Below are 55,552 nucleotides of genomic sequence, written 5' to 3'. Positions count from 1 at the left end.
TCATGGAGCTGGGACCTCCGTTGACGGGGAGGGTGACGGGTGCTGGCCGGGCGCCCCCGTGCCCGAAGGCGCGGGGGTGAGGTCCGGGTCGTGCGGTCCGTCGAGCGTAAAGCGCAAAAGAGGTGGCCGCTCCTCCTGCGCCGGGCGTTGTGGGGGAACTCACCTGGGCTGTCACCGATTCGGACGGCACAAGGGCGCGCGTACGGGGCACGGGGCGCGTTTCGTAGCGGTGCGGGGCGCGTACGGCGGGGCCGCGCCGGGTACCAGGGCGCACGCCCCGGGCCGCCCGGGCTGCCCCGCCGGGTGCGGGGTCCCGGCGGCGTCGGTACGGTCGGTGCTGTGAACGAGTCGTGGTGGCCGTATCTGGCCGGTGGGGTGATTCTGCTCGCCCTGATCGTGGCGGTGGCCGATGCCAGGGGCCGGACCGGCCGCAAGGGCGCGCCGGGCCGCCCGGGCTCCCGGCGTCCGCCGGAGCGCCGCCCGCCGGGCCGGGCTCCGGTGCTGCGGGGCCGCCGCCTCCGCCCGGGCGACATCTGGTGGGCCGATGTGCCCTACGAGGACGGCCCGGGTTCGAAGGACCGCCCCTGCCTGGTCCTCCGGGTCGGCTCCGCCACGGCCCGCGTCGCCAAGATCACCAGCCGCCCCGATCCCCGGCCCGGGGTGATCCCCCTGCCTCCGGGCACGGTCGGCGACGCCCGGGGCCGCGCCAGCTATCTGGAGACGGACGAACTCCGCGACGTCCGCGTCTCCGCCTTCCGGCGGAAGGCGGGCACGCTCCCGCCGGAGCTGTGGGACCGGGTCCGGCACCTCACCGGATGAACCCGGGGAGCCGGCGGACGGTCCGCCGCCGTTCCACCGCGAACCACGCCGCCCGTCGCCGCCTACCTCGGACACCCTCCGGTGCCGAACCCCCGCGACACCGGTGCCCCCGGCGATTTCCGGATGTCGGACACCGGACACCGGGCGGGCGGACGGCGGGCGGTCCCGGGCGTCAGGCCCAGAGCTGGCCCTGGAGCGTCTCGATCGCCGCCTCCGTCGTCGGGGCCGTGTAGACGCCGGTGGAGAGGTACTTCCAGCCGCCGTCGGCGACCACGAAGACGATGTCGGCGCTCCGGCCCGCCTTGACGGCCTTCGTACCGACGCCGATCGCGGCGTGCAGCGCCGCGCCCGTGGAGATGCCCGCGAAGATGCCCTCCTGCTGGAGCAGGTCGCGGGTGCGGCGGACCGCGTCGGCCGAGCCGACGGAGAAGCGGGTGGTGAGGACGGAGGCGTCGTACAACTCGGGGACGAAGCCCTCGTCCAGGTTGCGCAGCCCGTAGACCAGGTCGTCGTAGCGGGGCTCGGCGGCCACGATCGAGACGCCCGGGACGTGTTCGCGCAGATAGCGGCCGACGCCCATCAGGGTGCCGGTGGTGCCCAGGCCCGCCACGAAGTGGGTGACGGACGGCAGGTCGGCCAGGATCTCCGGGCCGGTGGTGGCGTAGTGCGCGGCCGGGTTGGCGGCATTGCCGTACTGGTAGAGCATCACCCAGTCCGGGTGCCGCTCCGCCAGCTCCTTCGCCACGCGGACGGCGGTGTTGGAACCGCCGGCCGCCGGTGACGAGATGATCTCGGCTCCCCACATCGCGAGCAGTTCACGACGCTCCTGGCTGGTGTTCTCCGGCATGACGCAGACGATGCGGTAGCCCTTGAGGCGGGCCGCCATCGCCAGGGAGATGCCGGTATTGCCCGAGGTGGGTTCCAGGATCGTGCAGCCGGGGGTGAGCCGGCCGTCCTTCTCCGCCTGCTCGATCATGTGGAGCGCCGGGCGGTCCTTGATCGAGCCGGTGGGGTTGCGGTCCTCCAGTTTCGCCCAGATCCGGACGTCGTCGGAGGGGGACAGCCGGGCCAGCCGGACCAGCGGCGTATTGCCGACGGCCGCGAGCGGGGAGTCGTAACGCATCGTGGGTCAGCGCATTCCGCCGGCGACCGCCGGGAGGATGGTGACGCTGTCGCCGTCGGAGACCTTGGTGGCGATGCCGTCGATGAACCGGACGTCCTCGTCGTTGAGGTAGACGTTGACGAAGCGGCGCAGCTGGTCGCCGTTCTCCTTGTCCACGAGCCGGGCCTCGATGCCCGTGTGCCGGGTCTCCAGGTCGGCGAAGAGCTCGGCGACCGTCGCGCCGTCGGCCTGGACGGCCTTCTCGCCGCCGGTGTACGTACGGAGGATGGTCGGGATGCGGACCTCGATGGCCATGGGGTGGACTCCAGTCGACAGTCGAAGAGGCGGGGGCGCGGCTCGGCCCCCGCGCCGAGGGCGGTGGATCGGGTGATCCGGACGGGATCGTCCGGCGGTGCTCGGAACGCGGAACGGGCTCAGGGCACGGATCAGGACACGCTCAGGTACACATCGCGCTGGCGAGACGGCACAGGTCGACATGGAGCCGCGCGACGAGCAGTACGGCACCGCTCCGCGTCTTGTCGCTCATGTCGTGGAGAACCATGCGGTCATCGTAACGATTCCCGGTCCAGGGTTCGGAATAGCATCTCGTATGCCGGACGGAGAGTGCTCACCTGTCGGACGAACGGCTTCCTCCGGCCATCGGACGGCCTCTCGGAGGCACCGTGAACGGCCCTGCGGAAGCGCTGCGGACGGCCGCCGGACAGATGTCCGGCGACCGTCGCGCGGGTGCTACGGAAGCCCCGGCGGGAGGTAGGTGATGGTCGGCGCACCCGTCCTCGGGTGGACCGTCACCTCGGCCGTGACCTTGTACACCTCGGCCAGCAGTTCGGCCGTGAGGACCTCGGCGGGCGGCCCGGCGGCGACGATCCGGCCGTCGTGCAGGACATGGATCCGGTCACAGTAGTACGCGGCCAGATTGAGATCGTGCAGGGCGAGCAGGTTGGTGGTGCCCAACTCCCGGACCAGGCCCAGGATCTCCAGCTGGTACCGGATGTCGAGATGGTTCGTCGGCTCGTCGAGGACGAGCAGCGCCGGGTCCTGGAGCAGGGCGCGGGCGACCAGGGCGCGCTGCCGCTCGCCGCCGGAGAGGGACGGGAAGGACCGCCCGGCCAGTTCGGTGATGCCGAGCCGGTCCATGGCCTCGTCCGCCGCCCGGCCGTCGGCGGCGCTGTCGGGCTCCCAGAAGCGCTTGTGCGGGACCCGGCCCATCAGCACGATCTCGCGGACGGTGAGTTCGAACTCGGGCCGGTTCTCCTGGGGTACGGTCGCGACCCGCCGGGCCCGGTCCTTGGGGCCCATGGCGAGCAGGTCGGCGCCCTCGACGGTGATGGTTCCGGCGCCGGGGCGCAGGGTGCCGTAGACACAGCGCAGCAGGGTCGTCTTGCCGCTGCCGTTGGGGCCGACGAGGCCGGTGGTCTCGCCGGGGCGGAGGTCGAGGTCGGCGCCGTCGAGGAGGGTTCGGCCCTCGGGGGTGGTGTACGAGAGACCGCGGACCCGCAGTTCGGCGGCGGCGCGCGGCTCCGCCCCCTTCTCGATCGTGGCCGGGCTCTCGGTCGTGGTCGCCGTCAGGACCTCGGGCGGGTTCACGTCCGGCCTCCTTCCGCGCCGTCGACCGGGCGGCGGCGCATCAGCCACAGGAACAGCGGGCCGCCGATCAGCGCCGTCAGCACCCCGACCGGGATGTCCTGCGGCGCGGCTACGGTACGGGCCCCGAGGTCGGCGACGACCAGCGCGACCGCGCCGATCAGCGCGGCCACCGGCAGCAGGGCCCGGTGCGCGGCGCCGACCAGCAGCCGGGCCGCGTGCGGGACCATCAGACCGATGAAGCCGACCGCGCCGCTGGCCGCGACGAGGACCGAGGTGACCAGGGAGACCAGGACGAAGACGGCGGCCCGGAACCGGGCGACGTCCAGGCCGAGTACGGTCGCGCCCTCCTCCCCCACCAGCAGCAGGTCCAGCGGGCGGGCCAGGGCCAGCAGCAGCGGCAGCAGCAGGCCGACCACGGCGGCGGGCAGCCAGACCGTGTCCCAGCGGGCGCTGCCGAGCCCGCCGAGCGACCAGTACAGCGCCTCGCGGAAGTGCTCGGGGCGGGACGAGGCGACCAGGACGAGGGTGGTCAGCGCCGTAAAGACATAGCTGATGGTGACCCCGGCGAGGACCAGCCGGGTCCCGGTCATCGAGCCGCCGTGCCGGGCCAGTCCGTAGACCAGGACGAGGGCCGCGAAGGCACCGAGGAAGGCACCGGCGGGCAGGGCGACGGCGGTGGTCGCGCCGATGCCGAGGACCAGGACGACGACCGCCCCGGTGGACGCCCCGGAGGAGATCCCGAGCAGGAAGGGGTCGGCGAGCCGGTTGCGGACCAGGGCCTGGAGGACCGCGCCGACGACGCCGAGCCCGGCGCCGACGACGATGCCGAGCAGCACCCGCGGCAGCCGGACGTCCAGCACGATCGTGCGGAACGGGCCGGGCTCGGCGCCCGGCAGCAGCGCCGCGACGACCTCACCGGTCGGGATGCGTACGGAACCGAGGCCGAGGGCCGCGAGGACGGCGGCGGCCAGGGCCGCCAGCAGCCCGGCCGTGACGGCCCCGAACCGCAGCCGGGAGGGCGTGCCGGGGGTGCCCGGCGCGGTCCGTGCGGCGGCGGTCCCGGCGGGGGCTCCGGCGACCGCCGCGGCGCCCGTACGGAACGCCATCCGGCGCCCCGGCTCGTCACCGGCCTCCTCGGTACCCCCGGGCCTCCCGGCGTCCTTCGCAACGGCCCCGCCGGGCCCGGGACCGGTGCCGGGCCCGGGGCCCGGCACCGCCCGCCGGCCGTCCGTCGGGGTCGTCATCGGGTGAGCTGGGGGGCCAGCTTGGCGATCGCGTCCGGGGCGCGGACGCCCACGACCGCGTCCGAGAGCGGCAGTACGGCGAACTTCTTGTTCCTGATCGCCGGGACGTCCTTCAGCGCCGGGTCCTCCAGCAGCCGCCGCTTCTTCTGTTCGAGGCTGGTGGCGCCGTAGTCGTAGATCACGATCACCTCGGGCTTACGGGCCACGACCTGCTCCCAGGTCGCGTCGCCGAAGCTCTTGGGGATGTCGGCGAAGACGTTCCGGCCGCCCGCGCGGGCGATCAGCTCATTGCCGATGCCCTTGCCGCCGACGGTGAACGCGGTCTTGTCGCCGCTGTCGTAGACGAACACGGGCACCGGCTCGGAACTGCTCTTCTTCAGTCCCGCCTCGGTCTTCGCGACCGTCGCCCGGGAGGCGGCGATCCACTTCTCGGCCCGGTCGCGGACGCCGAAGGTCCGGCCGATCTCCTCGATCTCCCGGTAGACGTCGTCGAGGCTGGTCCGCTTCTCGGTGCAGTACTCCAGGTTGAGCCGGGAGTCGATACCGGACTTCTTCAGCTCGTCGCGGGTCCGGCCGTCCTTGGCCTCGAAGGCGCTGGCGTAGCCGCCGTAGACGAAGTCCGGGTCGGCGGCGAGGAGCTTCTCCTTGGAGGGGTACTCCTTCGCCAGTACCGGCACCGACTTGTACGCCGCCGCGTAGCGGGGCAGTACCTGGTCGTCCAGATAGGCGGTACCGACCAGGGACTTCTCCAGGCCCAGCTCCAGCATGATCTCGGTGACGTGCTGGTTCATGGTGACGGCCCGCTTCGGGGGCGCCTTGTAGGTGGTCTTCACACCGCAGTTGTCGACGGTGTAGGGGAATCCGGCGGCCGCGGCCCCCGGCTTGTCCGAGCCGGAACCGGAACCGGAGTCCGAACCGCCGCAGGCGGTCAGGACGATCGGGAGCAGTGCGGCGGCCGTACCGGCTATGAGGGTACGGCGACGGGCGGGACGGCGCCCCGACGCGGGTCGGGACATGTTTCGGGACATGCTGGCGGCCTCCTCCGGGGATTTCCGCGTCCCCTGGGTGGTGGAAGAGGGCGATGGGTCAGTTCCTGGCTGACAGCCGTGGCCAGGCACCCGAGGGCACGTGTCAACGACCGGTAAACAGTGGCGGGACCGCGCCGGATTCGCACCGGCTTCCTGGGTCCCACCGCCCCGTATGGAATTGAAGCTGCCGGGTCAGTATGCCCCGACGACCCGGACCTCTTCTTCCGTGATCTCTCCGTCGACGATCCGGAAGGACCGGAACTGGAACGGTCCGGCCGCGTCGGTGTCCGCCGTGGAGACCAGGACGTAGTGCGCGCCGGGCTCGTTGGCGTAGGTGATGTCGGTCCGGGAGGGGTACGCCTCGGTCGCGGTGTGCGAGTGGTAGACGATCACCGGCTCCTCGTCGTTGTCGTCCATCTCGCGGTAGAGCTTCAGCAGATCACCGGAGTCGAACTCGTAGAACGTGGGCGAGCGGGCCGCGTTGAGCATCGGGATGAATCGTTCCGGCCGGTCGCTGCCCTCGGGGCCCGCGACCACGCCGCACGCCTCGTCGGGGTGGTCGGCCCTGGCATGCGCGACGATCCGGTCGTAGAGGTCCTGGGTCAGGGTCAGCATGCGGATCAGGATAAGCGGGGGTCGTCCGGACGGCGGAAGGGCCGGTCCGTACCGTGCCGGGGTACGGACCGGCCCGTCTCGCGATTCGGACAGCCGGGCGGGGAGGCAGGCAGTTCCCCGCCCGCTGCCGTTCGGGGGCCCTGCCCTCGGAGGGCCGGGCGGCCGGTGACCGGTGCGGTCGGGCGGCCGGTGGAGCGGCGCGGTCGGCTCGGATGACCGGCGCTCGCGGTCAGCGCTTGGCGAAGGCCGCGCCCTCCGGGTTCTTGGACCGCAGGACGAGATACGAGACCAGCAGGACCAGGGCCCAGACCGGGGCCACGTACAACGAGATCCGGGCGTCCTTGTCGATCCCCATCAGCACGATCACCAGCCCGATGAAGGCCAGGGCGAACCAGCTGGTCCACGGGGCGCCGGGGGCCTTGAAGGAGGACTCGGCGACCTCGCCGCGGGCGACCTTGGCCCGGTAGCGGATATGGCTGACCAGGATCATGATCCAGGCCCACATACCGGAGATGGTGGCGAAGGAGACGATCTTGTGGAAGGCGTCGCCGGGCCACTGGTAGTTGATCCAGACGCCGATCAGCATCAGCCCGGCGGAGAAGGTGGTGCCGATCAGCGGGGTGCCGTGCTTGGTCAGCCGGGTGAAGACCTTGGGCCCCTGGCTGTTGAGCGCCAGGTCGCGGAGCATCCGGCCGGTGGAGTACATCCCGGAGTTGCAGGACGACAGGGCCGCGGTGAGCACCACGAAGTTGACGATGCCCGCACCGATCTGGAGGCCCATCTGGTCGAACGCGGCCACGAACGGCGAGACGCCCGGCTTGAAGTTGGTCCAGGAGACCACCGAGAGGATCATGATCAGGGCGCCGACGTAGAAGACGGCGATCCGCCACGGCACGGTGTTGATGGCCTTGGGGAGGTTCTTCTCCGGGTCCTTCGACTCTCCGGCGGTGACGCCGACCAGCTCGACCGCGAGGAAGGCGAACATCACGATCTGGAGGGTCATCAGCGTGCCGCCGAGGCCCTTGGGGAAGAAGCCGCCGTCGCTCCAGAGCAGGGAGAAGGAGGCGGTGTCACCGGCGTCGCTGAAGCCGAGGGTGATGATCCCGGCGCAGATCAGGATCATGCCGATGATGGCGGTCACCTTGATCATCGAGAACCAGAACTCCAGCTCGCCGAAGATCTTCACCGAGATCAGATTGGCGAGATAGAGCACGATCGTGAAGCCGAGCGCCGAGACCCACTGCGGGATGTCGAACCAGTACGTCATGTACTCGGCCGCCGCGGTGACCTCGGTCATCCCGGTGACGACCCAGAACAGCCAGTACGTCCAGCCGGTGGCGAAGCCCGCGAAGGGGCCCACGAACTCGCGCGCGTACTCCGAGAACGAACCCGATACCGGGCGGTACATCAGCAGTTCGCCGAGGGCCCGCATGATGAAGAAGATGACCACGCCCGCGATGGCGTAGGCGAGGATGAGGCTCGGCCCGGCCTTGGAGATGCCCTTGCCCGCCCCGAGGAAGAGACCGGTCCCGATGGCTCCGCCGATGGCGATCATCTGGATCTGCCGGGCCCCGAGTGCCCGGTGGTAGCCCTGGTCCTCGGCGGTGGCCGCCGGGGCTCCGGCCGGTCCGCCCGGCCCGTCCTTGCTGTCGTCGACCTGCACCGAGGTCATAAGCTGCTGCGCCCTTCTCTCCATGCCGATCCGCGTGCCCCGCCTTTCGGCGGGTAACCGCGGATCAGTTCCTGATCCCCCCGGATATGGATGGAGTGCCACCGGCGGTCCGCCGGCTCAAGCGCCTCCAGGGGCATGGGTGGTGCCCCTGGCGGTCGTGAAGATCTATCACGGTTGCGACAAAGATCGATCCGGCTTCTTGTGCCGTATCCCACATATAGAACCGGACAAAAGCCTCTCCGAGGGTCTAATCACCTCGGGGGCGTCACGCGATCGTTATTCGGATTTGAGCGTCCGTTGAGCGAACAACCGAACGGACGGACGGGAGCGGGCCGGAGGGCGCCCAGGCGGATGTTCGCGGCGGGGGAAGACCGGCCCCGGACGGTGCACGAAACCGGGCGGCCGCGACCGCAGGAGCCGGAACCGGAACCGGCCCGCCCGGCACGCTCAGCCGCCCGGCACGCTCAAGGCAGCAGCGTCTCGACCAGGGTCTCCTGAAGGACCCCCAGCCAGAGGTAGGCCATCACCATCGGCTTGCGCGGATCGTCGTCCGGCAGCCGGTAGAGGCCCGTCTCGCCCGCGTCGTCCTCGTCCGAGACCTCCAGCCGGGTGCCGATGGTCAGCCGCAGATCGTTGAGGGCGCCCAGCCAGTAGCGGCACTGGTCGTGGGGCAGTTTCAGTACGGCGGCGGAATCGCCGCCCGGCTCCAGCCCGTCCAGGGCCCGGACGACGGCGAGCGCGTTGGCCCGCTTGCCCGCGCGCAGATCGTTCTCGGTGTAGCGGCGGAACTCGGAGGAGGCCGCGCGGATCTCCTCCTCGGTCATCCCGGGGCCCGGTTCGCCGGGCGGGCGGGGCGCCGGGGTGGGACCCCGGTAGGCGTCGGGGAAGAGCCGGGCCAGCGCCGGGTCGGACGGCGGCTCCGTCGGCCCCTCCGCGAACAGCGCGGCCAGCGGGTCCTCGCCCTCGACCGGCTCGTCGCCGGGCCCGATCAGCTCCAGCAGCTGGATCGCCAGGGACCGCAGGATGGAGATCTCCACGTCGTCGAGCGCGACGGCGGCCCCGCCTCCGGGCAGCGGCTCGAAGTGTCCCGGCATCAGCCGCGGTCCTGGGTGAGGGTCGCCCAGAGGCCGTATCCGTGCATCGCCTGCACGTCGCGCTCCATCTCCTCGCGGCTGCCGCTGGAGACCACTGCGCGTCCCTTGTGATGGACGTCGAGCATCAGCTTGCGGGCCTTGTCCTTGGAGTAGCCGAAATACGCCTGGAAGACGTAGGTGACATAGCTCATCAGATTCACGGGGTCGTTGTGGACGAGCGTCACCCACGGCACGTCGGGTTCGGGAACGACGGAACTCTGCTCCGCCGACTCGGGGCGCGTGATCTCAGTGGGAGCGACACTCACCCGATCCATGCTGCCACCCGGGGCGCCGGGGCGCATAAACGGCTCCCCATTTCGTCAGAGTGACGAAATGTGGGGTAGCATCTGGCCATGGCTGGATCGCCCGGTTCCCACGGGCGTTCGACGGCGCGCCCCGCCCCGGGCGGGGAACGGCGCAGAAAGCGTGAGGTCGACTCTCGTGAACACCGCTGACCTGGGGCTCCCGGTCGATGTACCCTCCACGGCCCTCTTCACCGATCAGTACGAGTTCACCATGCTCCAGGCGGCGCTGCGGGCGGGCACGGCCCACCGCAGGTCCGTCTTCGAGGTCTTCACCCGGCGGCTCCCCGAGGGGCGGCGGTACGGGGTCGTCGCGGGCACGGGACGGGTCCTGGACGCGGTGGCCAACTTCCGGTTCGACCCGGACGTACTGGCCTTCCTGCGGGAGCGGGAGATCGTGGACGCGGCGACCCTGGAGTGGCTGGCCTCGTACCGCTTCAGCGGTGACATCCGGGGCTATCCGGAGGGCGAGGTCTACTTCCCGGGCTCGCCGGTCCTGCGGGTCGAGGGCAGCTTCGCGGAGTGCGTGCTGCTGGAGACCGTGATCCTCTCGATCCTCAACCACGACTCGGCGATCGCCGCGGCCGCGTCCCGGATGGCCACGGCCGCGGGCGGCCGGCGGCTGATCGAGATGGGCGCGCGCCGGACCCACGAGCTGGCCGCGGTGGCCGCGTCCCGGGCGGCGTACGTCGGCGGCTTCGACTCCACCTCGGATCTGGCGGCCGGGTTCCGGTACGGCATCCCGACCGTCGGCACCAGCGCCCATGCCTTCACCCTGCTCCACGACAGCGAGCGGGACGCCTTCCGGGCGCAGGTCGACTCGCTGGGCCGGGGGACGACGCTGCTGGTCGACACGTACGACGTGGCGGAGGCGGTCCGGACGGCGGTGGAGATCGCCGGGCCCGAGCTGGGGGCGGTCCGGATCGACTCCGGGGACCTGCTGCTGGTGGCCCACCGGGTCCGGCAGCAGCTCGACGAGCTGGGCGCCCGCCACACCAGGATCACGGTCACCTCCGATCTGGACGAGTACGCCATCGCGTCGCTGGCGGCGGCCCCGGTGGACGGGTACGGCGTGGGCACCCAGCTGGTCACCGGCAGCGGTCACCCCACCTGCTCGATGGTCTACAAGCTGGTCGCCAGGGCCCGGGGCGAGGCCCCGGACGCGCCGCTGGAGCCGGTGGCGAAGAAGTCCGTGGGCGGCAAGGCGTCGATCGGCGGCCGGAAGTGGGCGGCCCGGCGGCCGGACGCGGAGGGCACGGCGGAGGCGGAGGTCGTGGGCACCGGACCCGTACCGGAGGAGCTGGTCCCGCACCGGCTCCAGATCGAGCTGGTCCGGGGCGGCGAGATCGTGGCCCGGGAGCCGCTGGACGTGGCGCGCGAGCGGCACCGGGCCGCCCGGGGCGCGCTGCCGCTCTCCGCGACGCAGCTGTCGCGGGGCGAGCCGGTGCTGCCGACGGAGTACGTCTGAAGGGACGGGGGCGGCCCCGGCGGGGCGTCCGCGTGAAAGGCGGGGCCCGGGTGGTGTGAGGGCCCGCCGTGCGGGGACGCTCCAGGAAAAGGGGCCCTCGCGGGCGGCTTACCGGGCGGAGTCCGGGGTACGGAACCCCGGGCCGGGCCCGTGCGGCGGCCCCGCCCGGACCCGTTGCGACCACCCTCGCGGTGCGATTGCCGTACCGCTACCGAAACCTTTCTCCACTCCGGCCCCGACCGCCCTCCCGGTCTTTCCTGTTCCCCGCCCACCCCGAGAATCCGTGAATCTCCCCGAATCTCCCCGATCTCCCCGAAGGACACCCGCCATGCACCGCGCGCTGATCGTCGTCGATGTCCAGAACGATTTCTGCGAGGGCGGCAGCCTCGCGGTGGCGGGGGGTGCCGGGGTCGCGGCCGCGATCACCGATCTGATCGGTGAGAGCAGCCCGGCGTACCGCCATGTGGTGGCCACCCGGGACCACCACATCGATCCGGGCGACCACTTCTCCGACCACCCCGACTACGAGACCTCGTGGCCGGTGCACTGCGTCGCGGGCACGGAGGGCGCGGGCTTCCATCCGAACTTCGCCCCGGCCGTGGCGTCCGGCGCGATCGACGCCGTCTTCGACAAGGGCGCGTACGCGGCGGCGTACAGCGGCTTCGAGGGCACGGACGAGAACGGCACCGGTCTCGCCGCGTGGCTGCGGGCACAGGGTGTCACGGAGGTGGACGTGGTGGGGATCGCCACCGACCACTGCGTCCGGGCGACCGCCCTGGACGCGGCCCGGGAGGGGTTCACCACCCGGGTCCTGCTCGATCTGACGGCGGGGGTCTCCGAGGAGCGGACGGCATGGGTGCTGCCGGAGCTGCGGGAGGCGGGCGTGGAGCTGACCGGGGAGCCGGTGGTCTGACGAACCCGGGGCCCGGCCCGCCGGGGCCGCGGATCCGTTCGCGCGTACGGCCGTACGGGGTCGGCGCCCGGCCGTACCTCAGGCCCAGCGGCCCCGCAGCGGGGTCCGGAAGGGGTGCCAGAGGGCGGAGACGGGTGCCTCGTGCGGCCGCCAGAGCAGTCCGTCGGGGTGGTGCAGTACGGCCGTGATCTCGTCCGGTGTCGGCGGCTCCGCGTTCCCCCGCAGATAGACGGCGCGCAGCCCCAGATTCCGCAGCCTGGTCAGGGCGCGGGCCCGGTTCGCGGCATGGACCAGGAAGCGGGCGGCGCTGCCGTCGTCCAGCGGGCTGGGCAGGCTGAGCGCGACGACGACGCTGCCGTTCGGGAGTCTGCTGAAACCTCCGCCGGGCATGGTGTACCACTCCCCCGTGGGTGTGTGGGCCCGGGGTCCGCCGGTCGGTGCGGGACCCGGGTGTCAATAAGAGGCGGTCACCACGCACCTAAACACGATCGGCCGTCGCCCGCTAGAGGGCGACGGCCGATCATGCTTTGACCTGCGATAACGCTATTTACTTGGTCGACGGACCAACCTTGACGGTGATCGTTTCACCGCTTCTCGGCTCCTTGAGGATCGAGATCTTGGTGTTGGTGTCAGTTACCTTCACGCTGCCGGTCGGGTTCTCGGCGTACCAGTAGACGCCCTTGCGGTCGTCGAAGACGCTCTTGCCGGGCCGGGCCGGGATCGTCGTCGGCACGCCGTTCTTGTGCAGCGTGACCGCGTCGTACGGCCGGGTCGAGAAGGTCGAGTCGAAGGTCTGGATCCGGTTGCGCATCACCGTACCGTCGGACCACTTCAGCGGCTCGGGATTCGCGTCGATCGGCAGGATCTGCCCACTTCCGGGGTGCACCCCGGTGTTGTTGTCCCGCTGGAAGGTGTCCCAGTACCAGATCATCAGCCCGTTCTGGTACGGGAAGTGCTCGACCCAGCGGTTCAGCGGCGCGGGGAAGCCGAAGTTGTACGGGCCGACCTTCAGACCGTGGTCGTACGAGACGTACTGCCGGTTCTCCGCCAGGTAGTACTGCTCGTAGTCCTTGGTGAAGGAGTCGCCGATCCGGCTGAAGCCGGCCTTGGTCCAGCCCGCGTCGTCGGTCTCGGCGCCGTCGGTGAAGAGCGGCGCGCCGTCGGCCGTGACGGTGATCCTGTCGGCGGTGAAGCCCTTCTCGGCGGTGGCGCTGTCGGTCCGGTACTGGAACCGGAGGTCGATCTTCTTGCCCGCGTAGGCGTCCAGCGGGTAGACCAGCGCGCGGTGCGCCCCGGAGCGGCCGGTGAGCGCCGGGCGGTCGCCCGCGTCCCGGGTGATGGGCCGGCCGTCGGCGGTGCCGTCGACGGCGTTCCAGGTGACCCCGCCGTCGGCGGAGACCTCGGTGTAGAGGTAGTCGTACCCGGCCTCGATCTGCCACCAGGCCGACAGGCTCAGGGACGCCGACGACTTGCCGGTGAGGTCGACCTTGCGGGTCAGGGTGTTGCGCAGGTCGTCACCCATGTCGCTCCACCACTGGCGGCTGCCCTCGGCGGGCGGGACGACCGGGGTGGTGCCGGGCTTCTTCGGCAGTTCGACGATCAGCGCCTGGGGCCGCCTGGTGTTGTAGGCGGAGACCCCGAGGGTGTGGACGGAGTCGGTGGCCGCCCGCGCCTTGGTGTAGTTGAGCCAGCCGAGCTGGAGCTTGTCCCAGGCGGTCATGTCGCCGGGGAGGTCGCCGATGGCCTCCTTGCCGCGGCCGAGCCACGAGCCGGAGGACATCAGGCTCCAGAAGCCGGTGGAGTTCTCGCCCCGGCCGGAGTAGTCGTAGAGGTCCGGCAGACCGAGGTCGTGGCCGTACTCGTGGGCGAAGACGCCGAGTCCGCCGTTCTCGGGCTGGACCGTGTAGTCGCCGACCCAGATCCCGGTGGTGCCGATCTGGGTGCCGCCCGCCCGGTTGTTCGCGGGGCCGGTCCGGCCGTTGTCGTCGCCGTAGGCGTACCAGCGGTGCGCCCAGATGGCGTTGGCGCCCTGGGCGCCGCCGCCCGCCGACTCGTCCTCGCCCGCGTGGACGAACTGGAAGTGGTCGATATAGCCGTCGGACTCGTTGAAGTTGCCGTCGTTGTCGAAGTCGTAGCGGTCCCAGACGTCGTACTGCTTGAGGTCCGCGGTGATCTGCTCGTCGGTACGGCCCTGCGCCTTCTGGTCGGCGACCCAGGCGTTGACGCCGTCGCGGACCGCGTCCCAGACGCTCTTGCAGGTGCTCTCGCCGCACCAGTTGGAGCCGTAGCGGGCCTCGTTCCACTCGACCTTGACCCAGTCGGAGACCGTGCCGTCGACGGAGTAGCGGCCCGAGGACGCCTTCTCGAAGTAGGTCTTCACGGACTGCTTGGTCCGGCCCTGGGCGTCCTTGCCGGTACCGAAGTACAGGTCCTGGAAGTGGGCGCGGTTGTAGTCCGCCTTCCAGTCGGTGGCGTTGTCCTTCGTCCGGTCCGGCTGCTTGATCTTGTTGTGCAGGGGACCGGGCGTCCCGCCGTACTTCGTCACCGGCGGCTGGGGGCCGTCGGGCCCGTCCGGGTCGTGCGTCGTGGTGTCGTCGATCCTGTCGCCGAACTCCAGCAGGATCGTGAAGATCTTGTCGGTCTTCTCCCGGCCCAGCTCGACGTACTTGCCCTTGTCGAGCTTGACGACCTTGGAGGCGCCCCGCCGTTCCACGGTGGACTCGCCGCTGATGACCTGCTCCAGCGCCGTCGCGCGCTGCTGGGCCTGCTGCTTGCTGAACGGCCCGTCGAGATCGTGGTCGACATGGTCCGGGCCGGGCGCCGGGTCGTGCCGCTGGACGGGAGCCGCGGCCTCCGACCGGGATCCCCGGTCCTCCGCCCGGGCCGTGCCGTACGCCGACGCGGTGGCGGCGGTCGCCGCGAGCGCGACGACGACCGCGGACATTCTGAGGGACCGTCCGCGGCCGTTTCTGGTGGTGGTCACGTGAGCCAAATCCTCCTCCGCGCCCCGGTGCCGCGGATCTGGAAAAGGGGGGTGGTGGGACCGTCCGGGCGGGGGTCGCGTCTCAAGTGACCGCATTCGACCGTACGTACGGAAGAAAAACCAGTCCTTGACTCGGACATCTCAACTGCCCTATGCGGATGCCGATTTCCGATATTCGGACGGCGACTATCGGCCAGGAGGCCGGTCACGGTACGGCGGACCTACGGTCCGGATGGCACGGGAGCGCCGGTCAGGACGGTTCACGACCGGGGTCCCGGGTCGCTTTCAGGCCAGCGGTGCCGGGGCTATCGGACGGTCGCCGCCGGGTACGCCGGTGTACGAACCGATGAGGTTTGGCCACCGGGGGTGCGCGGGTACGGAGTTCTCGGCCGTGAGCGCGCCGGATCGGGACGCGGGCGTACGGCGGCCGGGGCCGCGGCGGCCGGGCGCGACGCGTACGGAACCGTAAGCGGAACCGTCGTACGCGGACATCCGGCGGCCGGCGTCGAGGCTCCGGACCCCCGGCGCGGGAGCGGGTTCGCGGGCGGGTTCGGGGAGTGCGAGGCCACCCGCGGCGGCCGTACGGACGGCACCTGCACCACGACGGCGGCAAGTCAAGGGGTATGAACCCGTGCGCCCCCTATGCACCGGCGGCGGGGGTGGAGCGACGCTTACCGCCGTTACCCGGAGGGCATCCAGCACCGTAGAGTCTCTTGACAGAGCGACCGTGTCGAGCGACACCCCCCGGCCTGTTCTTCCTTCTGTCGTGAGGACGGATACCGTCATGCCGCGTCCGACTGCCGCACAGCTCGCCTCCGGTTCGGCCACCGTCGTCTTCTCGGCGCTCGCCCTGCTCCTCTTCACCCGTACCTCGCACGCCCTGGGCGTCGCCGCGATCGGGGTGGTCTCGATGGCCCTCGGACTGCTGGTGGCCACGGCCCTGCCGATGAGCCGGGCGATCCGGGCGGCCCGGGCGAGCCGTACCGCCGCCGCCGTGACCACCGCGTACCCGACCGCCCGGCCCCGGGCGCATGCCGGGGCCGGGGCGGACTCCGGCCTCAGGTAGCCCCGCCGGGGCCGGCCCCCGGTCCGGGGGTCGTCCCCTCCGGGACGGTGACCACCAGGGTCTTGGCCGCCTTGTCGTGCAGGCCCTGCCGATAGGGCTTGTCGGCCACGATCGTGATGATGATGACCAGCCACCAGACGCAGAAGCAGCAGATCAACGCGGGCGCCCACAGCACGGCGGCCCGGGTCAGCGCCGCGCCGGTGTTCGGTGTGCTGCCGTCGTTGAGCATGGCGACCCGCAGCCGCAGCAGCCGTTTGCCGACGGTCTGGCCGTTCCGCTTCACCATCAGGGTGTCGTAGGCGACATAGGCGACGAGGGAGATCAGCGACCAGAGCCACTGGCGGCCGGTGTTGAGGTCGCTGGTGATGTCGTCCCAGTCGTCACCGCCGCCCGAGGTGTCCCAGCCGCCCGCGAGCAGCGAGATCAGGAAGAGCGGGATGAAGACGATCAGCGCGTCGATCACCCGGGCGGCGAGTCGGCGCCCGAAGTCGGCGAGCGGCGGCATGCCCGCGAGGGGATCGGGGGTCCCTCCGTACGGGCCGCCGCCGTAGGGACCGCCGCCGTACGGGGGCGGCGGAGTTCCGCCCGCGCCGCCGTAGGGGCCCGAACCGCCGTACGGACCGCCGCCCTGGCCTGGACCGTACGGCGAACCGGGCGGTGGGCCCTGCGGTGGCGGGGGCGGGGACTGACCCGGTGGCGGGCCGCCGGGGGGCGGGGGCGGTGGTTCGGCACCCCCGCCCGGGCCCGGGGGCGGCTTGCGGAACGGATCGTTCTCGGGCGGGCCGTCGTGCCCGTCGCCGCCCGGTCCGGCGGGCGGTGGCTGATCGTTGCTCATGACGGCAGTGCAACCCGGGGCCGGGATCCCCGCAAAAGGACGCACGCCGTTCGGGGGACGCCCGGCCGCCGGGCGGGGTTCAGCGGCTCAGGTGTCCGGGCCCGCCGGGCCGCCGCCGGGGTCGGCCGGGGTCAGCCCTGGACGAAGGTCCGGGCCGCCTTGTCGTGCCAGCACTGCCGCCAGGGCCGGTCGACCAGGCACCACAGCACGTTCACCACACCGAGGACGATCAGCCCGAGCCCGCCGTAGACCAGCCAGCGGCGCAGGGCGGCACCGAAGGTCGGCGGCTCGTGCGACTCGATGTCCACCACCGAGACCCCGCAGAGCTTCTTGCCGAGGGTCCGCCCCCACTTCGCGGTCGGCAGCGCCTCGTAGAGCGCGCCGAGCACCAGCAGCGCCGCGAGCACGATCCCGAGCTGGGCGCCGGTGGTGCCGTCGAGCAGCCAGACCGTGACGGTCTCGCCGGACAGCTTGGCCGCCTCGATCTTGCCGTCGATGTGGTCGATCGCGGCCGTCACGAAGGGGATGGCGACGGCGCCCGCCATCGCCCCCAGCACCACGGTGTCGATCAGCCGGGCGACCAGCCGCCGCCCGAGCCCGGCGGGCCGCGCGGCGGCCTGCGCCCGGACGACGGCGAGGAACGGATCCTCCACCGGCGGCTTCCACGGGATGACGGGCCCGTCACCCCCGACGGCCGCCTGCGGCTGGGCGTGAATCTGCGGCTGGGGCTGCGGGGTCGGCTGGGGCGGAGGTGCCTGCTGCGGGGCGGGCCGCTGCGACTGGGGTTGCGGCTGGGGCCAGGGAGTGACGGGCGCCGGAGCGACCGGTGCCGGTGCCGGTGCCGCGTACGTCTGCTCGGATACGACGGCCCGGGGCTCGGGCTGCCGGGGTACGGGCGCGGGCGCCGGTGCGGGCTCCTCGGCCGCGGGCAGCGGCGACGGCGCGACGGCGGTCCGCTCCGGCGGCCGTACGGCCCGGATGGTGACCGTGCCGTCGGTCACGGGCTCGGCCGGAACGGGCCGCTCGCTCCCGTCTCCGCCCCCGACGGCGGGCGCCGCGGGCTGCGCCGGTACGCGCCCCTCGGCTCCCGAACCACCCCAGGCGACCCGGTCCGCGTCGCCCCCGAAGCCGCCCTGCCGCGCGGAGTCCGCCTGCCACACACTCGCGGGCTCGGGCCGGACCGCCGCCTCCTCCTCGGGCTCCTCGTCCAGAAACACGGGCCCGGTCTCCTCGACGGCGGGCACGGCCGAAGCGGTGGGAGCGGGCAGCGGGGCGGGCTCGGCGGCGGGCGCGTCACCCGCGTCCCGGGGCGCGGGCCGACTCGTACCCGGCACCCAGGACGCGCCGTTCCAGTACCGGACGTAACTGGGAATCGACGGATCGGGGTAGTAGCCCGGCGCGGGACTGCCGTCGCCGCCGTGCGGGGTGGGGGCGCTCATCACCGTGGTCCCGTATCTCCTCGCGAGCCTGGTCTCAACCCTCCACATCTATCAGACGCTTGGCCTCACCCGGGCGTCTCCCACGGTAACGACCCCGAACCGGTGTGTCGGAGAAGGGCCCGCGCACCACTGGTTTCACCGCTTCGGAGGACCCGGTGGGACACCCCGGCCCACGACCACCGGGCCCGCGTCGGCGGGGATGTTGTCGGCGAGGAGCCGGAACGCCGCGTCGGGGGAGTCGGTCTCGCCCAGTCCGTCGCGGTCCGGAAGTCCGCGTACGAGGAAGCGGCCGTCGGCGCGGTGGTAGACGGTTCCGCCGACCAGGGTGTACGGCGACTCGGTGCTGAGGCTGAAGAACAGCACCCCGTGGCCGACTCCGGCGAACAGCCGCGCAACCGTGGATCGGCGTATGCGGCTCGCACCACTTCGAGTCGGACCAGGTCGGCCGATACCGCTTCGGTCAGCAGATACTCCCAGCTCGCCGCCACGATCCCGGCGGCGGTGCGAGCGCTGTCGTCGTCCGTCATGGATCTCCCCCGGTCCGGCCGCCGTCACGGGTGATCCTCCTACGGGCCCGGCGCGAGGGTGTGGACGGGGTCCCGGCACGGTCGTCGGGGCCGGTCCGGAGATTGGAGAAAAAAACTTCGGGAAGTCGCGTAATGAACGGGCGTGGGGCCGCTCTCACCGGTGTGGGCCCGACGAGGGGCCCTTGGTGACGAGGAGAGAAGGCCCCCATGCACTCCGTGGTGGAACGCGAACTCGAACTCCGGCTGGTGTTGTCGCCGGAGCGGAGCATCCCGGTGCCCGCGCGGCTGACGTACCGGACCGACGACCCCTATGCCGTACACATCACCTTCCACATCGGCTCGGACGCCCCGGTCAAGTGGACCTTCGCGCGGGAGCTGCTGGTGGAGGGGGTGTTCCGGCCGTGCGGGCACGGGGACGTCCGGATCTGGCCGACCAAGGTCGACGGGCGGAACGTGGTGCTGATGGCACTCAGCTCGCCCGACGGGGACGCCCTGCTGGAAGCGCCGTCGGCGGTGGTGTCGGCGTGGCTGGAACGGACGTTGCGAGTGGTCCCGCCGGGGGCCGAGGCCGGAAATCTGGATATCGACGACGGGATCGCCGGGCTGCTGGCGCACCACGCGGCCGACGGCGGCTGGGGCGGCGGACCGCAGGCGGACGCGGAGGACGGGGATGCGTGACGGGCGCGCCCCCTGTCCGGCGGGCGGGGCACCACGGGCGCCCCGCCCCGACCGGAGACGGTCCGGTGCCGGGCGGAAGTCAGGCCGGGTCGGCGGCCGTGCCGGGCGGGGTGAGGAACTCCAGCGCGTGGCCGTCCGGGTCGTCGAGGTAGAAGCCCCGGCTGCCGTTGAGGAGGTACGTCCGGCCCGGCTCCAGGTGCCTGGGGTCGGCCCAGTACGGCAGGCCGCGTTCGACGACCTTGCCGAGGATGGTGTCGAAGAGGGCGTCGGGGACCTGGAACGCCAGATGCTGGGAGACGATCTCCCCCTCCACGTCGAGATAGTCGAGGGTGAGTCCGTCCTCCAGGGTGAGGGCGGCGAAGGGGCCGTTCTTCCAGGGCTCCGGCGACTCGATGAGTTCGGCGAGGAAGTTCGCGCCCCGGAAGCGGTCGTGGCTCCGGACGATGGTGTGGTCCAGTCGGGCGGACATGGCTGCTCCTACCTCGGGTTCAACGGCTTCGGATGGCGGGCTGTGCTCCGTCGTGGACGTCCCGGCGACCTCTCCACCGTAGGAGCGCCGGCCCCGCCCGGACCATCGGGCCTTCGCCCTAGGGCGGCGGTCCGGGACCCGGGCGCGGAGTGCCTACGCCTCCGACTCCCCTTCCTCCGACCGGAGTCGGGCCCGGTAGCGGGTCGGGCTGAGACCCCGGAGCCGTTTGAAGGCGACGCTGAGGGCGAAGGCGTTGGCGTAGCCGACCCGGCGGGCGATCCGTTCCACCGTGTCGTCGGTGCCGAGCAGCAGATCGGCGGCGGTGTCCACCCGCCACGAGGCGAGATACGCCATCGGCGGCTCGCCGACCTGTTCGGTGAAGTGGCGGGCGAGCGCCGCGCGGGAGACCCCGGTCGCGGCGGCGAGTCCGGCGACGGTCCAGCGCCGGGCGGGGTGTTCGTGGAGCAGCCGCAGCGCCGGTCCGGCGACGGGGTGCTCCAGAGCCCGGTACCAGGGCGGCGCCCCGGCCCCAGGCCGGTCGAACCAGGCCCGCAGGGCGGCGAGCAGCATCAGGTCCAGCAGCCGGTCGAGCATCGTACGGCGGCCGGGGCGCGGGGTGCCGATCTCGGCGGTGACCAGGTCGAACAGGGGGCGGTCGAAGTCGGCGGCGGGGACCACGAGTACGTCGGGCAGGGCGCGCAGCAGCCGGTCGCTGACGGTGCCCGGGGCGTCGTACGCGCCGCTGAGCAGGACCGTGTCGCTCCGGTCGGGCAGCCGGGCGGGGCCGGTCGGGCAGCCGGGCAGGGGTGGCGTGCGGGGGTCGCGGGGGTCCTCGCACTCCCCGCCGTCCCCGGCCGGACCCGCCGGGCCGACCAGGATCTCCACGCCCTCGCCGCCCGCCCCCGGCGGGCAGTAGGCGGCGCCGGTGATCAGGGTGTACGGCCGGGCCCCCGGGTCGTCGGCGACGGTGTACGCGGCCGGGCCCCGGACCACCGCCACATCGCCCTCGCCGACGGCCACCGGCTCCCCGGTGTCCGGCACGATCCACGCCGTCCCCCGGACCAGCGCCAGCAGGGTCAGGGGCGCGCCTCCGGCCAGCCGGATCGACCAGGGGCCGTCGAGGCAGGCGCAGCGGATCAGCGCGCCTCTGGCCCGTACCCCGTCCAGCAGTTCGGCCAGGACGTCCGCGGTGCCCGTCCTCTCCGCGACCTCTGTCCTCATGAGGACAGAGTAAGACGCTGAGACATGGAACGAAGAGTCTGAGCGATGGATCGTCCAGCCCGGCAGCGGTTGGCTGGGGGCATGGCAGAGCAGACAGCAGAGACGACGCCGGGGACGCGGCACGTACTGGTCCTCGGCGGTACGGGTACCAACGGGCGCAGGGTCGCCGCCCGGCTCCGCGCCCTCGGGCACACGGTCCGGATCGGCTCCCGGTCCGGCTCCCCCCGCTTCGAGTGGACGGACCGGGCGACCTGGGGTCCGGTACTGGACGGGGTCGACGGTGTGTTTGTCGTACCGGTCGACGGTGAGCGGCTGACCCGGCCGTTCCTCGCCCGGGCCGAGGCGGCGGGGGTGGCGCGGGCCGTTCTCCTGTCGGGGCGCGGGGTCGACGTACCCGGGTACATGGGGGACGGCAATCCGTCCGGCGTCACCCATATCGACGGGGACGCGGCGATCCGGGAGACCGGTCTGGAGTGGACGGTCGTACGGCCCGGCTGGTTCGCGCAGAACTTCAGCGAGGGCTTCTTCCGCGACGCGGTCCGCTCCGGTGAGCTGCGGCTCTCCGCCGGGGACGGGGCGGTGCCCTTCGTGGACGCGGCGGACATCGCGGATGTGGTGGTGGCCGCGTTGACGGAGGAGGGGCACCGGGGGCGGACGTACGAACTCTCCGGGCCGCGCGCCCTGACCTTCGCCGAGGCGGCGGCGGAGATCTCCGCCGCCTCGGGGCGGCCGGTGCGCTATACGGCCGTGGCTCCGGCGGAGTTCCGGGCGGAGCTGGTCGCCGACGGCTGGCCCGCCGAGGACGCGCGGTGGTACGACGACACGCTCTCACCGATCCGGCGGGGCGTCGACGCCCATCTCTCGGACGGCGTACAAGAAGCGCTGGGCCGGGAGCCGCGCGACTTCACCGCCTTTGTCGCGGACGCGGCGAAGGCAGGTGCCTGGGAGCCGGATTCCGGCCGGCAGGAGGGGTGAGGGAGCAGGGGGCGGAGAGTCGCGGTCCGCCCCCTGCTCCCTTCGCGCGATCTCCGGGCCACCGGGCCTCCCCGTCAGAACAACTTGCCCGGGTTGAGGATCCCCAGCGGGTCGAACGTCCGCTTGATGCCCCGCTGCAACTCCACACCCACCGGGCCCAGCTCCCGCGCCAGCCACTCCTTCTTCAGGACGCCGACCCCGTGCTCCCCGGTGATCGTGCCGCCCAGTTCGAGCCCGAGGGCCATGATCGCGTCGAAGGACTCCCGGGCGCGCCGGGCCTCGTCCGGGTCGTGGTGGTCGAAGCAGACCACGGGGTGGGTGTTGCCGTCGCCCGCGTGGGCGCAGACGCCGATCGTCAGACCGTACTTCTCGGCGATCGCCGCCGTGCCGTCCATCATCGCGCCGAGCCGGGACCTCGGTACGCAGACGTCGTCGATCATCGTCGCGGGCTTCAGCGACTCCAGGGCGGGCAGGGCCGACCGCCGGGCCTGGAGGAGGAGTTCGGACTCGGCGGCGGTGTCGGCGGGGACGATCTCGGTCGCCCCGGCGGCGGCGCACAGTTCGCCGACGGCGGCCAGGCCGGCCGCCGGGTCGGGGGTGTCGAACGCGGCCAGCAGCAGCGCCTCGGTGGTCTCGGGCAGCCCCATATTGCCCAGGGCGTTGACGGCGCGGATCGTCGTCCGGTCCATCAGCTCCAGCAGGGACGGGGTGTGACCGGACGCCATGATCGCGCAGACCGCCTCGCAGGCGGCGGCCGCGCTCGGGAACTCGGCGGCCAGCACCAGCCGCTCCGGCGGCTTCGGCCGGAGCGCCAGGACCGCCTTGACCACGATGCCCAGGGTGCCCTCGGAGCCGACGAAGAGCCGGGTGAGGTCGTATCCGGCCACGCCCTTCGCGGTCCGGCGGCCGGTGGTGAGCAGCCGGCCGTCGGCGAGGACGACGTCGAGGCCGAGGACGTACTCGGCGGTCACCCCGTATTTGACGCAGCACAGCCCGCCGGACGCGGTGCCGATGTTTCCGCCGATGGTGCACGATTCCCAGCTGGAGGGGTCGGGCGGATAGGTGAGGCCGTGAGCGCCGACGGCCCGTGCGAGCGCCGCGTTCACCACCCCGGGTTCGACGACGGCGATCCGGTCGACCGGGCTGATCTCCAGGATCCGGTCCATCTTGGTGAGGGAGAGCACGATCCAGCCGTCGGCGGCGTTGGCCGCGCCGGAGAGCCCGGTCCTGGCGCCCTGTGGGACGACGGGGACGCGGAGGGCGGTCGCGGTCCGCATCACGTGCCGGACCTGTTCGACGGTGCGCGGCAGGACGACGACGGCGGGGGTGCCCGCGGCGCAGAAGCTCGCCATGTCCCGGCCGTAGGCGACGGTGACATCGGGGTCGGTGAGCAGCGCCCCGGGGGGCAGACCGGCGGCGAGCCGGTCGAGCAGTTCGCCGTACGGCCCGCCGGGCGCCCCGGCTCCTGAGGGGGTCCCGGGGGCGGTCCCGGAGCCGGTTCCGGAGCCGGTTCCCTGGGTGGTGTCCGGGGTGGGGACGACGTCGTCGTGATCCATGAATCCAGCCTCGCACCGACGGCCATCGGTGTGAACCCGGGCCGCGCCCCCGGGAAGATCGTCGTACCGGACGGGCCCGCGCCGCAGCATGAGCGGTATGAGCACTGTGAGCGGAGCGGACGGACCCGACGGATTCGGCGGAACGGGCGACCCGGGCTCGCCGGTCGCCCACGGCACCCCGGCCGTCCCGGTCGCGCCGGTCACGCCGGTCACGCCGGTCACGCCGGTCACGCCGGTCGTACCGGTCGTCTCGGGCCGCCCAGGGGAGCCCCGTCCCGGCGGAACCGGTGACGTCTACGTCTCCTACGGCCCCCACGACCCCGGCGGCCCCGACCGCTTCGACCGCTTCGACGGCCGGGGGCTCGGCTCCGTACGGCGTCCGAAAGGCGAGGCCGCGAAGAACGCGGCGGTCGGCGCGCTGGTCGTCGCGTCGCTGCTCACCGGTGTGGTGCTGGCGATCCCGGCCGACCCCGCCGGGCCGCCGCCGCTGCCGGGCCCGCTGGCCCGCGCGCAGACGGCGGCGGAGGCGGGCGCCCCCACGACCACCGCCGAGCTGAACGCGCTGATCGCCGACCGCGAGTCCTGGCTGCGCGGCCATCCGCGCGACGAGGAGTCCTGGGCGGTGCTCGGTTCCGCGTACGTGGAACGGGGCGCGCGGCACGGCGATTGGGCGGCGTACGGGAAGGCCGAGCAGGCGCTGAAACGATCCCTCACCGTCTTGCCGGGCGAACGGGGCAATACGGAGGCCCTGCTCGGTCTCGCCCGGCTGGCCAACGCCCGGGGCGACTTCCCGGCCGCCCGGGAGTACGCGGTACTGGCCCGCAAGCAGAAGCCGCGCCGCTGGACCGTGCACCGGGCGCTGGTGGAGGCGTACGGCGGACTCGGCGACAAGAAGAAGGTGGAGAAGTCCCTGGAGTCGGTGCAGAGCCTCTACGAGGGCGCGCAGGCGCGCGGCCTCGCGGCCCGGGTCTACCGCGATCTGGGGTGGCGCGAGGACGCGGCGGCCACCGCCCACGACGCGGTGGGCGCGGCGACCGGGACCGCCGAGAAGGCGGCGGCGCTGTGGTGGCTCGGGGAGCTGTCCTGGGAACGCGGCGACTCCACCGAGGCCCTGACCAGCTTTGACGCGGCGGTACGGCTGGTGCCCGACCAGCATCAGGCGCTGGCGGGGCGGGCCAGGGCGCTGGCGGCGCTGGGCCGGACGGACGACGCGGTACGCGCCTGGACGGCGGTACTGGCGAAGGCGCCGCTGCCGCAGTACGCGCTGGAGTCGGGTGAGCTGTACGAGTCCCTGGGGCGGGACGCGGAGGCGGAGCGGGCGTACGAACAGGTGCGCGTCCTGGCCGACCGGGCGGCGGCCCACGGCGCGAACGAGAGCCTGGCGCTGGCCCGTTACGAGTCCGACCACGGGGACACGGGCGACGCGGCGGTGGCGGCCCGGCGGCTGAAGGAGGAGTGGGACCGGGGGGTACGCAGCCCTCGCGCGGCGGACGCGCTGGGCTGGGCGCTGTTCAAGGCGGGCCGGGCAAAAGAGGGCCTGGTGTACGCGGTACGGGCCACAAAAGAGGGCCCGCGCAGCGCCCTGGCGTCGTACCACCGGGGTGAGATCGAGCGGTCCATCGGGCTGTACGGCGCGGCCCGCCGCCATATCGGCGAGGCCCTGCGCACCCATCCGGAGTTCTCACCCCTGCTGGCCCCGGCGGCCCGGTCGGCGCTCACAACGCTGGGCGACCCCCCGGCGGGCGGGCCCCGGAAGGTGACGGGCCGGGAGGGGCTCGGTACGGGGTCGCCGTCGGCGCGGCGGCAGGGTTCCGGTACGTCCTCCGGTACGAGTAGCGGCACGGGTACGGGTACGGGCGCGTCGGCGGGGACGGCCCGTACCCGTTGAGCCTCAGGTTTCGGGCTCGGCGTAGACGATCAGGTTGTCCACGGTGTGGCCCTGGTCGTCGTAGGCGCCGTCGCAGGTGACGAGCCGCAGTTCGGGGCCGTTGGTGGGCCCGTACACCCGCTGGGAGGGGAAGGCGTTCTTCTTCACGGTCTCGACGGCCGTGACCTTGAAGACCCGGGTCCCGCCGCGCGCGTCGCGGATCTTCACCTCGGCGCCCTTGGTGACCTTCTTGAGGTCGAAGAAGACACCGCGCCCGTCGCGGGTCTCGTTGTGTCCGACGACGACGGCGGCGCCCTTCTCGCCGGGGACGGCGCCGCCCGTGTACCAGCCCGCCGTCATGCCCTGGTCCGGGGGCGGTACCTCGACGGTCTTGTCGGCGTTGAGGCCGAGCCGCATCAGGGCGCTGTCGACGCCGATGGCGGGGATGGAGACCCGGACGGGTTCGGCGACGGACGTTCCGGCGGTCCCGGACCCGGCCGCCCCGGCGGGCTGCCCGACCGGCGCGTGGGAGGCCGGACCCGTCTCGGAACCGGTCGTACCGGACTGCGTACCGGGCGACTCGCCGGACGAGCAGCCCGTCAGGACGAGGGCGCAGACCACGCCGACGGCGAGCCGGACGAGCGCGCGCGGACGGCGCATCGGATGACCTCCTGGAGGGTTCGGGGGAACGTACGGCGCGAACCCGCGGCGGCGGGGCGATGCCGCCGCGGGTGGTACGAGTGGTACGAGTACGGGGTACGCGTACGGGTCAGCGCGCGTCGCCGTGCGCGGCGCGGCGGCGCAGGGCGACGGTGCCCGCGGCGGCCAGCGTCACGGCGGCGGCGGAACCGCCGATCACCGTGGCGGCACCCGGGCCGCCCTGGGCGGCGACCGGCCGCTCACCGGCGGCGACCCCGCCGCGCGGCACGACGACTTCGCCGTCGCGGATGATGGTCGGAGCGCCCTTGCGCTCGGCCTGGACCGGGCTCAGGCAGATCCGCTTCACCTTCTCGGACGACTTGGTGGCCTCGGCCGGGCATTCGACACCGGCGCCCTTGGCCCTGGCCTCCGCCTCGGCCTTGGAGAGCCTTTCCTTGGCCGCCGCCTTGTCGAGCGGGACGACGGCGGGCGAGGGTGACGGGTTCGCGTCGGCCACGGCGGCCGTACCACCGGCGAACAGCGCGCCCAGGGCGGCGGCGGTGACGGCGACGGCCCGCAGGGCGCGGCGCGAGGTGTGTGCGGTCATACGAGGGCTCCGTTTCGGGAGACGGGGAAGCGGTACGGGCCCCAGGCTCGCCAACGGGTATGAAGAACTTGTCAGAGACCGGTCGCCGCGGTGTCAGCGCGTGACGGCCCGCGGCCCGCCTGTGGTTGTTCGCGCGGTTCCGCCGCATGTGCCTTCCGCGATGGGGCCCGGCGCCTCGGCCCTCTTGTGCACCGCCCCAAACCCGGGCCGCGCCCGGCAACCGGGCGTTGTTCGCGGCCCGCGGCCCGTCTGTGGCTTGTCGCGCGGTTCCTCGCGCCCCTATGCCCCTCGGCAACAGGGGACCCCGGCCCCCTGGCTCTCCCGAGCACCGCCCGAACTACCCGGGCCGCGCCCAGCCACCTGAGGTTGTCGGCGGACCGCGGGCCGCCCGTGGCTGGTCTCGCAGTTCCCCGAGCCCCTGAAAACCCGGGCCCGCCCGGCCGCCCAAGGCCGTACGCGGGCTCCGGGCCGCCCGTGGCCGGTCGCGCAGTTCCGCCCCCTATGCCTTCGGCAATGGGGGACCCCCAGCGCCGCCTAATGCCCGCACGGGCGCCGACTACCCGGGCATTCCCTCGGTCCCCGGGGGTGGGGTCGTCGGGAGGTGGAGGGTGAAGACCGATCCCTCACCGAGTGTGCTGCGGACCGATACCGAACCGCCGTGCGCCTCCGCCAGTTTGCGGACGATCGCCAGGCCGAGCCCGCTGCCGCCGGTCCGCCGGTTGCGTGACTTGTCGGCGCGCCAGAAGCGGTCGAAGACGTACGGCAGATCGTCGGCGGGGATGCCGCCGCCGGTGTCGGCGACCTCGACGGTCAGCGTGTCCGCCCGGGCCCGGGCCGCCCGCAGGGTGACCGTGCCGCCGCGCGGGGTGTGGCGTACGGCGTTGGAGACCAGGTTGCCCACGGCCTGCCGCAGCCGTACCGGGTCCGCTGTGAGTTCGGGGGCCGGCTCGGAATCCGGCTCAGGGCAGATCACGGTCAGCCGGACGCCCGCCGGTTCCGCCCGGGGCGCGTGCGCGGCGGCGACCTGGGTGAGCAGTTCCCCGATCCGTACCGGCGCCGGGCTGAGCCGCAGTTCGCCGGCGTCCGCCTGGGCCAGGTCCTGGAGGTCGTCGATGATGTGCTGGAGCTGGACGGCCTCTTCGAGGAGGGACGAGACGAACGCCGGGTCGAGATCGGCGACCCCGTCCTGCGCGCCCTCCAGCCAGCCCCGGATCGTACTGAGCGGGGTCCGCAGCTCATGGGCGACGTCGCCGACCATCTCACGGCGCTGGTTCTCCAGCCGGGCGCGGTGGGCGGCCATGTCGTTGAAGGCGGTGGCCAGCCGGCCGATCTCGTTGTCGGCGCGTACGGGTACGGGTACGGGCTCCGCGCTCTCGCCGTCCTTCATCAGCTGGGCGGCCGAGGTGAGCGCCCGCAGGGGCCTGACGAGCCGGGTCGCGGCCAGTACGGACGCGCCGACGGTGAGCGCGAGGACGAGGGCGGCGACCCCCGCGATCCGGGCGGTGTTCTCCGGGGAGAGGTCGAAACCGGGGACGGTGGCGCCGCCGTCGTGGTCGCCTATGTACAGGTGGGCGGGGGCGGAGACGTAGGAGCCGAGCTGGTCGCGGCGGGCGGTGTCGACACAGTTCTCGACGACGCTGTCCACCTTGTGCGGGGTACGGAGGAGGCCCAGGTCCACCCGGAGTTCCTGCTCCGCGGGCTTGACGGCCGCCCTGCGGTCCCCCTCGCGGATCCTGGCTTCGGCGGCCTCTTCCGCGGCGGCCCTCTTGCGGGTCTCGGCGTCGAGGACCGGGAACGGCTCGGGCTTCCTGACACCGGCGTAGTCGCCGACGACGATCCGCGGCTCGCCCTCCGACGCGTGCTCGATAGCGAGGGGGATGTTCTTCCGGCCGTTGCGGCTGAGACAGGCGTCGGAGAGCTTGTTCAGTTCGGTGAGGGCCTTCTGTTCGGTGGGGGTGGGCCGGTTCAGTTCGGCGAAGTCGCAGGGTGTCCGGCCGTCGTCCTCGGCACCGAGGCCGGTCGCCAGTCCGGTGGTCCGGACGTAGGAGCGCCCGGCGGGTGTGGTGCCGCGTTCGGCGGTGACGGAGTATTCGCGCAGACAGCTCACGATCCGGTCGGCGGCGGCCCGGGAGCGGGCGCGCTCGCCGGCCGTCAGCCGGAAGGGGCCGACGGCGCGCGGGTCGATGCCGCCCCCGGCGCCGTCGGCGGGGATGGGGCTGCGACTGCCGGAGGTCTCGCCCGACCGGTTAGCGGCCTGGACGAGGGCGATATCGGTGTTGAGGGGGTTGATGACGGCGGCGGGGACCTCGGGAAGCGCGGGCGGCGGCCGTTCGGTCGCGGAGTCGGCGACGACGAGCCCGGTCCGCGGATTGACCAGCGCGATCCGCCGGTCGTACGTCTCGGACAGCTCGGCGATCTGGCGTTCGACGCCGTCCCACTGGGCGTTGGTGGCGGCGTGGCCGAGGAGGTCGCGGTAGATCCGGGCGTCGTCGGCCAGGTTGCGGCCCTGTTCGCGTTTGATGGCGCCCGACGTGGTCTGGGCGGCGAGCCAGGCGGTGGCGGCGACGGAGCAGACGGCGACCAGGGCGGAGACGGCCAGCAGCCGCCCCAGCAGGCTCTTGCGCAGGGGCAGTCGGCGCGCGTCGCGTACGGGCCGGTCGCCGCGGACTCCGCGTCCGGAACGGTCACCACGTCCCCGCCGGTCCCCGCCCGGCTCCCCCGGGCGCACCCTCTTCCGTTCCTTACGAGACACGGTCGCCGTGTCCAGCGACGGCCGCCGGGGCGACGAGCTTGTAGCCGACGCCGAAGACGGTCAGCAGCCGTTGCGGCCGCTTCGGTTCGGATTCGACCTTCTTCCGCAGATTCATAATATGAACGTCCACGGTCCGGTCGCCGATATACCTGGTGTAGCCGTGGAGTTCCTGGAGCAGCCGCTGCCGCGTGAAAACCCGCCCCGGTTCCGCCGCCATCGCGGCCAGGATCCGGAACTCGCCGGGGGTGCACTCGATCCCGCCGCCCTCCACGGTGACCTCGTGCCGCTCGGGGTCCACGACGAGCGCGCCGACGGTGAGGAGCTGGTCGTCGACGGGCGGAGCCGTACCGCCGCCCGGTCCCCCGGTTCGGGCCCCGCTACCGGCCCCGGCGCGCCGCAGCAGGGTTCGGACCCGGGCCATCAGTTCCCGGGGGCTGTAGGGCTTGGTCATATAGTCGTCGGCGCCGAGGTCGAGGCCGAGCAGCAGATCGTCCTCGGTGGAGCGGGCCGTGAGCATCAGTACGGGGAGTTCGTACGCCTCCGCCCGCAGGATCCGCAGCACGTCGAGACCGTCGATCCTCGGCATCATCACATCGAGGACCAGCAGGTCGGGCGCCCGATGCCGGACGGCCTCGACGGCCGCGCGCCCGTCGGTCACGAGGGTGACGGTGTGGCCTTCCCGCAGGAGGTAGCGGCGGACCAGCTCGGCCTGCTTCTCGTCGTCCTCGGCGATCATCACATATGCGCACACCCGTCGATCGTATGCAGAGGCGGGATGCGAACACGGGTGCGGTACGCGGCCGATGGCCCGTACCGCACCCGTTCCCCCCATCCGCCGCGCGTTTCGCCGCCCGCGCGGCGGAGGCCGTCAGAGGTTGCCGCGCTTGGCCTGTTCGCGCTCGATGGCCTCGAAGAGCGCCTTGAAGTTGCCTTTTCCGAAGCCCATCGAGCCATGGCGCTCGATCATCTCGAAGAAGACCGTCGGCCGGTCCTGGACCGGCTTGGTGAAGATCTGGAGCAGATAGCCGTCCTCGTCCCGGTCGACCAGGATCTTCAGCTCGCGCAGGGTCTCGACCGGTACCCGGGTCTCCCCGGCCCACTCGCCGAGGGTGTCGTAGTACGAGTCGGGGGTGTCGAGGAACTGCACCCCGGCGGCGCGCATGGTCCGTACGGTGGCGACGATGTCGTTGGTGGCGAGGGCGATGTGCTGGACCCCGGCGCCGCCGTAGAACTCCAGATACTCGTCGATCTGGGACTTCTTCTTGGCGATCGCGGGCTCGTTGATCGGGAACTTGACCTTCAGCGTGCCGTCGGCGACGACCTTCGACATCAGGGCGGAGTACTCGGTGGCGATGTCGTCGCCCACGAACTCCTTCATGTTGGTGAAGCCCATCACCTTGTTGTAGAAGCCGACCCATTCGTTCATCCGGCCGAGTTCCACATTGCCGACGCAGTGGTCGACGGCCTGGAAGGTCCGGCGGGCCGGGGGCTCGACGATGGGCGCGGCGGCCGTGAAGCCGGGCAGGTAGGGGCCGTCGTAGCCGGACCGCTGGACCAGGGTGTGCCGGGTGTTGCCGTAGGTGGCGATGGCGGCGAGGACGACGGTGCCGTGCTCGTCCTTCAGCTCGTACGGCTCGGTGAGGCCGGTGGCGCCGTGCTCGGTGGCGTAGGCGTACGCGGCCCTGGCGTCCGGGACCTCGATGGCGAGGTCCACCACGCCGTCGCCGTGGGCGGCGACATGGCCGGCCAGGAAGCGGCCCCACTCGGTGGACTGCTTGATGACGGAGATGAAGACGAAGCGGGCGGAACCGTTCTCCAGGACATAACTGGCGGTCTCGCGGCTGCCGTTCTCCGGTCCGGAGTAGGCGGCCAGCTTCATGCCGAAGGCGGTGGAGTAGTAGTGCGCGGCCTGCTTGGCGTTGCCTACGGCGAAGACGACCGCGTCCATTCCCTTCACCGGGAAGGGGTCGGCCTCGCGCGCGGTGGTGGGGTGGTGATCGATGGTCTCAGTCATAGTCGCAGACTCCTCCCGTTCCACAAGGTGCGCAATAGTTCGTGATTCCTCTGGGCAATCTGCCTACCCGGGGTCCACCATGAGGGCACTTTCTGTACAGGATGACCATCGGGGAGACCTCATGGCGATCGATCATCTGGACGGCCGGCTCATCGTGCTGCTGGCCCGAGAGCCGAGGATCGGGGTGCTGGAGACATCCCGCAGGCTCGGGGTGGCGCGCGGCACGGTCCAGGCGCGGCTGGACCGCCTCCGGTCGAGCGGGGTGATCCGCGGCTTCGGCCCGGACGTGGACCCCGCGGCGCTCGGCTATCCGGTGTCGGCCTTCGCGACGCTGGAGATCAAGCAGGGCCAGGGCCAGGACGTACGGGCGCATCTGGCGTCCGTACCGGAGGTGCTGGAGCTGCATACGACGACGGGCGAGGGCGACATGCTCTGCCGGTTGGTGGCGCGGTCGAACGCGGATCTCCAGCGGGTGATCGACCGGGTGGTGGGGTTCGCGGGGATCGTCCGGGCGTCGACGGCGATCGTGATGGAGAACCCGGTTCCACTGCGGTTCATCCCGCTGGTGGAGCAGGCGGCGGGGGACGGGGCGGAGTGACGGCCGGGTAGCCGGAGAGCAGTTGCAAAGAACCCGTTGCAGAGGAGTGCTTGCAAAGCTATCTTTGCAAGCATGTCGTCCGATGCGCAGTACGAGTACGAGTACGAGTCCTCCGGGTCCGATTCCACGGGACCCGAGTCCGCCGGGCCCGGGTCTCCCGCCAAGGGCGCACCCGCCACCGGGTCCGAATCCCCGGCCCGGGACTACCGCCCGCTGGACCCCCGGTCGCTGCGCGGCCTCGCCCACCCCCTGCGGATCCGGCTGCTCACGAGCCTGCGCCACGACGGCCCGGCCACCGCGTCCCAACTGGCCGAACGGCTGGGCGAGTCCAGCGGCGCGACCAGCTACCACCTGCGGCAGCTCGCCGCGCACGGCTTCGTCAGCGACGACCCGGCCCGCGGCAAGGGCCGGGAGCGCTGGTGGCAGGCGGCGACGACGGGTACGTCCATCGACCAGTCACTCTTCACCGACCCCGACCCGGCGGTCCGGGGCGCGGCGGACCTCTTCATCCATGAGATCGGCCGGCTGCACGGCGAGGAGGTCGCGACCTGGCTCGGTACGGCGCACGAGTGGCCCGCGGCCTGGCGGCGGGCGTCGGACCTCAGCGACTTCACCCTCCGGCTGACGCCGGAGCGGGCCAGGGAACTCCGCGACCGGGTCCATGAACTGATCGAGAGCTACCACGATCCGGCGGCGGAGCCGGTGCCCGGCGAGGAGCCCGTACGGATGCATCTGCATCTGCTCCCCCGCTCGGCCCCCGGTACGGCCCCCGACCCCGACCCCGGCACCGGCAGCACTCGCGAGGAGGAACGATGAGCGATCTGAATCCGGAGATCCGGCTCCGTCTGCACGCCGAACGGGCCGAACGGCTCCGCCGCAGCGCCGATGCCGCACACCTGGCGGCCCGGGTCCGGGCGGCCGGACCGCGGACTCCGGCCCTGCGGGTACGGGCGGGCTGGGCGCTGGTCCATCTCGGCCTCCAGCTGATCCGCCCGGAGGAGGGGCCGCAGGAGTGCCCGGCGCGGGCGGCGGCGCCGGCCCGTACGCGCCGTACTCCGCCGAGGGCGGCCTGCCCCGAGCGGTCGGAGCGGACGGAGCGGACCGGCGGCCGGGTCAGCAGGCGGGAACCCGCTCCCCCTTCGCCAGAGCGCGGAGGGCGTCGACCGCGCCCTTGAGGGTGGCCACGGGGACGAGCCGCAGCCCGTCGGGCCGTTCGGCGACGGCGTCGGAGCACTCGTCCTCGGGTACGAGGAAGACGGTGGCGCCGTCCCGCTTGGCGGCCTGGGTCTTCAGCGATACGCCGCCGACCGGGCCGACCTCGCCGTCGGGGCTGATGGTCCCCGTTCCGGCGACCGTACGGCCGCCGGTGAGGTCGCCGCCCGCGCCGTCGCCGTCGAGCTTGTCCACGATCCCGAGGGAGAACAGCAGCCCGGCGCTGGGCCCGCCGATGTCCTCCAGTTCGAGGGAGACCTTCACCTTGGCGGGGTCTTCGCCGAGATAGCCGAGGGCGGCCTTGGCGGCGTCGTTCTGCGACTCCTCCATGGACTTCCGGTTGATCTTCTCGATCTGCTGGTCGGACTTCCCGGAGGGATAGACCGCTTCCTTGGGCAGTACGGTCCGGTCGGTCCTGAACCAGCTGTCGACGAGATCGCCGACGCCGATGTCGGTGGAGGGCCCGGTCGCCAGGATGGTCGTCATCCGCAGCTCGCCCGAGGTCTTGCGGACCGGGGCGCCCTCGATGGAGATCACCGGCTCGCCGTTGTGCTCACCGAGTACGTCGGCGGTCGTCCCGGGCTGTGCGACCACGAACGGCAGCGGGGCGAACGCGGCGGTGACGAGCAGCGCGACGACGGGTACGGCGCTGAGGGCGACGGCGCGGGTACGGGTGCGGACGAGGCTGGAGATCACCCCGCCAATCTATCCGGGCGGGGAGGGCTCCCGTACCGCTCCCGCCTCGGGGACCGGCACGGACAGCGGCACGGACACCGGTACGGACACCGGTACGGACAGCGGCGTACGACCGGCTCCGCCCGAGGTCGCGCGCCCCTCCCCCGCGCGGCGGAAGGGACGGCCCGAGGTCCGGCCCGGGAGCTGATCTCCCGGGGGCCGGAACGGACCAGGATTCCTGTCATGGCCCTGAAGCTGATCCACACGCCCCCGCCCGTCGACGACACCGAGCGCCCGGTCCCCCGCTGGGCGGTCCGTCTCGCGTACGCCCTGCCGCTGATCCTGCTGCCGTCGTGCCTGTGGCGGCTGCCGTTCGCCGTGCACTTCGAGATGGGCCAGCTCCAGACGGGCGGCCTTCCCCCGTACTGGATCAGCGTTCCTTACGTCCTGCTGCTCAGCGTGCTCACCGAGGTGATCGCGCTGCTGACGATCGGACTGGTCAGGGGGTGGGGCGAGACGGTGCCCGAGTGGGTCCCGTTCATCGGCGGCAGACGCGTCCGGCCGTCGGCGGCGACGGTCCCGGCGATCGTCGGCGGTCTGCTTCTCACGGCGATCTTCACCAGCCTCCCGCTCGGCGGCGGACGCGTGCTGACGTTCTACGGCGTGGCCGAAGGCGTCGGCTACACCAGCACGGCCTGGCAGACGCTCGCGACCGTCTGCGTCACCCCGATCGCACTCTGGGGCCCGATCACCATCGCGCTGGCGATCGCGTACTACCGCCGCCGGACGACTCCGGCCGGCTGACGGCGGTACGCGTCCCCTCGCCCGGGTCACCGCAGGGCGTCGGCGACCTCCCGCGCGGCGTCCACGACCCGGGGCCCGACGCGCTCCGGAATGGTCTCCGCGAGCAGCACCACCCCCACGCTCCCCTCTATCCCCGTCACCCCCACGAGCGGCGCGGCGGCCCCGCTCGCACCGGCCTCCAGCTCGCCGTGGGTGAGGGTGTAGCCGGGCCCGTCCCCGGGCCCCTGCCGGGCGGCGAGAATCGCCTTCCCGGCGGCCCCCCGGTCGAGCGGATGCCGGAACCCGGCCCGGTAGGCGACGTGATAGTCGGTCCAGGTGGGCTCGACCACGGCCACGGCCAGGGCCTCGGCGCCGTCGACGAGGGTCAGATGCGCGGTCGCCCCGATGTCCTCGGCGAGCGCCCGCAGGGCGGGCATGGCGGCCTCCCGTACCAATGGGTGCACCTGCCGCCCCAGCCTCAACACCCCGAGCCCGACCCGGGCCCGCCCGCCGAGATCACGACGGACCAGAGCATGCTGCTCCAGGGTGGCGAGCAACCGGTACACAACGGTGCGATTCACACCGAGCCGGGCGGACAGTTCGGTGACGGTCAGCCCGTGATCGGTATCGGCGAGCAGTTTGAGGACACGCAGTCCCCGGTCGAGCGTCTGGGAGGTCTCCGCGGTCACGAGGCCCTCTCCTTCGGAGTGAGTGACGGCGAGAACCCCCCGGCTGACGCGACACCGTCCCGCCGGCGACGCACCGAAAGGCCCGCCGGCAGGCCATGGCACACCGGATGGGCTCCGTGGCTCCACTGCCACGGGGCGCATGATTTGGTGACGCGGACAGTAGCGAGCGGGTCCGCTCAGCGGAAGACCTCGTCCAGAATCCGGTCCCAGGACGTGGTTCGCCGCCCGGTTACGAATCATTTGCCGCTTCCTCACCGGGGTTCCGCCGGGCGTTCACCTCGGTCGGGGAGGGGCGGCGGGCGGCACGGAGGGGATCCCCCCGCGTGTGGGGCCGCCCCGGGTCGCAGAACCCGGCGCACTGTCCACGAGAGCCGGTGGGCCACCGGTGCGGGACAGCCGCCCATGCGGTCAGTTCCGTACCGCGCGGCCGAACAGCGTGCCGATATGACCGGGCTCGGGGGCGTCGATCTCGCAAACCTCGACATCGACGAATCCGGCGCCCCGGAGAAGGTCGGCCCAGACGTCCGCCGGGTGGCTGTAGCGGTAGGTGAACATCGCGGGACCCGCGAAGCCACCCTTGTACATGCCTTGCGGGCCGTACGCGCCGGGGATCGCGGGCGGCTGGGAGAAGGCGAAGACCCCACCGGGGTTGAGCCTGGCCGCGACGAGCGGGAAGAGGCGCTCGGGGTCGGTGAACCAGACCGCGCCGAAGATCGAGTAGGCGGCGTCGTAGGTCTCTACGGAGTCCGTGAGGTGATCGACGATCTCGGCGCAGACGAAGGTGGCGCCCAGGTACGACCACCGTTCCGCGGCCTTCCGGACGGCGACCGGGGAGAGGTCGACCCCGGTGGCCTTGACCCCCTGCTGGGCCAGGCAGGCGAGGTGGCGGCCGGTGCCGGGCCCCATCTCCAGAACGGATTCGGGCTTCCCGAGGACCTCTGGGCCCGGGCCGTGCCCCTGATACTGCGTCCAGCAGAAGACCGGTTCATCGTCGGAAAGGCCCTTCCAGGCACTTTCGGCGAAGGTGTCCCAGAGGGCTCGCTCGTGGTCGTAGTTGTGAGGTGCCGTCACCGCGGATTCCTTCTCGGGGAGGGAGGCGAACGCCTCCGTCCGGTGAGCGGGCGGAGGCGTCCACGATATGGGGTCAGTGGCTGTCGGGGACCTTGTCGTCACAGGGCGAGCACTCCGCACCGTCCATCGCCCACAGTTCCTCGTCGGCACGGAAGCCGTTCGACCTGAGGAAGTCGGCGGTGCGGATCACGAGCCCGTCGCCACGGCGTCGGATGAGCGGGGCGTGGTGCCTGTACCGGCCGTCGTTGTAGAGCCGGCAGATCGCGAAGTACACGGGGGTGTCGAGGATCAGCTGATGCACACCGATGTCGACGGTCTTGCCGACGCCGAGATGCACTTGCGGGTGCTCCATGGCGGTGATGGTGTAGGCGATCGCGTTGTCGAGAACGCGCTCGGCCATGTCACGGACCATGACGTGGTCGCGCAGCAAGAGCCTGATCTCGCGCTCGTACAGATCACCATCGGGGCCCATCTCCTCGAAGACGTTGTACGTCTTCTCGGTGACGTGCGGGCGGACCGCGTTGAGCAGCGCGCGGGGATCCCGGTAGCCGGTTCGGGACGGCGTTTCGGCGATGACGGACATGGGGGCTCCTCTCCACTCGTCGTCGTCCGGGGTGACGTATCCGCTCGTCGAGCCCGTCGTCGTTCGCCACCCCGGGCGTCTCGTCGTGGTCGATCGTCGCGACGGTCACCAGGGGCGGTGACCGCGACGCAGCCCTCCGCTCACGAAAGCCGCCCCCGCCCGGACCCGGGCCCAGACGCCGACCGCCCTCCCCGCGCCCGCCGGGCGGACCGGGCGAACTGCGGCTCGGACTCGCCGTCGACCCCGTCGACCCCATCCAGCGCCCTCGCCGCTGCGAGCGCCATTCGCCGAAAGACCTCCGGGGGAATACCCGAGGTCTCGATGACCGCTTCGGCCCGCTTCTCGCACTCCCGCGCACCGCAGTGAACCGGACTGGCCGCCAGATCCGGCAGAGACGGGTAGTACAGCGACTCCGGCGGCAGATACTCAGCCCCGCACCCCACGCATCCGAACCATGTGCGCATCAGCCACTCCTACTCGCGGATAGGAATTTTCCCGCTCCCGGCACAACCACTGCACGCCCCGGTCCACTTGTGGGTGACGGGTTCCTGACGACCGTCCTCGTCCAGACCTATCGTGTGCCGCTCATGCTCCGTCAACCCGGTCCCACCACACGCCGTACACGACCGCTCACTCACGACACCAGCATGCTGGAAGTCAAGGGATCCCGCACCACCGCCTCGACCCGCCGGCGACCTGCGGAACCTTCTCCGGGGCTGAGCGGAGCGCAGTATTGTCGACGCTCGGCACAGAGGGAGGGGGTGCGGAGCATGTGGGTCGACCGGGAACGACCACCTCCCGTTTCAGGCGATTTGAAACTTACGCCGGAATCGGCGCTAGTAATGAAAAACGCCATGTCCGGCTGAGAAAGCCGCAGGTGAGGAAGTGCGCTCCCCGCGCGTGCGGGGATGTTCCTGGGCGACGGCTGGGGCGGCTACGACCTCATCGGCGCTCCCCGCGCGTGCGGGGATGTTCCTACATCGGTGCTCTCCAAAGCCGCACAGGAAATGCGCTCCCCGCGCGTGCGGGGATGTTCCACCCCGGATGACCGTCAGCACGGTCGCCGCTGCGCGCTCCCCGCGCGTGCGGGGATGTTCCCGGGGTGGCCCGGAAGAACATTCTGATCATCGCGCGCTCCCCGCGCGTGCGGGGATGGTCCCTGCGGATCGTTGACCAGTTCGTCGTTTCGGATGTGCTCCCTGCGCCTGCGGGGATGGAAGTTCCACGTACCCGTAACAACCGGGGAGGGGCCTTGCGCGTGCCCTTTGCGCCCGTCACCGCGTCAGCAAGCCCCTGGTGCGTCACCGTCCAGACCCGCCCCGTGAAGCAGTTCGATGACCCGTTCCTCGTACCGGAGGCGGGCCGGGGAGAAGTCGTACGGCATCATGCCGATCGCCTTCATCGCGCTTCCACCCGGGGGCACCTCGCCTGCTTCCTCGCCCTTCTCGTCCTCCTGGTCCAGGAGGGCGTCAAGCGCCTCGTCCAGGCCGGACTCGGCAATTGCAGCCTCCAGAGCCGTCTCATGAGCACACCGCCGGGCGGCCAGGGCCTCAATACGAGGGTCGTCGGGCGACACTGTGTCGTCCAAGTCCGCCTCCGCATCGACCAAGCGGTCCTCCTCCGACCGCAGTTCGGGGTGGGTGGCCAAGGTGATGAACCGGTCGGCCTGTGCCGCGGCGCCCAGGGGACCGAAGACGCGCTCCGTGACCAGCAGGGCTTCAAGATCGGCCGGGCGAAGTGCCCCCGGCGGCAGGTCGCGCAGGCGGTCACCGACCAGCGGTGAGAGCAGGCCCAAGGGGCTGCCCAGCTCGCGGAGGCGGTGCACGGCGGCCCGCTGGGCTTCGATGGCCGCCGCCTTGGCGGCGAGGGATTCCTCGAGCCCGGCCAGGGACTGTTCGATGCCCATGGCGCCCTCGAAGCCGGATCGGATGTCGTCCAGGGCGATACCCGCGTCGGTCATCTTGCGGATCCACAGCAGGCGGATCATGTCGTCGTATCCGTAGCGGCGGCGGTTGTCGCCGCCGCGTTCCGGCTCGGGGAGGAGCCCGATGGCGTGGTAGTGGCGGACGGCACGCGGCGTAGTGCCGGCGAACCCGGCGGCGTCGCCGATCTTGACCCGGCGGGGGATGGCGGGAAGGGGCATGCGGGGGAACCTCTCGACGGCGTACTCGCCACCCACTGGACCATATGCCGCTACGGCATCTGCAAGCCGCGCCGCCACAGGGGGCACCGGGGTGCGTGAGGCGGGTGAGGAGGCTGCGGGTTTTGAGGTGATCGCGCCAACTCGCTGAGATTCCGGGCCGTACTCCTCCGTACCAGTGGCGGAGGAAGTCACGCCGGATCGACCATCGCGGCGCGCCCTCCCGTAACCCGACTCGGGCCCCGCACCCCCTGCGGGACCAGGGCATTCCCGTCAGGAGCCCCCCATGGACATCGATTCCGCCTCCCCCTCCCCCACCCGGGTCGACGCAGTCGTCGTCGGCGCCGGGGCCGCCGGGATCTACCAGCTCCACCGGCTGCGCGAACAGGGCCTCCGCACCCGGGTGTTCGAGGCCGGTGACGACATCGGCGGTACGTGGTTCTGGAACCGCTACCCGGGTGCGCGCTGCGACATCGAGAGCCTGTCGTACTCGTACTCCTTCTCCCCCGAGCTGGACCAGGAGTGGGTGTGGAGCGAGAAGTACGCCACGCAGCCGGAGATCCTGAGATATCTCCACCATGTCGCCGACCGGTTCGACCTGCGGAAGGACATCACCCTGCGCACCCGCGTGACGCGGGCGGTGTACGACGAGGAGAGCCGCCACTGGGAGGTGTCCACGGACACCGGGGAGCGGGTGATCGCGCGGTTCGTGGTGATGGCGGCGGGCTGCTCGTCCACGCCCAAGGACCCGGGGGTTCCGGGCGCGGCGTCGTTCGCGGGCGATACGTACCAGACCGCGCGCTGGCCTCGTGAGGACGTCGACTTCGCCGGGCGGCGGGTCGCCGTGATCGGCACGGGGTCGTCCGGGGTGCAGATCATCCCGGAGATCGCGAAGCGGGCCGCCGAACTGACCGTCTTCCAGCGTACGGCCGCCTTCACTCTCCCCGCCCGGAACCGGCCGATCGACGCGGCCGAGCTGGCGGAGCACAAGGCCCGCTATCCGTGGTTCCGGACGGAGCAGCGGCGCTCCAAGGGCGGCAGTGTCGTGGAGATGCCGACGGTTTCGGCGCTGGAGGTGAGCGAGGAGGAACGTACGGCGGCGTACGAATCGGCCTGGCAGGCGGGGTTGCTGAGCGCGATGCTCCGCTCGTACACCGATCTGCTGGTCGACGAGCGGGCCAATGAGACGGCGGCCGAGTTCATCCGGGCCAAGATCCGGGCGACGGTCGCCGACCAGGAGACGGCGGAGCGGCTTTCCCCGCGCGGCTTCGCCTTCGGCACCAAGCGGCCCTGTCTGGACACCGACTACTACGCCACGTTCAACGAACCGCATGTACGGCTGGTCGACCTGGGCCGGACGCCAATCGAGGAGATCACGGCGAAGGGGGTACGGACCTCGGAGCGGGAGTGGCCGGTGGACGCGATCGTCTTCGCCACCGGGTTCGACTCCTTCACCGGGTCGTTGACGGCCGTCGACATCGTCGGCAAGGACGGGGCGCGGCTGAGGGACCGGTGGGCGGCGGGCCCGCGCAGCTATCTGGGGCTGATGTCGGCGGGCTTCCCCAACCTCTTCACCGTTACCGGGCCGCTGAGCCCGTCCGTGCTCACCAACATGATGGTCTCCATCGAGCAGCATGTGGAGTGGATCACCGACTGCGTCACCTACCTCCGCGAGCAGGGAGTAGCGGAGATCGATACGACGCCGGAGGCCGAGGAGGAGTGGGGCGCGCATGTCGCCGAACTGGCGGCGGGGACGCTCTATCCAACGGCCGCGTCCTGGTACACGGGGGCGAATGTGCCGGGGAAGGCGCGGGTCTTCATGGCGTACGTGGGCGGGCTGGACCGCTATCGCGCGAGGTGCGCGGCGGTGGCCGAGGAGGGGTACGAGGGGTTCGTACTCTCGGGCCGGACCGGCGCGGCGGATGGTGCCGGGGGCGTTACGGCGGCGGGGCCCGTACGTCCCTGAGACCGAGGCGGGCGGCCCCCGGCCGGCGGCGATTCCGTCGCCGCCGGGGGTGCTCGCCGTTCGGGCGGGGTCCCCGTACCGGCAGATTGTCGACGGCGGTCGGACGACGGCTCCGCTACGACTCCGGAGCCCTCGTCCCGCGCCCGTGCCTCGGGCACTTCATCCGAGGGACTTCTCAATGGCCTCGAAGATGTCCGCGTCGGTCTCCTGCTGCCAGGTGGGCAGGTCGGGCCAGTCCGCCACGTACCCGGGCTTCGGGTCCTCGAAGTGCTTGAACATCTGGGCGGTCCAGCAGGTGGCGACGAAGCGTCCCCTCTGCTCGCGGGACAGGCGGGCGGCGTACCCGTCGCTGATCTCCACGAACTGCCGGACCTGCTCGTAGACGGCGCGGGCCGCCTGCCGCTCCCACTCCGGGGTGTCCTCCCAGGGGGTGACGTACCCGGGCTTCGGCTCACCCGGGAAGTGCTGCCGCACTCCCGCGATCCACGCCTCGCGGAACAGTCGTGCGCCATCCGGATGCGACATATCGCTCCTTCTCGTCTCGGAGATTCCAGTGCGGCGTCATCGCTCTCGGCTCCGCCGCAGGACGGTCATGGGTCAGTGTTCCGAACTTGCCGGAGGACGGATATGGCGTTCCCCATGCGGGTACGGCCCCGGCACAGGCACTCGGACGCCGGGTGCGCGAGCCTCGCCGCACAGTTCACCCCGCAGCGCTGAGCGTGTCGGCGAGTACCATTCGCCCCGGGGTGTCGTGGGGCAGCGACCGGTAGAGCGCCAGTGTTCGGGTCCTGGTCAGCCCGGTGCGATACGCCTCCGGCAGGTCGCCGTAGACCCGGGCCGCGAGTGCGGCGGCGGTGGCCCGGTCGCCGTCGTGGGCCCGGCACGCGGCTTCGTCGATGGTGATCAGCGCGCGGGTCATGAGGGAAGGCGTACGCGTCAACGCGACAGCCGCCTGTTGGGTCTCGTACGCCCGACGGGTCTCCCCGAGGTGGGTGAACGCCTGGGAGAGGTGGACATGGTGCTTTTGCAGGGGGTAGCCGAACCAGGTGTCCGCACGTTGCTGCGGAGTCAGTCGCTCGGCCAGCCGCTCGACGTCGGCCACCGCTTCGAGCGCGCGTTGCCGGTCGCCGCCGACCGCGTAGGCACGAGCGGCGACCGCCGAGGCGAGTGCCGCTGGGGCGCTCGGTGTCGAACCCGCCAAGTGGCGGGCCCGGTCGGCGAGTCTCGCCGAGACGGCCGCTGCTCCGTAGTTGAGCGGAACCATGGCCTCACGGGCGAGGACCCAGGCGTGCAGCAGCCGGTCACCGGATTCCTGGGCGGCCCGGGCGGCGGTGGCGCTCCAGCGGTGGGACTCGCGGTGCTGCCCCAGATCGTGGAGGACGATGGCGACCATCCCCGCCATCTGCCCGGTGACATGGGTCAGCACGGAACGGTCCGCGTCCCGGTGCGGCCGGGTCAACAGTGGTTTGAGGTCATCGAATTCAGCGACCAGGTCCCAGAGAACGTCCGCCGGGGCTTGGCCGTGATATCCGTGGCCGTACCGCTCGGCGGTCGATTCCCAGTGGTCGAGGTCGGTGGTCCGCTCCGACGCCAGGGCAGCGTCGATGTCATTGCGGGTGGTCGTGAGTGCGGCGAGCCCGGGGCCTGCCATTCCGGCCGCGAGCGCGCCGCGGAGAACGGCGCGGCGCTTCATCGGATCGTCTTCCTGTCGGGTGTGGTCGGTACTGGGTGTCGGCACGGTTTCCCATGGGCGGGATGCCAAGCCTAGGCGGGCGCCGGGGATTCCGAGCCCGTCCGCGACGCGCTCCAGCACCGGTAACGAGGTAACCGTCCCATCCCCCCGCGCCATGCGGCTGACGCGTTCCGGGCGAAGGTCGCACGCCTCCCCGATGCGGTTGAAGCTCAGGCCCGCATCGGTGTGGGCCAAGGCGAACAGCGCGCCGACATCGCGGCGTTCCAGCGCGGAAAGAACGCGCGGGTCGTCCAGCAACACGGCTGGAGAGCAGTCGGCGACAGCGGTTCCATTGTGGCCCCCTGGCTGAGCGGCGGTACCCCCACGAGGGGTACCCCCATGATGGGCCCCTCTCCGCGTGGTTACCGCAAGGCCGCGACCGTTCTTCAATGGCCCGGCGACCTGGTCCGAACCCGGCTGTCGCTTTCGCCGCCTGCTTTCAGGCGCCCGGCGGACCGGGCCGGGAACGATCCCCCGGCTGGACCAAGCGGCTTTCCCGAAGGAGCTGATCAGCCATATGCGTGACTCTGCCGTCCGCCCGTCCACCCGCGCGGGGAGCCCAACTCCTCGACAGCGTGCGGTGGTCACCCCGGGCTCCCGGCGGGTAGCCGACCGAGCCCGACATGACGTACACCCCTCTCGCCCGCCCCGGAGGCTCCCCGCGTGCCCGGTATCGCCGTCACGCGGGCCGGTTGAAGAAGTCCGCAGCACGCTCGTCGAGTTCGAGCACACAGCGGGCTCCGCGAGCGCGGAAGGGCGTCATCTCCCGCCGCATCCGGCTCACGGCCTTCTCGGTCCGGGCCGACCGGACTCCCAGCATATGGTCGAGCGCCCGGTTCCAGGTCGCGCAGGCTTGCTCGATGCCCCCGGTCCTGAGCTGCATTTCGGCGCTCGCGACGAGGTCGAGGGCGACGATCCGCGCGTAGGTCGTGGCGGGACGGGCCGCTGCCGCCCGCTGGTACTCGGCGGCGGCTGCCCGGTGGTCGCCGAGCGTCTCGTGGACCTTGGCCGTGCGCGAGTGCACCGACGCGGCAGGCGGACCCCACGCCAGTGCCCAGAAGGGGAGTTCGTCACCGCGTTCCGCGTCCAGCAGGGCATGGGCCCGCCGGGTCTCCGCGAGGGCGGAGCGCCGCTGTCCGGCCTTCGCCAGGGTGTGGGCGTGGACCACGCGGAACAGCGCCTCGGTTGCCGGATCGACCTTGCCCTTGGCCCGGTCCAGGCCGGTCTCGGCGAGGGCCCGGCAGTGCTCCGGCCGGCGCAATTTGAGCCCCTGCATGGCCATGGTCCGCATCACGAAGCCGTCGTGGCCGGGGATCCCGGATTCGACGGCGAGGGCGTAGGACTGGAGGTAGTAGCGCTGGGCGAGGCCCTGCTGACCGGCGTCGTACGACTTCCAGCCCAGCAGATGTACGCCCCGGCTCGCGGCGGACAGCATCTGGCGGCGGCTCTCCTCGTTACGGAAGTTTCCCCGGACGAAGGAGGCGACGTCGTCGGAGAGGTACTGGACGAGGGCGGTGCGTCCATGACGTCCGCCGTGCCGCTCGTCCATCTCCGTAAAGAAGTGGATCATGTCGCGGACGGCGGCGACCTCGGCCATACCGACTCCGCGTCCGGTCCGGGCGGCCTTGGCCCGGTCCGCCATCTCCTCGACATGGGCAAGCGGGAGAGCGGCTGCGGCCACCGAGTACGCCGACGACGTGAGCAGTCGACGGCGGTCCAACTCGTACCGCCACATCGGCATCAGGGTCTCGATCGGATCCGAGACCAGGGACAGGCCCGCAGCTCCAGCGTCCCCCTCGGCCATCTCTGCCGTCAGGCCGAGTGCCGCTGGGGTAATGACCCGGCCGATCCTGCGCGAGAGCGCGAGAGCGAGATAGCGCGCGGTGTCTCCGGCGGGCCGGACGCCTGAGAGCCAGTGCTCAACGGTGCTCTTGTTCGTCCGCAGGGCGACACCGCACTCGGCCGCCACCGCCCGCACCCCCGCCGCCAGGGCCGCATAGGTCAGATCCGACTCGGTCACAGCATCGCGGAGCTTCACATTCGGAGTGCGCGCGGCCATCACAACACCTGCCCGTATACCCGATATACCGCTTCTTCCGCCCACCACCGTATCGATCCGTGGGCATTCCGTAGTTGTCTGATTACGGGCTCGGCGCTGTGAACGCCCAAGGCGGCAACCGGCGTCGACCACCCGTACGGACCGACCACAGACGTCGGCCGAGCAGATCACCGATACAGAGACGCCCCGGCGGACCAGTACCTCGCCAGGTGATCCCCCGGGGCTCGACCAAGCAGCTTTCGAGGAGCTGATCAGCCGTATGCGTGACTCTATCGTCCGTCCGTTCGCCCGTATCGGGCGAACGACTCCCCGACAGGCGAGGTGGCCCCGGTGACCCTGGAGAGCCTGCTCGCCGAACCCCGCCGCGCCACCGACCCCGTCGAATGCCAGGTCTGCGCGCGGGAGACCGACGCGCCCGTCGAGGTGCGGCCCGGCCTCACCACCTGCCCCGAGCACATCCTCGACGTCTACGAGAACCGGGCGGTGGCGGGATGAACGAGCCCGAGCTGCCCGTGTTCCGGGGCCGCGTCGTTCCATGGATCACCCCCTGGTCCGGAGCGCCCAACCTGCCCGAGCCGCTGGTACTCGCCCCGCTCGGCCGGGGCATCGCCTACGCCGACGAGGGCGTGCACGACCGGACGTACGACGGTGTCCTCCTGGCGCGCGGGCGCGGCCGGCGTGCCACCGACGCCGCAGGAGTTCCCCTCTACGACCAGGTCGACCCCCGCCGCCAGCACAAGGCCGCCGACCGGCTCCTCTGCCAGGTCTGCGGCAGCAAACCGCCACCGCATCCGGAGGGGTTGCTGTGGCTGCTCGCCGGAGCGGAAGGTTCGGTGGAGGAGTCCCTGACCCTCACCCCGCCCCTCTGCCCCGATCCCTGCGCCCGGCTCGCCCTCCGGCAGTGCCCGGCCCTCGCCCGGAGCCACGCGGCCGTACGAGTCGGCTTCCCCCGGCCCTGGGGCTACCACGGTGATCAGTACGCCCCCGGCCCCGACGGCCTCCCGGCCACCACCGCGACCGCCGTCCATCTCCCCCACGAGGACCCCAGGCTGCCCTGGCTCCTCGCCGACCTCGCCGTTACCCAACTCATGGGCTGCACGCCCGCGTACGACGTGGGGAACGCGTCATGACCGTCCCGCCCGATACCGCTGCGGGGTTTCGGCCGGTGAGCAGTGCGCGGCTTCAGCATGCGGCGCTCGGTGACGCGGCCGAGGCGCTGGACGCTTACGAGGCGGAGGAGGACCTCGTACGCACCCTGCACGCTCTCGGCTTTCCGGTGCGGGAGGTCGCACGGGCCACCCGTGCCTTCCGGCTGCGGGCCGTCACCCACGCCGCACGGGACTTGGGTATCGCGCAGGTCCTGGAGATCGGCCCCGGACTCCCACCCCGTTCCACCCCCGCCAGCCACCATCTGGTCCAGCGCCACCACCGCCGGACCAGGGCCCTCTACGTCGACCACGACCCACTCGCCGTCACCCACCTCACCACCGCCTACGAGACCGAGGAAACGGGCGGCACGGTCCGCACGGTCCTCGGCGACCTGCGCACCCCACAGTCCGTCCTTGAGCAGGCGGCGGCCCACCTCGACCTCACCCGCCCCGCCGCCCTGGTCGCCACCGCCGTCCTCGACACGATCTACGACCACGACCACCCCCACACCGCCGTACAACACCTCCTCGACGCCCTCCCGACCGGCAGCGCACTCATCGCCACCCACCTCACCCACGAACACGATCCGGAAACCGTTCACCGGGCCACCCGCACCCTCCAGATCGCCGGACTCCCCACCCGCCCCCGTTCCTTTGAGGACATCGCCGCCTTCTTCAACGGGCTCACCCCGGTAGGCCCCGGCCTCGTTCCCGCCAGCCAATGGCACCCCACTCATTCTGACGATCAAGCCCCGCCCGAGGACCACTCCTACGCCGCCACCGGACTCCTCACCTGAAAGACGATCCGTGCACACGATCCACATCACCGGCGCGTTCACCATCACCCCGCCCATACCGCCCGAGTCGACCCGGGGCACCCTCTACCACCCGGAGACACCGGAAGAACCCCCTTACGGCTGCGACCTCATCCTCCGCCTCGACACCACCGGCCACGCCACACACCTCCAACCCCGACGCCACCACACCCACGCCCTCACCCACCAAATCCAGCACGCCATCAACACCTACCCCCACCACACCATCACCGGCCAACTCCACTGCCACGGCCCACAACCCGGCACCCCATGGCACATCACCATCACCAACAACCACCCCACAGAAACGCACCACAGCACACCCGAGACGCCCTGACGCACCGCACCACACCCCGTATCGTCAACACCCAACACCGACGAACGAGGACGGAAAGCCATGGGGCACAACAAGGGTCAACGATCGACTAGTTCTCCCCATGTGCCCCATACGCCGGAGTCGGCACTAGTAATGAAAAACCACACCCCCGCCTGACAAACCCGCAGGTCGGAAACGGTGCTCCCCGCGCGTGCGGGGATGTTCCCCGGGGATCGCCCGGCTTCCACTCCTCCACGTCGTGCTCCCCGCGCGTGCGGGGATGTTCCCCGGAGGTTGTCGGGGCTTCCGTTCTGTGGCTGGTGCTCCCCGCGCGTGCGGGGATGTTCCTCCTCGTAGGGAGATGCCCATGTGGGCCAGCATGTGCTCCCCGCGCGTGCGGGGATGTTCCCGGACGGCTGGAGCCGATCAGGTCGGCGGCCTCGTGCTCCCCGCGCGTGCGGGGATGGTCCTGCTCCGCCTGGGGCGGCCAGACCACCGACAACGTGCTCCCCGCGCGTGCGGGGATGGTCCCAAGCGGCGCGTCTACCCGCCCACGGCCACCTAGTGCTCCCCGCGCGTGCGGGGATGGTCCTCGGCCCGCTACGCCGCGACGTACGCCCTGGAGGTGCTCCCCGCGCGTGCGGGGATGGTCCCTACGCTCGCCATGTGCGGAGAGTATCCCTTCGGTGCTCCCCGCGCGTGCGGGGATGGTCCCGGCCGTAGGCCGGGCTCACGACGCGACCCGCTGTGCTCCCCGCGCGTGCGGGGATGGTCCCCGCAAGTCCGCCGTGTTCGCCGCCCTCACCAAGTGCTCCCCGCGCGTGCGGGGATGGTCCTATGGCCCAGAAGATCAAGGCGACCCGCACCCAGTGCTCCCCGCGCGTGCGGGGATGGTCCCCAGGGCTGCGCCAAGGGCGACGCCCTCACCTTGTGCTCCCCGCGCGTGCGGGGATGGACCCAGGGCCGTGTAGTCGTTCGTGACGAACTTGCTGTGCTCCCCGCGCGTGCGGGGATATCCCTCCGCTGCCGATCACTCACCAGGACTTGGCCGATCTACGCTGAATCCACAGCACGTCGGCCAACCGACGCGGATAGCGGGACTGGATCGCACGAGACCGGATAGGCGATTACCGAAGCCATCGCCGTCCACCGCGAAGGAGTGTCCTATGACCTCACGTGACATCCCACACCATTCTGCGGACCGGCTGCACGGACTGGTCGAAGACATTCACGCCCGGCAATCGCTCTCCGCCGAATGGCGCGACGCCTTCGTCAAGGTGCCCCGGGAGATCTTCGTACCGGCCTGGTACGAGCACGGCCTCGACGAACGCGGCATCTCGGTATGGCAGCTGCGGGACGGCACCGACGATCGCGATCGTTGGCTGCAGGCGGTGTACAGCGACGACACCCTGGTCACAGCGCTCGACCTCGCGACCGCCGAGCGGGTCGATGACCGGTCGTGGACCGGGGTCGCGTCCTCCTCCAGCACCGCTCCGGGGCTCTTGGCAGAGATGCTGGCCGAGCTACGAGTCGAATCCGGGCACCGCGTCCTGGAGATCGGCACGGGGACCGGTTACAACACGGCCCTCCTGAGCGCGCGCCTCGGTCCGGAGATGGTGTACTCCATCGATGTCGACCCCGGCCTGGTCGAGACGGCGCGAACACGGCTGGCGGAACTCGGATACGCGCCGCTGCTCGCCGTCGGTGACGGGCGGAACGGCCATCCGGCGGGCGGTCCGTACGATCGCGTGATAGCTACCTGTTCCGTGACCCAAATCCCGGAAGCATGGATCCGGCAGACCCGGCCCGGCGGCATGATCCTCACAGACCTCGCCCTGGGTATCGACGGAGGACTCGTCCGGCTGATCGTGAACCCCGACGGCAGCGCCACCGGACACTTCACCGCAGCCTCCGGCCGCTCCATGCCTGCCCGGGCCGATGCCACGACCTACCCCGTTCGGGAGCGTGCCGTGTACCGACCGGAGTCCGGCACCCGACGCGCGGCAGTCAGCGCCGCCGACATCCAGGAGCAGTACGCCTTCCGAATCGCTCTCTCCCTGGCCCTCCCCGAGGCGGAACTCGTCTACCACCTCGACGACACGGGCCCGACTTACATCCAAATCCAACAGCCGGACGGCTCCTGGGCCCGTACCCCCGTCGATACGACCGATCCCCCGACCGTGACCTACGGCGGCGACGGCACCCTGTGGGAACGTGTCGAGACGGAGTGGGCACGATGGAACGAGCAGGGCCGCCCGGACCATACGACCTACGGCATCACCCGGGCCCCCGACGGGACAATGCGAGGCTGGCGTACGTCCGACAATTGCGTTTGGCCCGTGGGATAGACGAACGCCGAACGCGGTACCAACCGCCAGGGCGCCGACGGCACCTCCGGACGCGGCTACAGGGTTACGCCCCGCCCGGTATCGTCAGCGCTCAGCACGACGAACAGGGGGAAGCGTGCCGCACAACAAGGCCCAGCGGCCGTCCCGTTCACACCATCCGCGGCTTTCGCCCGAGTCGGCACTAGTGATGAAAAACCGCACCCCCGCCTGACAAACCCGCAGGTGGGAAACTGTGCTCCCCGCGCGTGCGGGGATGGTCCCGGCATCCACATCGGCGACCTCCTCGCCCACGCGTGCTCCCCGCGCGTGCGGGGATGGTCCCATCCCGGTGGTGGACCTGAGATAGGCGCTCGGAGTGCTCCCCGCGCGTGCGGGGATGGTCCCCGGAACACCTCCGGTTACACCCGGCCTGATCCGTGCTCCCCGCGCGTGCGGGGATGGTCCTCCGCCCGACCCAGTACGGGCGGTGAGGGGAGCGTGCTCCCCGCGCGTGCGGGGATGGTCCGGAGTGGGAACCGCGGTCCTGGCCGTACGCCGGTGCTCCCCGCGCGTGCGGGGATGGTCCCGACCCGCCCGTCCCGGACCACCGTGATTCGCTGTGCTCCCCGCGCGTGCGGGGATGGTCCCCCCGTGCCGGACCTGGACCGGGCCTGCCACGTGTGCTCCCCGCGCGTGCGGGGATGGTCGCCGAGGCCGAGCAGGCTGGAGCGTGCTCCCCGCCCCCGCGGGGTCCTCCACGCCGGAACCGGGCGGCCCGGGAAGGGCACGCCACAGCCCATCAGCGCGCCCGCCACGAACTCACCCCGCCCCGGTCACCGCATCCGCGTCGCCCACTCCTGGACCTTTTTGATCCGTTCGCGGATCTGGCCCGCCGTGGCCTCGGCGCTCGGGGGGCCGCCGCAGACGCGGCGGAGTTCGGTGTGGATCACGCCGTGGGGTTTGCCGCTCTGGTGGACGTAGGCGCTGACCATGGTGTTCAGCTGCTTACGGAGTTCCAGCAGCTCCTTGTGGGAGACGACCGGGCGGCGTTCGGCGGGGAGTTCGAGGAGGTCGGCCTCCTCGTCGGGCTTCTTGCGGCTGTGGGCGATCTGGCGGGCCTGGCGCTTCTGGAGGAGCATCTGGACCTGGTCCGGTTCGAGCAGGCCGGGGATGCCGAGGTAGTCCTGTTCCTCCTCGCTGCCCGGGTGCGCCTGCATACCGAATTCGGCGCCGTTGTACATCACCCGGTCGAAGACGGCGTCGGACTCCAGCGCCTCGAAGGGGAGCTGGTCCTGGTCGCCGGTGTCCTCGTCCTGGGCCTTGTTGGCCTCGTCCATCTCCTTCTCGGACTCGGCGTACGGGTCCTCCTCACCGTCCTTCTTGGGGCGGTCGAGGACATGGTCCCGTTCGACTTCCATCTCGTTGGCGAAGCCGAGGAGCATGGGGATCGTGGGGAGGAAAACGGACGCCGTCTCGCCGCGCCTGCGGGAGCGGACGAAGCGGCCGACGGCCTGGGCGAAGAACAGCGGGGTCGAGATGGTGGTGGCGTACACCCCGACCGCCAGCCGGGGTACGTCGACGCCCTCCGACACCATCCGGACCGCGACCATCCAGCGGTCGTCGCTCTCGCTGTACTCGTCGATCCGCTTCGACGCGCCCGTGTCGTCGGAGAGGACGACCGTCGCCTTCGTGCCGGTGATCTCCCGGATCAGCTTGGCGTACGAGCGCGCCGAGTCCTGGTCGGCGGCGATCACCAGACCGCCCGCGTCCGGGATGGACTTGCGGACCTCGGTCAGCCGCTGGTCGGCGGCGCGCAGCACGTTCGGCATCCACTCGCCGCGCGGGTCGAGCGCCGTCCGCCACGCCTGGGAGATCGCGTCCTTGGTCATCGGCTCGCCGAGCCGGGCCGCGACCTCGTCGCCGGCCTTGGTGCGCCAGCGCATGTTGCCGCTGTACGAGAGGAAGATGACGGGCCGCACCACCCCGTCGCCGAGGGCGTGGCCGTAGCCGTACGTGTAGTCGGCGGCGGAGCGGCGGATTCCGTCGTTGCCCTCCTCGTAGGTGACGAAGGGGATCGGGTTGGTGTCCGACCGGAACGGCGTTCCGGTCAGCGCCAGCCGCCGGGTCGCCGGGTCGAACGCCTCCAGACAGGCCTCGCCCCAGGACTTGGAGTCGCCCGCGTGGTGGATCTCGTCCAGGATGACCAGCGTCTTCCGCTGCTCGCAGCGGTTGCGGTGGAGCATCGGGCGGACGCCGACGCCCGCGTAGGTCACGGCGACGCCGTGGTACTCCTTGCTGACCGGACCGGCGCTGTAGTCCGGGTCCAGCTTGATCCCTATCCGTGCCGCCGCGGCGGCCCACTGCTTCTTCAGATGCTCGGTCGGGGCGACCACGGTCACCTGCTGGACCACATGGTGGTGGAGCAGCCAGGACGCCAGCGTCAGCGCGAAGGTCGTCTTCCCGGCGCCGGGCGTGGCGACCGCGAGGAAGTCCTTGGGCTGCTCCTGTACGTATCTGTCCATGGCCGCCTGCTGCCAGGCACGCAGCTTGCCCGCCGTGCCCCAGGGGGCGCGGCCGGGGAAGGCGGGGGAAAGATGGTGGGAGTGGGAGGCGGTAGTAGTCACGGTCTCCGGTGCAGCGATTCGGTGGGCGGCGGGTCGTCCGGACACGGGCGCGACGCGTCCCGGCCGGGCCCTCGGGGCTCGGTATGACAACCGGGCCACCCTACCGGTGCGCTCGCGGCGGCCCGGGCCGGACGAGGCCGCCGCCTCGGCGGGTGCGACCTAGCTCACATGTACGAGTGCCCGTACGAGGCCGGTACGCCCCGGAGTCCGCGCCCCCGCCCCCCACGCGCCCGTCAGGCCGTCGTCGGGGCCTTCGCCGGCTCCGTCGGCTTCACCTCAGTCGCGGCCGGGGCCGGGGCCGGTGGGACCCGCAGCCGGGTCGCGACCCAGGCGCCGATCAGGGCGACCACGGCCATCGGGACGAAGACCACCGCGAAGGCCGCCGGGTGCGAGCCGCCGGAGTCCGCCGCCGTCGTCGCGTGGTGGGCCACCGAGCCGCCGCCGAGCGCCGCGAAGGCCGCGCCGCCCGCCGCGAGCAGCATGATGTTGGAGAGGCCGTCGGAGATCTGGAGCGCGGCCGAGTTGGACCCGGCCTCCTCCGGGGCGGAGAGCTTCAGCAGCAGCACACTGGTCGAGGCGATGACCATGCCCATGCCGAAGCAGCCGATTCCCCAGCCGACGGCGAGGGTCCACACCGGGACGGAGTCGATCAGTACGAGCGGGGCGCCCGCGATCGCCGCCGCGCAGAGGATCATGCCGGTCGACACCATCCGCTCCCGGTACGGCTCCATCCGCGGCCGGGACTGGAGGTAGGAGCCCGCCGCCCAGGTGAGGCCACCCGCCGCCAGGGAGAAGCCGGCCATCGTCGGGGAGAGGTCCCGCTGGGTCACCAGCATCAGCGGGATGAACGATTCGGCGGCGATGAACGCGCCCGCCGCCAGACCCCGCAGCAGCACCACGGACGGCAGCCCGCGGGCGGCCCGGTAGGTGCCCTTCGGGAGCAGTCCGAGGACGGCGGGCACCAGCAGCGCGGCGCCGGCCGCCGCCGGGAGGAGGGAGAGCCAGACCAGGTCCTGGGCCGAGTACTGGAGCAGTCCGGCGCCGAGGGAGATACCGAGCGCCAGCCGGATCCGGCGGCGGTCGAACGGCGGCCGGGGCGCGGTCGGGTCGGCCGGGCCCGAGGCCATCCGGCGGATCTCCGGCAGCGCCAGCGCCAGCGGGAAGACCACCAGCGCCGGGATGCCGAGGAAGACCCAGCGCCAGCCGAGCTGCTCGGTGATCGTGCCGGAGGCGAGCGGTCCGACGATCGAGGGGATGATCCAGCTCGCGGCGAAGGCGGCGAGGATCTTGGGCCGCAGATGTTCGGGGTACGCGCGTCCGATGATCACGTAGAGGCTGACGATCACCAGTCCGCCGCCGAAGCCCTGGACGGCCCGGCCGAGGATGAAGAGCCACATCGCGTTGGCGGTGCCGGAGAGTACGAGTCCGGCGCCGAAGGCCGCGATACCGGTGGCCAGCGGGCGCAGCGGGCCCTCCCGGTCGGCCCACTGGCCGGCCAGCACCATCGCGAGGAGGCTGGTGGTGAAGTAGGAGGAGAAGGCGAAGGCGTAGACCTCGACGCCGTTCAGCTCGCGGGCCGCGACGGGCATCGCGGTGCCGACGGCGGTCGCCTCGAAGGCGATCAGCAGGACGACGGCGATGATGCCGACACTGAGCGACCGGTAGGTACGGTCCAGGACCCCGTCGGTCTCCGAGGCCGGGGGCGGGACGGGGCCCGGGGCCGTGTCCGCGGCGACCGGACCCTCCTGGATCGGGGACTGTGCCCGGGGTATGACGGGGCCGGTGGCTTGTGGGGTGACCTCCGGGTCACGGGGTTCGCGGGCGCTCATCAGCCCAGGGTAAGTGGCAAAACCGGAGATCGTCCCTGTCGGGGGACGGGGATCGCTCTGGTCCCTTGGTCCTACGCCTCCGAAGCCCTCCCCGAGCCCGGCGCCGGGCGGGCACCGCGCGCTCCCCCGGTATACCCGGGAGGGGTTTGTGAACGGAGCATGGCGGTTGTATTGCGGGGCGCCTTGATCCCTTGGCCCGCGCCCGCGCGCCCCCATACGGTCGTGACCAGGGAGACCCCCGCGACACCGGCGGGGGAACCCCACGACCGTGTACCCGAGTGGTTCAGGGCCTCGTCTGCAAAACGAGTTACGCCGGTTCGAATCCGGTCACGGTCTCGGTACGCGCGCGCTCATGGCGGGCGGACCATGGCAACACGGGAAACGGACCCGGTCGTCCCCTACGGCGGAAGGTGGACGGCCGGGTCCGTGGCGTTTTCCCCGCCCGGTCCGGTCCCCCGGGCGTCAGGACACCCGGGCCTCGTCCAGCCGCGCCAGGATCGCGTCCACCGTCTCCGCGACCGTCAGACCGCCCGAGTCGAGCCACAGTCCCGTACGCGGTGTCTCGTCGCGCAGGATCCCGTCCATCCCCTCCGGCGTCCAGCCCAGCCCGTAGCCCGTCTTCTCCCGGGCGTCCTCGCGGGCCGAGATCACCTCCGGCCGGGGCGCGAGCACGACGACGAAGAGGGGGCGGGTCCGGACCATCGACACGTACTCGGGGAGGGCGTCCCCGATCACGATGTCCTGGACGACGGCCGTCAGACCCGCGTCCGCGTACAGGTCGGCCGCCGCGGCGGAGATCCGGTGCCGCAGGCGGAGCTGTTCCCGTACGACCTCACGGGCGTCGGCGTCGGCGCTCATCTCCGCCGCGCCGGAGACCATCATCCGGCGGAAGGTGTCCCCGCAGACATGCGCGGACCGGGGCAGGCGCTCGGCGAGGGCCTGGGCGACGGTCGACTTCCCGGCGGCCATGACGCCGGTCACGAGGACGACGGAGGAGTCGAGGGGGTGGAGAGGGTGGAGGGGGGTGGGGTGATCGGTCATGATCCGACGCTATGTCCCTGCGGGGTGCGCCCTCCACGTGTTTTCCCGGCTGCTCGTACGGGCCCGCGCCCCGAGCGGCCCCGCCTGCGTGAGCGCCTTGTGCCGGGGCGAACCCGTCTGCCCCGGCAAGCGCCTTGGCCCTCCGAGTGAGGCCCACGCCACCCGCCCAGCCGGGCGAATGCCGTCGGGCGACCGCGCGCCGCCTGTGGCTTGTCGCGCAGTTCCGCCCCCTATGCCTTCGGCAATGGGGGGACCCCCAGCGCCTTGGCCCTCCGAGTGAGGCCCACGCCACCCGCCCAGCCGGGCGAATGTTGCCGGGCGACCGCGCGCCGCCTGTGGCTTGTCGCGCAGTTCCGCCCCCTATGCCTTCGGCAATGGGGGGACCCCCAGCGCCTTGGCCCTCCGAGTGAGG

The 55,552-nt window shown here is 71.9% G+C and carries 52 protein-coding genes, 1 tRNA gene, 3 CRISPR repeat arrays and 1 riboswitch (1 of these 57 cut by a window edge); of the genes, 18 read left to right on the top strand and 35 right to left on the bottom strand.

Annotated features, from left to right (window positions below; genetic code table 11):
* On the bottom strand, positions 1–4 hold the 5' portion of the coding sequence (locus tag ABZ714_RS06880; RefSeq protein ID WP_358824082.1) for an MBL fold metallo-hydrolase. The gene continues 749 nt to the left of window position 1, outside the view; 4 of the gene's 753 nt are visible here — the first part of the coding sequence; its start codon is at positions 2–4; the stop codon falls past the left edge of the window.
* A gap of 335 nt (positions 5–339) precedes the next feature.
* On the opposite strand from ABZ714_RS06880, the gene ABZ714_RS06875 reads away from it, so the two are divergent.
* Positions 340–819 carry a type II toxin-antitoxin system PemK/MazF family toxin gene (locus tag ABZ714_RS06875; protein WP_358824081.1) on the top strand — a complete coding sequence of 160 codons (480 nt, stop codon included), beginning with the start codon at positions 340–342 and terminating at the stop codon, positions 817–819.
* Between the two features lie 172 nt (positions 820–991).
* On the opposite strand, the gene ABZ714_RS06870 is transcribed toward ABZ714_RS06875, so the two are convergent.
* The 10 genes from ABZ714_RS06870 to clpS form a co-directional block, all read right to left on the bottom strand.
* Complete coding sequence (locus ABZ714_RS06870) at positions 992–1,942, bottom strand: cysteine synthase (RefSeq protein WP_358824080.1); 951 nt, start codon at positions 1,940–1,942, stop codon at positions 992–994.
* A gap of 6 nt (positions 1,943–1,948) precedes the next feature.
* Positions 1,949–2,236 (bottom strand): MoaD/ThiS family protein, encoded by a 288-nt coding sequence (locus tag ABZ714_RS06865; RefSeq protein ID WP_358824079.1) that lies wholly within the window; start codon positions 2,234–2,236, stop codon positions 1,949–1,951.
* Positions 2,237–2,378: 142 nt separating this feature from the next.
* On the bottom strand, positions 2,379–2,483 hold the full coding sequence (locus ABZ714_RS06860; RefSeq protein WP_358824078.1) for a putative leader peptide: 105 nt from the start codon (positions 2,481–2,483) through the stop codon (positions 2,379–2,381).
* Between the two features lie 188 nt (positions 2,484–2,671).
* Positions 2,672–3,442 carry an ABC transporter ATP-binding protein gene (locus ABZ714_RS06855; RefSeq protein ID WP_358824152.1) on the bottom strand — a complete coding sequence of 257 codons (771 nt, stop codon included), beginning with the start codon at positions 3,440–3,442 and terminating at the stop codon, positions 2,672–2,674.
* A gap of 83 nt (positions 3,443–3,525) precedes the next feature.
* A complete protein-coding gene (locus ABZ714_RS06850) occupies positions 3,526–4,773 on the bottom strand; it encodes an iron ABC transporter permease (RefSeq protein ID WP_358824077.1) in 1,248 nt (415 codons plus the stop codon).
* Positions 4,770–5,789 carry an ABC transporter substrate-binding protein gene (locus tag ABZ714_RS06845; RefSeq protein ID WP_358824151.1) on the bottom strand — a complete coding sequence of 340 codons (1,020 nt, stop codon included), beginning with the start codon at positions 5,787–5,789 and terminating at the stop codon, positions 4,770–4,772. The genes ABZ714_RS06850 and ABZ714_RS06845 overlap by 4 nt, the downstream gene beginning before the upstream one ends.
* A gap of 50 nt (positions 5,790–5,839) precedes the next feature.
* A riboswitch (cobalamin riboswitch) is annotated at positions 5,840–5,988 on the bottom strand.
* 5 nt (positions 5,989–5,993) lie between these two features.
* Entirely contained in the window at positions 5,994–6,416 is a 423-nt protein-coding gene (locus tag ABZ714_RS06840; protein ID WP_358824076.1) for a M67 family metallopeptidase, read from the bottom strand.
* A gap of 229 nt (positions 6,417–6,645) precedes the next feature.
* Positions 6,646–8,088, bottom strand: a complete 1,443-nt coding sequence (locus tag ABZ714_RS06835; RefSeq protein WP_358824075.1) for an amino acid permease — start codon at positions 8,086–8,088, stop codon at positions 6,646–6,648.
* Between the two features lie 464 nt (positions 8,089–8,552).
* The gene (locus ABZ714_RS06830; RefSeq protein WP_358824074.1) at positions 8,553–9,182 is read right to left on the bottom strand and encodes a DUF2017 domain-containing protein; all 630 of its coding nucleotides are present in this window, start codon (positions 9,180–9,182) and stop codon (positions 8,553–8,555) included.
* Positions 9,182–9,496 carry an ATP-dependent Clp protease adapter ClpS gene (gene clpS / locus ABZ714_RS06825; protein WP_358824073.1) on the bottom strand — a complete coding sequence of 105 codons (315 nt, stop codon included), beginning with the start codon at positions 9,494–9,496 and terminating at the stop codon, positions 9,182–9,184. The genes ABZ714_RS06830 and clpS overlap by 1 nt, the downstream gene beginning before the upstream one ends.
* A gap of 166 nt (positions 9,497–9,662) precedes the next feature.
* On the opposite strand from clpS, the gene ABZ714_RS06820 reads away from it, so the two are divergent.
* Both ABZ714_RS06820 and ABZ714_RS06815 read left to right on the top strand, forming a co-directional pair.
* Positions 9,663–10,991, top strand: a complete 1,329-nt coding sequence (locus ABZ714_RS06820) for a nicotinate phosphoribosyltransferase (RefSeq protein ID WP_358824072.1) — start codon at positions 9,663–9,665, stop codon at positions 10,989–10,991.
* A 328-nt stretch (positions 10,992–11,319) separates the two neighbouring features.
* On the top strand, positions 11,320–11,904 hold the full coding sequence (locus tag ABZ714_RS06815; protein WP_358824071.1) for an isochorismatase family protein: 585 nt from the start codon (positions 11,320–11,322) through the stop codon (positions 11,902–11,904).
* Positions 11,905–11,982: 78 nt separating this feature from the next.
* Here ABZ714_RS06815 and ABZ714_RS06810 read toward each other — a convergent pair whose 3' ends face one another.
* On the bottom strand, positions 11,983–12,294 hold the full coding sequence (locus ABZ714_RS06810; protein ID WP_358824070.1) for a hypothetical protein: 312 nt from the start codon (positions 12,292–12,294) through the stop codon (positions 11,983–11,985).
* 157 nt (positions 12,295–12,451) lie between these two features.
* Positions 12,452–14,848 carry an immune inhibitor A domain-containing protein gene (locus ABZ714_RS06805; protein ID WP_358824150.1) on the bottom strand — a complete coding sequence of 799 codons (2,397 nt, stop codon included), beginning with the start codon at positions 14,846–14,848 and terminating at the stop codon, positions 12,452–12,454.
* 823 nt (positions 14,849–15,671) lie between these two features.
* On the opposite strand from ABZ714_RS06805, the gene ABZ714_RS06800 reads away from it, so the two are divergent.
* Complete coding sequence (locus tag ABZ714_RS06800) at positions 15,672–15,953, top strand: hypothetical protein (RefSeq protein ID WP_358824069.1); 282 nt, start codon at positions 15,672–15,674, stop codon at positions 15,951–15,953.
* Here the strand turns inward: ABZ714_RS06800 and ABZ714_RS06795 are convergent.
* The 3 genes from ABZ714_RS06795 to ABZ714_RS06785 form a co-directional block, all read right to left on the bottom strand.
* Entirely contained in the window at positions 15,946–16,788 is an 843-nt protein-coding gene (locus tag ABZ714_RS06795; RefSeq protein WP_358824068.1) for an RDD family protein, read from the bottom strand. The genes ABZ714_RS06800 and ABZ714_RS06795 overlap by 8 nt on opposite strands.
* Positions 16,789–16,919: 131 nt before the next feature.
* The gene (locus tag ABZ714_RS06790; RefSeq protein WP_358824067.1) at positions 16,920–18,227 is read right to left on the bottom strand and encodes an RDD family protein; all 1,308 of its coding nucleotides are present in this window, start codon (positions 18,225–18,227) and stop codon (positions 16,920–16,922) included.
* 135 nt (positions 18,228–18,362) lie between these two features.
* Positions 18,363–18,782 (bottom strand): DUF6193 family natural product biosynthesis protein, encoded by a 420-nt coding sequence (locus ABZ714_RS06785; protein WP_358824066.1) that lies wholly within the window; start codon positions 18,780–18,782, stop codon positions 18,363–18,365.
* Positions 18,783–18,961: 179 nt separating this feature from the next.
* Between ABZ714_RS06785 and ABZ714_RS06780 the strand changes: the two genes are divergently transcribed.
* Entirely contained in the window at positions 18,962–19,432 is a 471-nt protein-coding gene (locus tag ABZ714_RS06780; RefSeq protein ID WP_358824065.1) for an SsgA family sporulation/cell division regulator, read from the top strand.
* A gap of 79 nt (positions 19,433–19,511) precedes the next feature.
* Here the strand turns inward: ABZ714_RS06780 and ABZ714_RS06775 are convergent, their stop codons facing one another.
* Positions 19,512–19,901, bottom strand: coding sequence for a VOC family protein (locus ABZ714_RS06775; RefSeq protein ID WP_358824064.1), 390 nt, complete (start codon positions 19,899–19,901; stop codon positions 19,512–19,514).
* 153 nt (positions 19,902–20,054) lie between these two features.
* The gene (locus ABZ714_RS06770; protein ID WP_358824063.1) at positions 20,055–21,122 is read right to left on the bottom strand and encodes an AraC family transcriptional regulator; all 1,068 of its coding nucleotides are present in this window, start codon (positions 21,120–21,122) and stop codon (positions 20,055–20,057) included.
* 81 nt (positions 21,123–21,203) lie between these two features.
* Here ABZ714_RS06770 and ABZ714_RS06765 point away from each other — a divergent pair, with 81 nt between their 5' ends.
* Positions 21,204–22,097, top strand: a complete 894-nt coding sequence (locus tag ABZ714_RS06765) for an NAD(P)H-binding protein (RefSeq protein ID WP_358824062.1) — start codon at positions 21,204–21,206, stop codon at positions 22,095–22,097.
* A gap of 74 nt (positions 22,098–22,171) precedes the next feature.
* On the opposite strand, the gene ABZ714_RS06760 is transcribed toward ABZ714_RS06765, so the two are convergent.
* Complete coding sequence (locus ABZ714_RS06760) at positions 22,172–23,653, bottom strand: FAD-linked oxidase C-terminal domain-containing protein (protein WP_358824061.1); 1,482 nt, start codon at positions 23,651–23,653, stop codon at positions 22,172–22,174.
* Positions 23,654–23,750: 97 nt separating this feature from the next.
* Between ABZ714_RS06760 and ABZ714_RS06755 the strand changes: the two genes are divergently transcribed.
* Positions 23,751–25,541 (top strand): tetratricopeptide repeat protein, encoded by a 1,791-nt coding sequence (locus ABZ714_RS06755; RefSeq protein ID WP_358824060.1) that lies wholly within the window; start codon positions 23,751–23,753, stop codon positions 25,539–25,541.
* A gap of 3 nt (positions 25,542–25,544) precedes the next feature.
* Here ABZ714_RS06755 and ABZ714_RS06750 read toward each other — a convergent pair whose 3' ends face one another.
* The 5 genes from ABZ714_RS06750 to hppD all read right to left on the bottom strand — a co-directional run bounded on the left by ABZ714_RS06750 (position 25,545) and on the right by hppD (position 31,532).
* The gene (locus ABZ714_RS06750; protein ID WP_358824059.1) at positions 25,545–26,180 is read right to left on the bottom strand and encodes a class F sortase; all 636 of its coding nucleotides are present in this window, start codon (positions 26,178–26,180) and stop codon (positions 25,545–25,547) included.
* A 109-nt stretch (positions 26,181–26,289) separates the two neighbouring features.
* Entirely contained in the window at positions 26,290–26,766 is a 477-nt protein-coding gene (locus tag ABZ714_RS06745) for a hypothetical protein (RefSeq protein ID WP_358824058.1), read from the bottom strand.
* Positions 26,767–27,322: 556 nt separating this feature from the next.
* The gene (locus ABZ714_RS06740) at positions 27,323–29,398 is read right to left on the bottom strand and encodes a HAMP domain-containing sensor histidine kinase (protein ID WP_358824149.1); all 2,076 of its coding nucleotides are present in this window, start codon (positions 29,396–29,398) and stop codon (positions 27,323–27,325) included.
* Between the two features lie 109 nt (positions 29,399–29,507).
* The gene (locus ABZ714_RS06735) at positions 29,508–30,254 is read right to left on the bottom strand and encodes a response regulator transcription factor (RefSeq protein WP_358824148.1); all 747 of its coding nucleotides are present in this window, start codon (positions 30,252–30,254) and stop codon (positions 29,508–29,510) included.
* Between the two features lie 132 nt (positions 30,255–30,386).
* Entirely contained in the window at positions 30,387–31,532 is a 1,146-nt protein-coding gene (gene hppD / locus ABZ714_RS06730) for a 4-hydroxyphenylpyruvate dioxygenase (protein ID WP_358824057.1), read from the bottom strand.
* A gap of 121 nt (positions 31,533–31,653) precedes the next feature.
* Between hppD and ABZ714_RS06725 the strand changes: the two genes are divergently transcribed.
* The 3 genes from ABZ714_RS06725 to ABZ714_RS06715 all read left to right on the top strand — a co-directional run bounded on the left by ABZ714_RS06725 (position 31,654) and on the right by ABZ714_RS06715 (position 33,305).
* Positions 31,654–32,130: an Lrp/AsnC family transcriptional regulator gene (locus ABZ714_RS06725; RefSeq protein WP_358824056.1), complete on the top strand. Its 477-nt coding sequence runs from the start codon at positions 31,654–31,656 to the stop codon at positions 32,128–32,130.
* A 72-nt stretch (positions 32,131–32,202) separates the two neighbouring features.
* Positions 32,203–32,946 (top strand): winged helix-turn-helix domain-containing protein, encoded by a 744-nt coding sequence (locus ABZ714_RS06720; RefSeq protein ID WP_358824055.1) that lies wholly within the window; start codon positions 32,203–32,205, stop codon positions 32,944–32,946.
* A complete protein-coding gene (locus ABZ714_RS06715; protein ID WP_358824054.1) occupies positions 32,943–33,305 on the top strand; it encodes a hypothetical protein in 363 nt (120 codons plus the stop codon). Before ABZ714_RS06720 ends, ABZ714_RS06715 begins: the two co-directional genes overlap by 4 nt.
* Here the strand turns inward: ABZ714_RS06715 and ABZ714_RS06710 are convergent.
* Positions 33,244–34,038, bottom strand: coding sequence for a S16 family serine protease (locus tag ABZ714_RS06710; RefSeq protein WP_358824053.1), 795 nt, complete (start codon positions 34,036–34,038; stop codon positions 33,244–33,246). The two genes, ABZ714_RS06715 and ABZ714_RS06710, sit on opposite strands and share 62 nt — an antisense overlap.
* A gap of 222 nt (positions 34,039–34,260) precedes the next feature.
* Between ABZ714_RS06710 and ABZ714_RS06705 the strand changes: the two genes are divergently transcribed.
* Positions 34,261–34,821 carry a hypothetical protein gene (locus ABZ714_RS06705; RefSeq protein WP_358824052.1) on the top strand — a complete coding sequence of 187 codons (561 nt, stop codon included), beginning with the start codon at positions 34,261–34,263 and terminating at the stop codon, positions 34,819–34,821.
* A gap of 26 nt (positions 34,822–34,847) precedes the next feature.
* Here the strand turns inward: ABZ714_RS06705 and ABZ714_RS06700 are convergent, their stop codons facing one another.
* The 4 genes from ABZ714_RS06700 to ABZ714_RS06685 form a co-directional block, all read right to left on the bottom strand.
* A complete protein-coding gene (locus ABZ714_RS06700) occupies positions 34,848–35,489 on the bottom strand; it encodes a helix-turn-helix domain-containing protein (RefSeq protein ID WP_358824051.1) in 642 nt (213 codons plus the stop codon).
* Positions 35,490–35,897: 408 nt separating this feature from the next.
* Entirely contained in the window at positions 35,898–36,560 is a 663-nt protein-coding gene (locus tag ABZ714_RS06695; protein ID WP_358824050.1) for a class I SAM-dependent methyltransferase, read from the bottom strand.
* 73 nt (positions 36,561–36,633) lie between these two features.
* Positions 36,634–37,143: a hypothetical protein gene (locus tag ABZ714_RS06690; RefSeq protein ID WP_358824049.1), complete on the bottom strand. Its 510-nt coding sequence runs from the start codon at positions 37,141–37,143 to the stop codon at positions 36,634–36,636.
* An 887-nt stretch (positions 37,144–38,030) separates the two neighbouring features.
* Positions 38,031–38,359: a CRISPR direct-repeat array (repeat unit 24 nt; unit sequence GCGCTCCCCGCGCGTGCGGGGATG).
* Between the two features lie 66 nt (positions 38,360–38,425).
* Entirely contained in the window at positions 38,426–39,286 is an 861-nt protein-coding gene (locus ABZ714_RS06685; protein ID WP_358824048.1) for a MerR family transcriptional regulator, read from the bottom strand.
* 283 nt (positions 39,287–39,569) lie between these two features.
* Between ABZ714_RS06685 and ABZ714_RS06680 the strand changes: the two genes are divergently transcribed.
* On the top strand, positions 39,570–41,249 hold the full coding sequence (locus ABZ714_RS06680) for an NAD(P)/FAD-dependent oxidoreductase (RefSeq protein ID WP_358824047.1): 1,680 nt from the start codon (positions 39,570–39,572) through the stop codon (positions 41,247–41,249).
* Between the two features lie 159 nt (positions 41,250–41,408).
* Here ABZ714_RS06680 and ABZ714_RS06675 read toward each other — a convergent pair whose 3' ends face one another.
* From ABZ714_RS06675 to ABZ714_RS06665, 3 genes are all read right to left on the bottom strand, one after another.
* On the bottom strand, positions 41,409–41,774 hold the full coding sequence (locus ABZ714_RS06675; protein WP_358824046.1) for a hypothetical protein: 366 nt from the start codon (positions 41,772–41,774) through the stop codon (positions 41,409–41,411).
* A gap of 175 nt (positions 41,775–41,949) precedes the next feature.
* Positions 41,950–42,942, bottom strand: a complete 993-nt coding sequence (locus tag ABZ714_RS06670) for a hypothetical protein (RefSeq protein ID WP_358824045.1) — start codon at positions 42,940–42,942, stop codon at positions 41,950–41,952.
* Positions 42,943–43,660: 718 nt separating this feature from the next.
* On the bottom strand, positions 43,661–45,040 hold the full coding sequence (locus tag ABZ714_RS06665; RefSeq protein ID WP_358824044.1) for a hypothetical protein: 1,380 nt from the start codon (positions 45,038–45,040) through the stop codon (positions 43,661–43,663).
* A 330-nt stretch (positions 45,041–45,370) separates the two neighbouring features.
* Between ABZ714_RS06665 and ABZ714_RS06660 the strand changes: the two genes are divergently transcribed.
* The 5 genes from ABZ714_RS06660 to ABZ714_RS06640 all read left to right on the top strand — a co-directional run bounded on the left by ABZ714_RS06660 (position 45,371) and on the right by ABZ714_RS06640 (position 49,667).
* A complete protein-coding gene (locus tag ABZ714_RS06660; protein ID WP_358824043.1) occupies positions 45,371–45,535 on the top strand; it encodes a hypothetical protein in 165 nt (54 codons plus the stop codon).
* Positions 45,532–46,170, top strand: coding sequence for a hypothetical protein (locus ABZ714_RS06655; protein WP_358824042.1), 639 nt, complete (start codon positions 45,532–45,534; stop codon positions 46,168–46,170). The genes ABZ714_RS06660 and ABZ714_RS06655 overlap by 4 nt, the downstream gene beginning before the upstream one ends.
* 35 nt (positions 46,171–46,205) lie before the next feature.
* Positions 46,206–46,985 carry an SAM-dependent methyltransferase gene (locus ABZ714_RS06650; protein WP_358824041.1) on the top strand — a complete coding sequence of 260 codons (780 nt, stop codon included), beginning with the start codon at positions 46,206–46,208 and terminating at the stop codon, positions 46,983–46,985.
* Between the two features lie 10 nt (positions 46,986–46,995).
* The gene (locus ABZ714_RS06645; protein ID WP_358824040.1) at positions 46,996–47,340 is read left to right on the top strand and encodes a hypothetical protein; all 345 of its coding nucleotides are present in this window, start codon (positions 46,996–46,998) and stop codon (positions 47,338–47,340) included.
* 177 nt (positions 47,341–47,517) lie between these two features.
* Positions 47,518–48,334: a CRISPR direct-repeat array (repeat unit 24 nt; unit sequence GTGCTCCCCGCGCGTGCGGGGATG).
* Positions 48,335–48,485: 151 nt separating this feature from the next.
* Positions 48,486–49,667 carry a methyltransferase domain-containing protein gene (locus tag ABZ714_RS06640; protein WP_358824039.1) on the top strand — a complete coding sequence of 394 codons (1,182 nt, stop codon included), beginning with the start codon at positions 48,486–48,488 and terminating at the stop codon, positions 49,665–49,667.
* A 232-nt stretch (positions 49,668–49,899) separates the two neighbouring features.
* Positions 49,900–50,405: direct repeats of the CRISPR family, unit length 28 nt; unit sequence GTGCTCCCCGCGCGTGCGGGGATGGTCC.
* Between the two features lie 74 nt (positions 50,406–50,479).
* On the opposite strand, the gene ABZ714_RS06635 is transcribed toward ABZ714_RS06640, so the two are convergent.
* Positions 50,480–52,270: a DEAD/DEAH box helicase gene (locus ABZ714_RS06635; RefSeq protein ID WP_358824038.1), complete on the bottom strand. Its 1,791-nt coding sequence runs from the start codon at positions 52,268–52,270 to the stop codon at positions 50,480–50,482.
* 233 nt (positions 52,271–52,503) lie between these two features.
* On the bottom strand, positions 52,504–54,099 hold the full coding sequence (locus ABZ714_RS06630; RefSeq protein ID WP_358824037.1) for an MFS transporter: 1,596 nt from the start codon (positions 54,097–54,099) through the stop codon (positions 52,504–52,506).
* Between the two features lie 264 nt (positions 54,100–54,363).
* Between ABZ714_RS06630 and ABZ714_RS06625 the strand changes: the two genes are divergently transcribed.
* Positions 54,364–54,435, top strand: a tRNA-Cys gene (locus tag ABZ714_RS06625).
* A 126-nt stretch (positions 54,436–54,561) separates the two neighbouring features.
* On the opposite strand, the gene ABZ714_RS06620 is transcribed toward ABZ714_RS06625, so the two are convergent.
* On the bottom strand, positions 54,562–55,140 hold the full coding sequence (locus ABZ714_RS06620; protein WP_358824036.1) for an AAA family ATPase: 579 nt from the start codon (positions 55,138–55,140) through the stop codon (positions 54,562–54,564).
* Positions 55,141–55,552: the final 412 nt, after the last annotated feature.

It is taken from the genome of Streptomyces sp. NPDC006798 (genome assembly GCF_040635975.1).
Taxonomy (GTDB): domain Bacteria; phylum Actinomycetota; class Actinomycetes; order Streptomycetales; family Streptomycetaceae; genus Streptomyces.
The sequence above is the reverse complement of the archived record's forward strand: the minus strand, read 5'-3'. Positions and strand labels throughout refer to the sequence as shown.

Bases quoted from the DNA above. Each gene is read 5' to 3' on its own strand.
- ABZ714_RS06830 (WP_358824074.1), bottom strand. From the start codon at position 9,182: ATGCCGGGACACTTCGAGCCGCTGCCCGGAGGCGGGGCCGCCGTCGCG.
- ABZ714_RS06715 (WP_358824054.1), top strand. From the start codon at position 32,943: ATGAGCGATCTGAATCCGGAGATCCGGCTCCGTCTGCACGCCGAACGG.
- ABZ714_RS06840 (WP_358824076.1), bottom strand. From the start codon at position 6,416: ATGCTGACCCTGACCCAGGACCTCTACGACCGGATCGTCGCGCATGCC.
- ABZ714_RS06815 (WP_358824071.1), top strand. From the start codon at position 11,320: ATGCACCGCGCGCTGATCGTCGTCGATGTCCAGAACGATTTCTGCGAG.
- ABZ714_RS06835 (WP_358824075.1), bottom strand. From the start codon at position 8,088: ATGACCTCGGTGCAGGTCGACGACAGCAAGGACGGGCCGGGCGGACCG.
- ABZ714_RS06755 (WP_358824060.1), top strand. From the start codon at position 23,751: ATGAGCACTGTGAGCGGAGCGGACGGACCCGACGGATTCGGCGGAACG.
- ABZ714_RS06795 (WP_358824068.1), bottom strand. From the start codon at position 16,788: ATGAGCAACGATCAGCCACCGCCCGCCGGACCGGGCGGCGACGGGCAC.
- ABZ714_RS06675 (WP_358824046.1), bottom strand. From the start codon at position 41,774: ATGTCGCATCCGGATGGCGCACGACTGTTCCGCGAGGCGTGGATCGCG.
- ABZ714_RS06680 (WP_358824047.1), top strand. From the start codon at position 39,570: ATGGACATCGATTCCGCCTCCCCCTCCCCCACCCGGGTCGACGCAGTC.
- ABZ714_RS06860 (WP_358824078.1), bottom strand. From the start codon at position 2,483: ATGGTTCTCCACGACATGAGCGACAAGACGCGGAGCGGTGCCGTACTG.
- ABZ714_RS06870 (WP_358824080.1), bottom strand. From the start codon at position 1,942: ATGCGTTACGACTCCCCGCTCGCGGCCGTCGGCAATACGCCGCTGGTC.
- clpS (WP_358824073.1), bottom strand. From the start codon at position 9,496: ATGGATCGGGTGAGTGTCGCTCCCACTGAGATCACGCGCCCCGAGTCG.
- ABZ714_RS06810 (WP_358824070.1), bottom strand. From the start codon at position 12,294: ATGCCCGGCGGAGGTTTCAGCAGACTCCCGAACGGCAGCGTCGTCGTC.
- ABZ714_RS06745 (WP_358824058.1), bottom strand. From the start codon at position 26,766: ATGACCGCACACACCTCGCGCCGCGCCCTGCGGGCCGTCGCCGTCACC.
- ABZ714_RS06770 (WP_358824063.1), bottom strand. From the start codon at position 21,122: ATGAGGACAGAGGTCGCGGAGAGGACGGGCACCGCGGACGTCCTGGCC.
- ABZ714_RS06790 (WP_358824067.1), bottom strand. From the start codon at position 18,227: ATGAGCGCCCCCACCCCGCACGGCGGCGACGGCAGTCCCGCGCCGGGC.
- ABZ714_RS06805 (WP_358824150.1), bottom strand. From the start codon at position 14,848: ATGTCCGCGGTCGTCGTCGCGCTCGCGGCGACCGCCGCCACCGCGTCG.
- ABZ714_RS06780 (WP_358824065.1), top strand. From the start codon at position 18,962: ATGCACTCCGTGGTGGAACGCGAACTCGAACTCCGGCTGGTGTTGTCG.
- ABZ714_RS06775 (WP_358824064.1), bottom strand. From the start codon at position 19,901: ATGTCCGCCCGACTGGACCACACCATCGTCCGGAGCCACGACCGCTTC.
- ABZ714_RS06725 (WP_358824056.1), top strand. From the start codon at position 31,654: ATGGCGATCGATCATCTGGACGGCCGGCTCATCGTGCTGCTGGCCCGA.
- ABZ714_RS06630 (WP_358824037.1), bottom strand. From the start codon at position 54,099: ATGAGCGCCCGCGAACCCCGTGACCCGGAGGTCACCCCACAAGCCACC.
- ABZ714_RS06655 (WP_358824042.1), top strand. From the start codon at position 45,532: ATGAACGAGCCCGAGCTGCCCGTGTTCCGGGGCCGCGTCGTTCCATGG.
- ABZ714_RS06760 (WP_358824061.1), bottom strand. From the start codon at position 23,653: ATGGATCACGACGACGTCGTCCCCACCCCGGACACCACCCAGGGAACC.
- ABZ714_RS06845 (WP_358824151.1), bottom strand. From the start codon at position 5,789: ATGTCCCGACCCGCGTCGGGGCGCCGTCCCGCCCGTCGCCGTACCCTC.
- ABZ714_RS06690 (WP_358824049.1), bottom strand. From the start codon at position 37,143: ATGTCCGTCATCGCCGAAACGCCGTCCCGAACCGGCTACCGGGATCCC.
- ABZ714_RS06765 (WP_358824062.1), top strand. From the start codon at position 21,204: ATGGCAGAGCAGACAGCAGAGACGACGCCGGGGACGCGGCACGTACTG.
- ABZ714_RS06685 (WP_358824048.1), bottom strand. From the start codon at position 39,286: ATGCCCCTTCCCGCCATCCCCCGCCGGGTCAAGATCGGCGACGCCGCC.
- ABZ714_RS06720 (WP_358824055.1), top strand. From the start codon at position 32,203: ATGTCGTCCGATGCGCAGTACGAGTACGAGTACGAGTCCTCCGGGTCC.
- ABZ714_RS06620 (WP_358824036.1), bottom strand. From the start codon at position 55,140: ATGACCGATCACCCCACCCCCCTCCACCCTCTCCACCCCCTCGACTCC.
- hppD (WP_358824057.1), bottom strand. From the start codon at position 31,532: ATGACTGAGACCATCGATCACCACCCCACCACCGCGCGCGAGGCCGAC.
- ABZ714_RS06750 (WP_358824059.1), bottom strand. From the start codon at position 26,180: ATGCGCCGTCCGCGCGCGCTCGTCCGGCTCGCCGTCGGCGTGGTCTGC.
- ABZ714_RS06705 (WP_358824052.1), top strand. From the start codon at position 34,261: ATGGCCCTGAAGCTGATCCACACGCCCCCGCCCGTCGACGACACCGAG.
- ABZ714_RS06850 (WP_358824077.1), bottom strand. From the start codon at position 4,773: ATGACGACCCCGACGGACGGCCGGCGGGCGGTGCCGGGCCCCGGGCCC.
- ABZ714_RS06865 (WP_358824079.1), bottom strand. From the start codon at position 2,236: ATGGCCATCGAGGTCCGCATCCCGACCATCCTCCGTACGTACACCGGC.
- ABZ714_RS06735 (WP_358824148.1), bottom strand. From the start codon at position 30,254: ATGATCGCCGAGGACGACGAGAAGCAGGCCGAGCTGGTCCGCCGCTAC.
- ABZ714_RS06640 (WP_358824039.1), top strand. From the start codon at position 48,486: ATGACCTCACGTGACATCCCACACCATTCTGCGGACCGGCTGCACGGA.
- ABZ714_RS06670 (WP_358824045.1), bottom strand. From the start codon at position 42,942: ATGAAGCGCCGCGCCGTTCTCCGCGGCGCGCTCGCGGCCGGAATGGCA.
- ABZ714_RS06800 (WP_358824069.1), top strand. From the start codon at position 15,672: ATGCCGCGTCCGACTGCCGCACAGCTCGCCTCCGGTTCGGCCACCGTC.
- ABZ714_RS06665 (WP_358824044.1), bottom strand. From the start codon at position 45,040: ATGGCCGCGCGCACTCCGAATGTGAAGCTCCGCGATGCTGTGACCGAG.